This window comes from Rhodococcus sp. AB351, assembly GCF_049538275.1.
Taxonomy (GTDB): Bacteria; Actinomycetota; Actinomycetes; order Mycobacteriales; family Mycobacteriaceae; genus Rhodococcus.
In genome coordinates, this window is sequence record NZ_JBMVFW010000014.1 from 1 (window position 1) to 57,671 (window position 57,671).

At 68.6% G+C, this 57,671-nt stretch carries 51 protein-coding genes and 1 tRNA gene (1 of these 52 running past the window's edge); 26 read left to right on the forward strand and 26 right to left on the reverse strand.

Annotated features, from left to right (window positions below):
• A partial coding sequence (locus tag ACPCXD_RS19775; RefSeq protein ID WP_423660911.1) for a putative PEP-binding protein occupies positions 1–1,493 on the forward strand: 1,493 nt, incomplete at its 5' end.
• 34 nt (positions 1,494–1,527) lie between these two features.
• On the opposite strand, the gene ACPCXD_RS19780 is transcribed toward ACPCXD_RS19775, so the two are convergent.
• The gene (locus ACPCXD_RS19780; protein ID WP_172414964.1) at positions 1,528–2,400 is read right to left on the reverse strand and encodes a universal stress protein; all 873 of its coding nucleotides are present in this window, start codon (positions 2,398–2,400) and stop codon (positions 1,528–1,530) included.
• A 238-nt stretch (positions 2,401–2,638) separates the two neighbouring features.
• On the opposite strand from ACPCXD_RS19780, the gene ACPCXD_RS19785 reads away from it, so the two are divergent.
• On the forward strand, positions 2,639–3,178 hold the full coding sequence (locus tag ACPCXD_RS19785; RefSeq protein WP_088898391.1) for a flavodoxin domain-containing protein: 540 nt from the start codon (positions 2,639–2,641) through the stop codon (positions 3,176–3,178).
• Between the two features lie 199 nt (positions 3,179–3,377).
• Here the strand turns inward: ACPCXD_RS19785 and ACPCXD_RS19790 are convergent, their stop codons facing one another.
• Complete coding sequence (locus tag ACPCXD_RS19790) at positions 3,378–3,950, reverse strand: hypothetical protein (protein WP_230791355.1); 573 nt, start codon at positions 3,948–3,950, stop codon at positions 3,378–3,380.
• 185 nt (positions 3,951–4,135) lie between these two features.
• On the opposite strand from ACPCXD_RS19790, the gene ACPCXD_RS19795 reads away from it, so the two are divergent.
• Positions 4,136–5,023, forward strand: coding sequence for a hypothetical protein (locus ACPCXD_RS19795; protein WP_423660914.1), 888 nt, complete (start codon positions 4,136–4,138; stop codon positions 5,021–5,023).
• 12 nt (positions 5,024–5,035) lie between these two features.
• Here ACPCXD_RS19795 and lexA read toward each other — a convergent pair whose 3' ends face one another.
• The 3 genes from lexA to ACPCXD_RS19810 form a co-directional block, all read right to left on the reverse strand.
• On the reverse strand, positions 5,036–5,698 hold the full coding sequence (lexA, locus tag ACPCXD_RS19800; RefSeq protein ID WP_229564979.1) for a transcriptional repressor LexA: 663 nt from the start codon (positions 5,696–5,698) through the stop codon (positions 5,036–5,038).
• 14 nt (positions 5,699–5,712) lie between these two features.
• Entirely contained in the window at positions 5,713–6,246 is a 534-nt protein-coding gene (locus tag ACPCXD_RS19805) for a hypothetical protein (RefSeq protein ID WP_088898388.1), read from the reverse strand.
• Between the two features lie 79 nt (positions 6,247–6,325).
• Positions 6,326–6,402 (reverse strand) — tRNA-Leu (locus ACPCXD_RS19810).
• A 107-nt stretch (positions 6,403–6,509) separates the two neighbouring features.
• Between ACPCXD_RS19810 and ACPCXD_RS19815 the strand changes: the two genes are divergently transcribed.
• Both ACPCXD_RS19815 and ACPCXD_RS19820 read left to right on the forward strand, forming a co-directional pair.
• Positions 6,510–7,124, forward strand: coding sequence for an ANTAR domain-containing response regulator (locus ACPCXD_RS19815; protein ID WP_016691452.1), 615 nt, complete (start codon positions 6,510–6,512; stop codon positions 7,122–7,124).
• A 186-nt stretch (positions 7,125–7,310) separates the two neighbouring features.
• The gene (locus ACPCXD_RS19820) at positions 7,311–8,642 is read left to right on the forward strand and encodes an ABC transporter substrate-binding protein (protein ID WP_016691451.1); all 1,332 of its coding nucleotides are present in this window, start codon (positions 7,311–7,313) and stop codon (positions 8,640–8,642) included.
• A 40-nt stretch (positions 8,643–8,682) separates the two neighbouring features.
• Here ACPCXD_RS19820 and ACPCXD_RS19825 read toward each other — a convergent pair whose 3' ends face one another.
• Genes ACPCXD_RS19825 through ACPCXD_RS19840 form a run of 4 tightly spaced genes read right to left on the reverse strand, consistent with a single transcriptional unit; the run spans position 8,683 to position 12,933 of the window.
• Positions 8,683–9,519 (reverse strand): ABC transporter ATP-binding protein, encoded by an 837-nt coding sequence (locus tag ACPCXD_RS19825; protein WP_423660918.1) that lies wholly within the window; start codon positions 9,517–9,519, stop codon positions 8,683–8,685.
• The gene (locus ACPCXD_RS19830) at positions 9,516–10,577 is read right to left on the reverse strand and encodes an ABC transporter ATP-binding protein (RefSeq protein ID WP_423660920.1); all 1,062 of its coding nucleotides are present in this window, start codon (positions 10,575–10,577) and stop codon (positions 9,516–9,518) included. The genes ACPCXD_RS19825 and ACPCXD_RS19830 overlap by 4 nt, the downstream gene beginning before the upstream one ends.
• Positions 10,570–11,559 carry a branched-chain amino acid ABC transporter permease gene (locus ACPCXD_RS19835; protein ID WP_016691448.1) on the reverse strand — a complete coding sequence of 330 codons (990 nt, stop codon included), beginning with the start codon at positions 11,557–11,559 and terminating at the stop codon, positions 10,570–10,572. Before ACPCXD_RS19835 ends, ACPCXD_RS19830 begins: the two co-directional genes overlap by 8 nt.
• 3 nt (positions 11,560–11,562) lie before the next feature.
• The gene (locus tag ACPCXD_RS19840; protein ID WP_229564977.1) at positions 11,563–12,933 is read right to left on the reverse strand and encodes a branched-chain amino acid ABC transporter permease; all 1,371 of its coding nucleotides are present in this window, start codon (positions 12,931–12,933) and stop codon (positions 11,563–11,565) included.
• A gap of 255 nt (positions 12,934–13,188) precedes the next feature.
• On the opposite strand from ACPCXD_RS19840, the gene polA reads away from it, so the two are divergent.
• Positions 13,189–15,912, forward strand: coding sequence for a DNA polymerase I (polA, locus tag ACPCXD_RS19845; protein ID WP_423660923.1), 2,724 nt, complete (start codon positions 13,189–13,191; stop codon positions 15,910–15,912).
• Positions 15,913–16,006: 94 nt separating this feature from the next.
• On the opposite strand, the gene trxA is transcribed toward polA, so the two are convergent.
• From trxA to ACPCXD_RS19860, 3 genes are all read right to left on the reverse strand, one after another.
• Positions 16,007–16,378 (reverse strand): thioredoxin, encoded by a 372-nt coding sequence (trxA, locus tag ACPCXD_RS19850; protein WP_016691445.1) that lies wholly within the window; start codon positions 16,376–16,378, stop codon positions 16,007–16,009.
• Positions 16,379–16,540: 162 nt separating this feature from the next.
• The gene (locus ACPCXD_RS19855; protein ID WP_423660925.1) at positions 16,541–17,620 is read right to left on the reverse strand and encodes a GlxA family transcriptional regulator; all 1,080 of its coding nucleotides are present in this window, start codon (positions 17,618–17,620) and stop codon (positions 16,541–16,543) included.
• Positions 17,621–17,852: 232 nt separating this feature from the next.
• The gene (locus ACPCXD_RS19860) at positions 17,853–18,371 is read right to left on the reverse strand and encodes a 2'-5' RNA ligase family protein (RefSeq protein WP_160876879.1); all 519 of its coding nucleotides are present in this window, start codon (positions 18,369–18,371) and stop codon (positions 17,853–17,855) included.
• A 19-nt stretch (positions 18,372–18,390) separates the two neighbouring features.
• Between ACPCXD_RS19860 and ACPCXD_RS19865 the strand changes: the two genes are divergently transcribed.
• The 4 genes from ACPCXD_RS19865 to ACPCXD_RS19880 all read left to right on the forward strand — a co-directional run bounded on the left by ACPCXD_RS19865 (position 18,391) and on the right by ACPCXD_RS19880 (position 22,225).
• Positions 18,391–19,476, forward strand: a complete 1,086-nt coding sequence (locus tag ACPCXD_RS19865) for an isocitrate/isopropylmalate dehydrogenase family protein (protein ID WP_160876881.1) — start codon at positions 18,391–18,393, stop codon at positions 19,474–19,476.
• A 108-nt stretch (positions 19,477–19,584) separates the two neighbouring features.
• Positions 19,585–20,457: an ABC transporter substrate-binding protein gene (locus ACPCXD_RS19870; protein WP_229568343.1), complete on the forward strand. Its 873-nt coding sequence runs from the start codon at positions 19,585–19,587 to the stop codon at positions 20,455–20,457.
• Between the two features lie 11 nt (positions 20,458–20,468).
• On the forward strand, positions 20,469–21,455 hold the full coding sequence (locus ACPCXD_RS19875; protein WP_423660928.1) for an amino acid ABC transporter permease: 987 nt from the start codon (positions 20,469–20,471) through the stop codon (positions 21,453–21,455).
• Complete coding sequence (locus ACPCXD_RS19880) at positions 21,452–22,225, forward strand: amino acid ABC transporter ATP-binding protein (protein ID WP_160876885.1); 774 nt, start codon at positions 21,452–21,454, stop codon at positions 22,223–22,225. Before ACPCXD_RS19875 ends, ACPCXD_RS19880 begins: the two co-directional genes overlap by 4 nt.
• Positions 22,226–22,232: 7 nt before the next feature.
• Here ACPCXD_RS19880 and ACPCXD_RS19885 read toward each other — a convergent pair whose 3' ends face one another.
• Positions 22,233–23,141, reverse strand: a complete 909-nt coding sequence (locus tag ACPCXD_RS19885) for a class I SAM-dependent methyltransferase (protein ID WP_202400262.1) — start codon at positions 23,139–23,141, stop codon at positions 22,233–22,235.
• 219 nt (positions 23,142–23,360) lie between these two features.
• On the opposite strand from ACPCXD_RS19885, the gene rpsA reads away from it, so the two are divergent.
• Positions 23,361–24,821 (forward strand): 30S ribosomal protein S1, encoded by a 1,461-nt coding sequence (rpsA, locus tag ACPCXD_RS19890; RefSeq protein ID WP_016691436.1) that lies wholly within the window; start codon positions 23,361–23,363, stop codon positions 24,819–24,821.
• A gap of 187 nt (positions 24,822–25,008) precedes the next feature.
• On the opposite strand, the gene ACPCXD_RS19895 is transcribed toward rpsA, so the two are convergent.
• Positions 25,009–25,221, reverse strand: coding sequence for a hypothetical protein (locus ACPCXD_RS19895; protein WP_016934979.1), 213 nt, complete (start codon positions 25,219–25,221; stop codon positions 25,009–25,011).
• A 290-nt stretch (positions 25,222–25,511) separates the two neighbouring features.
• Between ACPCXD_RS19895 and ACPCXD_RS19900 the strand changes: the two genes are divergently transcribed.
• From ACPCXD_RS19900 to ACPCXD_RS19930, 7 genes are all read left to right on the forward strand, one after another.
• Positions 25,512–26,969 carry an MFS transporter gene (locus tag ACPCXD_RS19900; RefSeq protein ID WP_160876887.1) on the forward strand — a complete coding sequence of 486 codons (1,458 nt, stop codon included), beginning with the start codon at positions 25,512–25,514 and terminating at the stop codon, positions 26,967–26,969.
• Between the two features lie 82 nt (positions 26,970–27,051).
• Positions 27,052–30,474 (forward strand): ATP-binding protein, encoded by a 3,423-nt coding sequence (locus ACPCXD_RS19905; RefSeq protein WP_088899276.1) that lies wholly within the window; start codon positions 27,052–27,054, stop codon positions 30,472–30,474.
• 112 nt (positions 30,475–30,586) lie between these two features.
• The gene (locus ACPCXD_RS19910; RefSeq protein WP_423660932.1) at positions 30,587–31,975 is read left to right on the forward strand and encodes an FAD-binding oxidoreductase; all 1,389 of its coding nucleotides are present in this window, start codon (positions 30,587–30,589) and stop codon (positions 31,973–31,975) included.
• A gap of 47 nt (positions 31,976–32,022) precedes the next feature.
• Positions 32,023–32,856 carry a DUF5602 domain-containing protein gene (locus tag ACPCXD_RS19915; protein WP_229564971.1) on the forward strand — a complete coding sequence of 278 codons (834 nt, stop codon included), beginning with the start codon at positions 32,023–32,025 and terminating at the stop codon, positions 32,854–32,856.
• Between the two features lie 47 nt (positions 32,857–32,903).
• The gene (gene coaE, locus ACPCXD_RS19920) at positions 32,904–34,121 is read left to right on the forward strand and encodes a dephospho-CoA kinase (protein ID WP_186455092.1); all 1,218 of its coding nucleotides are present in this window, start codon (positions 32,904–32,906) and stop codon (positions 34,119–34,121) included.
• A gap of 97 nt (positions 34,122–34,218) precedes the next feature.
• Positions 34,219–35,361, forward strand: coding sequence for an LLM class flavin-dependent oxidoreductase (locus ACPCXD_RS19925; protein WP_060652933.1), 1,143 nt, complete (start codon positions 34,219–34,221; stop codon positions 35,359–35,361).
• On the forward strand, positions 35,358–36,020 hold the full coding sequence (locus tag ACPCXD_RS19930; protein ID WP_088899274.1) for an FMN reductase: 663 nt from the start codon (positions 35,358–35,360) through the stop codon (positions 36,018–36,020). The genes ACPCXD_RS19925 and ACPCXD_RS19930 overlap by 4 nt, the downstream gene beginning before the upstream one ends.
• On the opposite strand, the gene ACPCXD_RS19935 is transcribed toward ACPCXD_RS19930, so the two are convergent.
• Together ACPCXD_RS19935 and ACPCXD_RS19940 are read right to left on the reverse strand one after the other, a co-directional pair.
• Entirely contained in the window at positions 36,008–36,637 is a 630-nt protein-coding gene (locus tag ACPCXD_RS19935) for a TetR/AcrR family transcriptional regulator (RefSeq protein WP_229564970.1), read from the reverse strand. The genes ACPCXD_RS19930 and ACPCXD_RS19935 overlap by 13 nt on opposite strands.
• Complete coding sequence (locus ACPCXD_RS19940; protein ID WP_423660935.1) at positions 36,594–37,616, reverse strand: NADP-dependent oxidoreductase; 1,023 nt, start codon at positions 37,614–37,616, stop codon at positions 36,594–36,596. Before ACPCXD_RS19940 ends, ACPCXD_RS19935 begins: the two co-directional genes overlap by 44 nt.
• A gap of 182 nt (positions 37,617–37,798) precedes the next feature.
• Between ACPCXD_RS19940 and ACPCXD_RS19945 the strand changes: the two genes are divergently transcribed.
• Entirely contained in the window at positions 37,799–38,488 is a 690-nt protein-coding gene (locus tag ACPCXD_RS19945; RefSeq protein ID WP_423660937.1) for a TetR/AcrR family transcriptional regulator, read from the forward strand.
• A 29-nt stretch (positions 38,489–38,517) separates the two neighbouring features.
• Here ACPCXD_RS19945 and ACPCXD_RS19950 read toward each other — a convergent pair whose 3' ends face one another.
• The 6 genes from ACPCXD_RS19950 to ACPCXD_RS19975 form a co-directional block, all read right to left on the reverse strand.
• Positions 38,518–38,811 (reverse strand): hypothetical protein, encoded by a 294-nt coding sequence (locus ACPCXD_RS19950; protein ID WP_088899271.1) that lies wholly within the window; start codon positions 38,809–38,811, stop codon positions 38,518–38,520.
• Positions 38,812–38,916: 105 nt separating this feature from the next.
• On the reverse strand, positions 38,917–39,453 hold the full coding sequence (locus tag ACPCXD_RS19955) for an RNA polymerase sigma factor (RefSeq protein WP_423660939.1): 537 nt from the start codon (positions 39,451–39,453) through the stop codon (positions 38,917–38,919).
• 192 nt (positions 39,454–39,645) lie between these two features.
• A complete protein-coding gene (locus tag ACPCXD_RS19960; RefSeq protein ID WP_423660941.1) occupies positions 39,646–40,926 on the reverse strand; it encodes a DUF7373 family lipoprotein in 1,281 nt (426 codons plus the stop codon).
• 1,052 nt (positions 40,927–41,978) lie between these two features.
• Complete coding sequence (locus ACPCXD_RS19965) at positions 41,979–42,110, reverse strand: putative transporter small subunit (protein WP_016692795.1); 132 nt, start codon at positions 42,108–42,110, stop codon at positions 41,979–41,981.
• Positions 42,107–43,822, reverse strand: a complete 1,716-nt coding sequence (locus tag ACPCXD_RS19970; protein ID WP_423660943.1) for a sodium:solute symporter family protein — start codon at positions 43,820–43,822, stop codon at positions 42,107–42,109. The genes ACPCXD_RS19965 and ACPCXD_RS19970 overlap by 4 nt, the downstream gene beginning before the upstream one ends.
• Positions 43,823–44,284: 462 nt before the next feature.
• Entirely contained in the window at positions 44,285–44,803 is a 519-nt protein-coding gene (locus ACPCXD_RS19975) for a DUF402 domain-containing protein (protein ID WP_160876903.1), read from the reverse strand.
• Between the two features lie 69 nt (positions 44,804–44,872).
• On the opposite strand from ACPCXD_RS19975, the gene uvrB reads away from it, so the two are divergent.
• From uvrB to ACPCXD_RS19990, 3 genes are all read left to right on the forward strand, one after another.
• Positions 44,873–47,032 carry an excinuclease ABC subunit UvrB gene (gene uvrB / locus ACPCXD_RS19980; protein ID WP_016692792.1) on the forward strand — a complete coding sequence of 720 codons (2,160 nt, stop codon included), beginning with the start codon at positions 44,873–44,875 and terminating at the stop codon, positions 47,030–47,032.
• A gap of 45 nt (positions 47,033–47,077) precedes the next feature.
• Positions 47,078–47,950, forward strand: coding sequence for an SCO6745 family protein (locus ACPCXD_RS19985; RefSeq protein WP_423660946.1), 873 nt, complete (start codon positions 47,078–47,080; stop codon positions 47,948–47,950).
• 156 nt (positions 47,951–48,106) lie between these two features.
• Positions 48,107–48,559 carry a universal stress protein gene (locus ACPCXD_RS19990; protein WP_059381080.1) on the forward strand — a complete coding sequence of 151 codons (453 nt, stop codon included), beginning with the start codon at positions 48,107–48,109 and terminating at the stop codon, positions 48,557–48,559.
• Positions 48,560–48,563: 4 nt separating this feature from the next.
• Here the strand turns inward: ACPCXD_RS19990 and ACPCXD_RS19995 are convergent, their stop codons facing one another.
• The 4 genes from ACPCXD_RS19995 to ACPCXD_RS20010 form a co-directional block, all read right to left on the reverse strand.
• A complete protein-coding gene (locus tag ACPCXD_RS19995; protein ID WP_088899267.1) occupies positions 48,564–48,983 on the reverse strand; it encodes a hypothetical protein in 420 nt (139 codons plus the stop codon).
• Between the two features lie 111 nt (positions 48,984–49,094).
• Positions 49,095–51,413, reverse strand: coding sequence for a HelD family protein (locus tag ACPCXD_RS20000; RefSeq protein ID WP_088899266.1), 2,319 nt, complete (start codon positions 51,411–51,413; stop codon positions 49,095–49,097).
• A gap of 172 nt (positions 51,414–51,585) precedes the next feature.
• Positions 51,586–52,629 carry a DoxX family membrane protein gene (locus tag ACPCXD_RS20005; RefSeq protein WP_202400264.1) on the reverse strand — a complete coding sequence of 348 codons (1,044 nt, stop codon included), beginning with the start codon at positions 52,627–52,629 and terminating at the stop codon, positions 51,586–51,588.
• Between the two features lie 166 nt (positions 52,630–52,795).
• The gene (locus ACPCXD_RS20010; RefSeq protein ID WP_160876905.1) at positions 52,796–54,490 is read right to left on the reverse strand and encodes an alkaline phosphatase D family protein; all 1,695 of its coding nucleotides are present in this window, start codon (positions 54,488–54,490) and stop codon (positions 52,796–52,798) included.
• A gap of 193 nt (positions 54,491–54,683) precedes the next feature.
• On the opposite strand from ACPCXD_RS20010, the gene ACPCXD_RS20015 reads away from it, so the two are divergent.
• The 4 genes from ACPCXD_RS20015 to istB all read left to right on the forward strand — a co-directional run.
• Complete coding sequence (locus ACPCXD_RS20015; RefSeq protein WP_145691065.1) at positions 54,684–54,935, forward strand: hypothetical protein; 252 nt, start codon at positions 54,684–54,686, stop codon at positions 54,933–54,935.
• A gap of 204 nt (positions 54,936–55,139) precedes the next feature.
• Positions 55,140–55,445, forward strand: a complete 306-nt coding sequence (locus ACPCXD_RS20020; RefSeq protein WP_145691064.1) for a hypothetical protein — start codon at positions 55,140–55,142, stop codon at positions 55,443–55,445.
• 215 nt (positions 55,446–55,660) lie between these two features.
• Complete coding sequence (gene istA / locus ACPCXD_RS20025) at positions 55,661–56,878, forward strand: IS21 family transposase (protein ID WP_423660977.1); 1,218 nt, start codon at positions 55,661–55,663, stop codon at positions 56,876–56,878.
• Positions 56,878–57,671, forward strand: partial view of an IS21-like element helper ATPase IstB gene (gene istB, locus ACPCXD_RS20030; protein WP_160875392.1) — the 5' portion only. It continues 13 nt past the right edge of the window; the window shows 794 of its 807 coding nt (coding positions 1–794); it begins with the start codon at positions 56,878–56,880; the stop codon falls past the right edge of the window. Before istA ends, istB begins: the two co-directional genes overlap by 1 nt.

Sequence of the window (57,671 nt, forward strand, 5' to 3'; positions counted from 1 at the left end):
AGCGCCGCACCCGGGTCCTCGACGACGAGCAACTCCTGCGCGTCGCACGGCTGGCCGCCGGAGTCGAAGAACACTACGGGCATCCCCAGGACCTCGAGTTCGCGTTCGCCGACGACGAGTTGTGGATCGTGCAGACCCGCCCCATCACCACACTCGACCAACCGGCGGCTCCCGCCCCGTCCGGCAACGGCGAGGCACGACCGTTGCTGACCGGTCTCGGCGCGGGCCCCGGGACGGTGACCGGCCGCGTGCGGGTGCTGCACGAACTCGTCGACGGGAAGCGCCTGAGCGACGGCGAGATCATCGTGGCACCGATGACCCGGCCGGACTGGCTGCCGATCCTGCGCCGCGCCGGCGGCATCGTCACCGACGGCGGTGGCATCACCTGCCACGCGGCCATCGTCGGACGGGAACTCGGCAAGCCCGTCGTGGTCGGTGCACGTACCGCCACCACCGATCTGCACGACGGGCAGCTGATCACCGTGGACGGCAACGTCGGTGTGGTGTTCGACGGGGCGGTCCACACCGCCGAGCGGCCCGCGGCGACGACCTCCGCGCCGGCGACATCGACTCTCTCCGCCGAGACTGTCACGGCCACAGCGGTCTACGTCAATCTCGCCACCCCCGACGCCGCGGAGGCGGTCGCCGCGACCGATGTCGACGGCGTCGGTCTGCTGCGCGCCGAGTTCATGATCACCGAAGCGCTCGCGGGGGAACATCCCTCGCACATGATCGCGCAGGGCCGTCGCAACGAATATGTGGAGAAGATGGCGGGTGGCCTCGCGCGGATCGCGGCGGCGTTCGCACCGCGTCCGGTCGTGTACCGCGCGATCGACCTGCGCAGCAACGAGTTCGCCGACCTCGAGGGCGGTGAGGTCGAACCCCACGAAGAGAACCCGATGATCGGCTACCGCGGATGCTTCCGGTACATTCGGGATCCGGAACTGTTCTCCCTGGATCTCGATGTGCTGCACCGGGTTCGGAGCGCGCACCCGAACGTGCACCTGATGATCCCGTTCGTGCGCACCCGCTGGGAACTGCGGGACTGCCTCGCCCAACTCGACCGGCATCCGCTCGGCTCCGACCAGCGCTTGCAGCGCTGGATCATGGCCGAAGTCCCGTCGGTCATCTACTGGTTGCCGGAATACGCGAAGCTCGGCATCCACGGTGTGTCCATCGGAACCAATGACCTCACGCAGTTGATGCTCGGGGTGGACCGGGACTCGGAGGTGTGCAAGGACCTGTTCGACACCCTCGACCCCGCGGTGCTCGACGCGATCGATCACATCATCGAGCGGGCCTCGGCCGCGGGACTGACGACGTCGCTGTGCGGTCAGGCCGTGTCGACGAGCACCGAACTCGCGGAACATCTCGTCCGGCGCGGTATCACCTCCGTGTCGGTCGCGCCCGACGCCGCGGCGCAGACGAGACGGACGGTGGCGCGAGCGGAACAACGCATCCTGCTCGACCGCGCCCGGAGCGACGGGACGTGACCGGCGGGGATCACCGCCGACTGTAGGTCGCGCACTACGGGACGACCATCACGGGGCAGGTCACCGTGTGCAGCAGCGCCCATGTGGTGGATCCCAGCATCAGGCTCGGAAACCCGCCTCGACCGCGACGGCCGAGAACGAGCAACTGCGCATCGGCAGCGTGCGACGCAAGATAGTGGGAGGGCTGGTCCAGCACCACCACCGGGTACACCCGCACATCCGGGAACGCCTCGCCGTGCCCGGCGAGACTCTCCGACAACAACGCCCGCTCCTTGTTCTCCACGCTGTCCCAGTCGATCCGGAATCGGAACGGGCCGCGCACATCGAGGTCCGACCACGCGTGGACGGCCACCACGTCGGTGCCGCGCAGCGAAGCCTCCTCGAACGCCGCGGACACCGCGCGCACACTGTGCTCCGAACCGTCGACGCCGACGACCACAGGACCGGAGATGTCGTTGACGTCGACGTGCGGCAGTTTGCGGACCACCACGGCAGGGGCGTGCGTGTGCGTCACCACCGCTCGGCTGACCGAACCGAATCGCTCCCAGCCGAACCGGTTGTCTCCGGCTCCGACCACCACCATCGACGCCGACTTCGACCGGTCCACCAGTTCGAGCGACGGGGAACCGGTGCACAGGTGGGTCTCGATGTCCAGCTCACCATCGGGCGCCGCGCGGCGCGCGTATTCGGCGGCGTCGAGGAGCATGTCGCGTCCCTCGGACTCCTCCTGCTCGAAGAATCCTGCGGGCATGCCGATCGGGACACCGAAGGTGTTGCGGACCGACACTATGGTGACCAACGACAACGGGAGCCGGCGACGTTCCGCTTCGCGAGCTGCCCAGCCCACGGCCTGCAGGGACGCTCTCGATCCGTCCACTCCGGCGACGATGGGGTGGTGTGCTGTCATCACGATCACCTCGCTGCCTGTCCGAGCTGCGGGCACGGCCGTTTCGGGACACTGCTGTTTCCGGGATCCTGCCGTTCCGGGACCCTGCCAGTACACGCTCGGACCGGTCGGTCGCACAAGAGTCGACGGTCCCGACCTGCCCGCAGGAAGTGACCGAAGACTCTCGTGTGCCGCGCACGCCGTTCCTCACACTGGAGACTGCACCCGGCGCCGTCACCCACTGCCGAAAGGCTCCGCCATGTCCGTCCTGATCGGCTACGCGACCGCCCGAGGGTCGACGCGGGGCATCGCCGAACGCATCGCTGCGGGACTGGAAAGCCGCGGTGCCGTGGAACTCCGCGCGCTCGGCGATATCGCGTCGGTGCGAACGTACGAGGCGCTGGTCGTCGGAAGCGCGATCCACAACGGCCAGTGGCTCCCCGAGGCTTCCGATGCGATCCATCGGCTATGCGCCGAGCCGGTAGGACGACCGGTGTGGGCGTTCTCCGTCTCGTCGGTCGGAGCGACCAGCACGATCCTCTCGCCCCGGGTGGCCGCATATCTGCGGCGGGTCACCCCGGAACCTCGGGCGGTGCAGAACCTCCGTTCGGTCGCCGACGTGCGTGATCACCGTTTCTTCGCCGGTGTCATCGCTTCGGGCGACTGGGCCGGAATCGGGCGGATCGTCTTCCGGCTGATGGGCGGACACTACGGCGATGCCCGGGACTGGGTCGACGTCGACGCGTGGACGGAACGGATCCGGGAAGGTCTCGTCGAAACACCGCGTGATCAGGGTTGATCGCGTGCGTCCGAGTCCGGAGGGTCCCCTCGGGATCGGTGATGAAACTGGCGGCGCGTTGGACGACGAAGAACCACCCCAGGACGAATGCGCCGATCGCGGCGGTTCGATCAGTTTTTTCGGCGTCGATCGAGTACTGCCGGGTGTCGATCGAGTACTGCCGGGTGTCGATCGAGTACTCCCTCGGCCGATCGAGCGATCATCGGAGGCCGAAGGACGGTCTCTCCTCGTGCCGTCGCGCGACGATGTCGTCGAACGCGTCGATCAGCCCCTCGGGATACCAGCGGGGATTCGTGTCGGCGGTGGTGGCGACTAGCAGCAACTGGTGCTCGCGTGCGTCCGCGGCGACCCGGGCGAGCCGGGCGCGCCCCTCGTCGTCGAGCGCTGCGACGGTTGCGGCGAGATCGGCGACGAGCAGCACGCGCGGGGGTCCGACGACCGGGGAGTCGAGTTCGGCGACCACGCCGGTGATCTGTTCGGCGGTGGTGGCCCAACAGCACGGCCCCGTGGGGAGCGAGGCGGATCCGCCGAGCCAGCGATGCCGACGGTGCGGATCGACGACCACCAGGTCGTGGGTGCCGCCGGTCAGGGTCGTCATCGCGATCAGGTCGAGCGACACGCTGGGCGACGAGCGGCGCTCGTCGCGTCGGATCAACAGGTGTCGGCCGGCGGACAGATCCCACGAGACGGGCGTGCCGTCGTTGTCGCGCCCGAACGGGATCGTCGTCCGGCACGCGACGGCCCGGGCGCTCGGTCCGCGAGCGGGACGCACCGGGACGGAAGATCGGCACGGTCGACGAGTGGGCGGAGTGGCGGGCATCGACATGGTGGATCCGTTTCGTGTCGCTGGGTCCGGAGCGATCCCCGGACGGCCGAACTGTAGTGGCGAGCACCGACAGGAACGGTCGGGTGCAGGTCGCGGCCGTTACGCGCGTCCGGTTCGGGGTAACCGTCCGCATGCGCCCGATTGCGACAGCCCTCGCCGTAGCCACCTTCACCGCCCTCGGCGGTCACATCGCCTCCGCAGCACCCGCGCCGATCGTGGACGACACCGGCGCGATCGCTGCTCCGAGCAGTACCCAGATCTCGTTCGCGCACACCCCGACCGGTGTGCGCGCCGGCACCGCGAACGAACACGAGTCCCGTGCCGGTGTGTCGATCGTCAAGATGTATCTGGCCGAGTACGTCCTCACCTACGGCGACCCCGCGGACCACGCCGACGCGACCGAGATGATCCGGTCGTCGAACGACGCGATCGCCGACCGCCTGCACGCGAAATACCCGCAGGCGATCTCGTCGACCGCGGCGGAGTTCGGGCTCACCGACACCTACGTGCCCGGCTACTGGGGTGTCGGCACCACGTCGACGCACGACATGGTCACCTATCTCGAGACGAAGAAGCGCACCGATCCCGGTTCGCCGGTGCTCGCTGCGATGGCCAGGGCCTACGACACCGCGGCCGACGGATATCCGCAGAACTACGGGACGGCGCTGATCGCCGGTGTCATCGGGACGAAGTGGGGATGGAGCGACGACCGCTCGTTCCACGCCTCCGCCTCGTTCGGTGCCGATTTCTCCGTCGCGGCGTCGACCTACGGATCGGCAGGGCAGCTCTCCGAACACGTCCTCGGCGCGTTCACCGAAGGGATGCCGCCCGGACCGGAGACCGGTCCTTTTCGACCCGGACCGGAGACCGGTCCTCTTCGACCCGGACCGGAGACCGGCCCGCTCCTGCAGGACTGCCCGCCGCTGGGTTGGCTCGCCGGCGATCCGCTCCTCGGGCCGCCCGCGCAGGATCTCCTCGACGGACTACCGCCGGTCATCACCGATCCGATCTGCCGCTGATCTCGGCAGGGATCAGATGCGGCGCATGACGGACACCACGGTGCCCAGCACCACCGCCTCGTCGCCGTCGAGGACGGGATAGGCGGAGTTCCGCGGTTCGAGGTGGACGTGGCCGCCTCGGCGCCGATACACCTTGACAGTCGCCTCGCCGTCGATCATCGCCGCGACGATCTGACCGGAATGGGCCTCGTGCTGGCGCCGCACCACCACGGTGTCGCCGTCGCAGATCGCCGCGTCGACCATCGAGTCACCGCGCACGCGCAGTGCGAAGACGGTGCCGGAGCCGACCAGATCGCGGGGGAGCGTGAGCATGTCGTCAATGTGCTCCTCGGCGAGAATCGGTGCGCCCGCGGCGATGTCGCCCACGACCGGCACGGTCACGGTGTCGTCGGACGCCCGTTCACCACCGGAGGCGCCGAGGAAGGGGCGCACGTCGAGCTGTCGGGCCACACCGGTGCCGCGGCGGAGGAAACCCTTGTCCTCGAGGCTCTTCAGATGCTTCGAGACCGTCGACGTCGACCGCAGACCCACCGATTCGGCGATCTGCCGGGTGCTCGGCGACGACCCCTCCGCGACGATCCAGTCGCGGATCGCGGCCAGGATCTGCTGCTGGCGCAGCGGCAGGGACGCGGGGTCGAGGCCCCCGAACATGTCGAACTCGTCGTAACCGGTCACCCGGAGAATCGTAGCTACGCGGTCTCCGCCAGGTCCGGGGGAGTGCCGGTGGAGGAACTCTGCCCGTTCTGCAGCTGCTCCATGGCCCGTCGCTCCCGCAACGCCCGGATGAGCTGCCGCTCCTGCAACTCCGCCGGATCGGCGGACAGACCGGGTATCGAGAACCCGACCACGGCGCCGGCCAGCAGCGCGAGCGCCATCCGGGCCGAGTCGTCCTCCCGGATGCCCAGGACGAGTTCGAGGAAGACGAGCGCTCCGACGGCGACGAGTACCACTGCGATCAGTGCCAGGATCCTGCGGATCCGGGGTTTCGGGCGCGATCCCGGCGCCAACGGCATCGACTGGGCCGCGAGCTGCCACAGCCGGGCGTCGACGCTCTCCCGCAGGGGACGCTTCCGGAATTCGTCGCCGAGTCCGTTGTAGATGGCCAGATCGGCTGCGATCCGGGTCCGGAGGTTTCGGCGGGACAGCTCGCGTGACAGGCGCACGACGGCCCACGACACCACCCCGGTGACGAGTGCAACGACGACAGGAACCCAGATGCTCACGCCGGAACATTACGACAGCGGAGCGGGAATCGGCGGGATGCGGAACGCGTGCTCCGACCGTGTGGCGTGAGCCGAAAAGTGGTGCCCCCGGTGAGACTCGAACTCACACTGGACGGGTTTTGAATCCGTTTCCTCTGCCAATTGGGATACGGGGGCATTGCGGACACCACTGTAGAGGATCGGGCGAAGCGGGCGCGCACCGGTACCCTTCTTACGTTCCACCCTGCACCGGGGACCGCCAGTACCGAGGGGAAGGCCCGACCATGACCTCCGCGCCGCACGACAGCACACCAACTCCTCGTCGGGTCGTCGTAGCGGAAGACGAGGCCCTGATCAGGCTCGATCTCGTCGAGATGCTGCGCGAGGAGGGCTACGAAGTGGTCGGCGAGGCCGGCGACGGGCAGCGTGCCGTCGAACTCGCCGAGGAGCTCCGGCCCGACCTGGTGATCATGGACGTCAAGATGCCGCGCCGCGACGGCATCGACGCCGCCTCCGAGATCGCGCAGCGTCGTATCGCCCCTGTGGTTATTCTCACAGCCTTCAGTCAGCGCGAACTCGTCGAACGCGCCCGCGATGCAGGTGCCATGGCCTATCTCGTCAAGCCGTTCTCGAAGAGCGATCTCGTGCCCGCCATCGAGGTGGCCGTCAGCCGCTTCTCCGAGCTGCGCGAGCTCGAACGCGAGGTGCAGGGGCTCAACGAGCGCTTCGAGACCCGAAAGCTCGTCGACCGGGCCAAGGGACTGCTCATGGAGAAGCACGCCATGACCGAACCGGAGGCGTTCCGCTGGATCCAGCGCGCCGCCATGGACCGCCGCACCACCATGAAACAGGTCGCGGTGGTCGTCCTCGAGACCCTCGGAGACGACACCTCCGGCTAGGCGCGCGAACCGGTTTCGCGTGCTCACGGCGTCCCGTCGCGTTACCGCCACATCAAATCTCCGCCCTGCAGATAACGGTCGTATCACAAGGATTTCGGCCCGGTTCGCGGGGTGCTTCGGACCGCTATGTTTCGACCACATCCGGAATCCGCCGGATGCGGTGTCAGGCGTTCGAAGGAGAGTTGAATGGCAAGACGGACTCTGGTCCGCGCCGTAGCGGTACTCGGTGCTGCGACGCTCGCCCTCGCCGGGTGTGGTTCGGACAGCGACGATTCGGCATCCGGTACGTCGGCCGGTGACGAGGGGTCGGCGGCTGCGACGACCGTCGAGACCGACTGCGAACCACAGCAGGCCACAGCAGGGGCGACTCCCGCCACGGGACCGCTGAAGATCGGCACGATTCTCCCCGAGACCGGCAGTCTCGCTTTCCTCGGACCGCCGGAGGTCGCTGCCGTCCGGCTCGCCGTCGACGACATCAACGCCGCGGGCGGCGTTCTCGACCAGCCGGTCGAACTGTTCCCGGGCGATTCCGGGGACACGACGACCGACACCGCGAACACCACCGTCGATCGGCATCTCGCCAACGGCACCCAGGTGATCGTCGGTGCCGCCTCGTCGTCGGTCTCGCTCAAGGTGATCGACAAGATCGTCAGTGCCGGTGTGGTGCAGTTCTCGCCGGCGAACACCTCCGACCAGTTCGTCTGCTACGCCGACCGCGGGTTGTACTTCCGCACCGCCCCGACCGACGTGCTCCAGGCGCAGGCGCTCGCGCAGCTGATCGCCGAGGACGGGGCGCAGCGCGTGTCGATCCTGGCGCTGAACGATCCGTACGGCACCGGTCTCGCCGAGAACACCGTGAACAACCTCGTCGACGCCGGTATCCCGGAGGACCAGATCCAGAAGATCATCTACGACCCCAACGCGCAGTCGTTCAACGCGGAGGTCGACCAGGTGGCCAACTTCGCACCGGATGCCGTGGCGCTCATCGGCTTCGAGGAGTCGGCGAAGATCATCACCCGCATGCACGAGGTGGGCATCGGCCCGTCCGACGGCATGGCGGTCTTCGGCGTCGACGGCAACATGGGGAACGCGCTGGGCGAGAACGTCGCCGAAGGGCTGCTCGACGGCATGGCCGGCACCACGCCGCTGACCGACACCGGCGAGGAGTTCCAGCAGCGACTGCTCGGCGTCGACCCGGGCCTGATCGACTTCAACTACGCCGGTGAGTCCTACGACGCCGTGATCGTCTCGGCGCTGGCGGCGGAACAGGCAGGGTCGACCGCCGGGGTGGACATCGCCGCGAACATCAACTCGGTGACCCGTGACGGGGAGAAGTGCACCAGCTACCAGCAGTGCCTCGACCTTCTCCGCGCGGATCAGGACATCGACTACGACGGTGCCACCGGCGAACTCACCTTCGTGGACGCGGGCGAACCCGGCGTGGGCTCGTACGGCCGACTCGTGTTCGGCCCCGACAACACCCTGACCACCGAGGACTACATCGTGGTGGGGGAGTGACCCGCAGGTCGTGAGCGAAGGGGTGATCGCCGGTGGGCGGTCACCCCTTCCGCTTCTCCCGGCTGCCGGCGAGGGTACCGAGATACAGTTCCACGACCTTCGGGTCGTGCATGAGATTGCTGCCGGTGTCGGTGTACGCGTTGCGGCCCTGGTCGAGGACGTATCCGCGATCGCAGATCTGCAGGCAGCGACGAGCATTCTGCTCGACCATGATGATCGACACCCCCGCCGCGTTGATCTTCTTGCAGCGGATGAAGACCTCGTCCTGGAACATCGGCGACAGTCCCGCGGACGGCTCGTCGAGGAGCAGCACCGACGGCTCCATCATCAGTGCGCGGCCCATCGCGACCATCTGCCGCTCCCCACCGGAGAGCGCCCCCGCCTTGACCTTCCGGCGCTCGGCCAGTAAGGGGAACAACGACGCCACCCGCTCGAACTGCTTATCGAAGTCCTTCGGGCGCAGATAGATTCCCATCTCGAGGTTCTCCTCGATGGTCAGTGAGGGGAACACGTTCTGCGTCTGCGGCACGTAGCCGATACCCTTGCGCACCAGGATGTGCGCGGGCGCCGAGGTGATCGCGTCCCCGCCGAGCGTGACGGTACCGCTGCGGATGGGGATGAGGCCGAACAGCGCCTTGAGCAGGGTCGACTTGCCGGCTCCGTTCGGGCCGATGATGCCCACGATCTCACCGTCGCGCAGGTAGAAATTGCAGCCGCGCAGGATGTCGACGCCGGGGAAGTAACCGGCCACGAGATCGTCGGCGCGCAGGAGGGCGCCGGTCGCGAGGCGGGCATGTTCTTCCGGGGTCGCGGCACGTTCCGCCGGCGTCGTCCCCGTGGTCGTCGTGGTGGACGCGGGAGGGATGTTGTCGCTCACGGCTTCTCCAGTCTCGTGGCCGTCGCGTCCGTGGACGTGGCAGTGCGATCGGACGGATCGCCTCCGGCTTCGGGGTCGGACAGATCACCGCCGGCCTCGAGGGTCTGTGCCTCCGCGTCCGCGAGGGCGTCGGCGAGTTCGGCGGTCGCGCCCACGGGATTGCCCTCGTCGTCGAATTCGAGTGCCTGGTCGTGGTGACTGCCGAGATAGGCGTCGACCACGGCCGGATCGGACGACAGGGCGTCCGGCGGTGCCTCCGCGATCACCGAACCCTGCGCCATCACCACTACCCAGTCTGAGATGTCGCGGATGACGTCCATGTCGTGCTCGACGAACACCACCGTCGTCCCGTCGTCGCGCAGGGTCTTGATGTGTCCCAGCAGATTCTGCGTGAGCGCCGGATTGACGCCGGCCATCGGCTCGTCGAGCATGACGACGGTCGGCTCGGTCATCAGCGCACGGGCCATCTCGAGCAGCTTGCGTTGACCGCCGGACAGTGAACCGGCGAAGTCGTCGGCCTTCGTGGCCAGACCGAAACGGTCGAGCAGCTCGTGTGCGCGCGTGGTGATCTCGCGTTCCTGGCGGCGCCATGTCCACGGCAGCAGTGCGCCGGCCATGCGCTCGCCGGTCTGGTGCCGGGCGCCGAGACGGACGTTGTCGAGGACCGTCATCTTCGACAGGGCCTTGGTGAGCTGGAAGGTGCGCACGATCCCGCGCCGCGCCACCTGATGGGGGTGGAGGCGGCCGAGCGGGACGCCGTCCATCGCCCAGGTGCCCGTGTAGGGCCGGTCGAAGCCCGTGAGGAGATTGAACAAGGTGGTCTTGCCGGCACCGTTCGGGCCGATCAGGCCGGTGATGCACGAGCGCTGGATCTCGAGATGGCCCACGTCCACGGCCTTGAGGCCGCCGAACGTGCGGCACAGATCGTCGACGACGAGGATCGGGTCGGGTTTGGCGGCGCCGGGGGTGCGGTCGACACCGGCGAACAGTGCGGCGCGTTCGTCGGTGCCGAGGACCGTGCGCGGCGGTTTCGGGTCGGGTCGGATCGTGTCAGGCATCGAGTTGCACCTTCCGCTTGCTTCCCAGGATGCCTTGTGGCCGGAAGACCATCATCACCGCGATGAGAATGCCGAGCAGCACGTACCGCATCGCGCCGACCTGTTGTTCGGTGAGGGGGAGCAGCGGGTCGGGTCCGGCGATCGCCTGGCGGAGGAAGGCGTCCGGGAGGGTGAGCAGGAACCAGAACACCATGGCGCCGAGCACCGGTCCGAAGACCGTTCCCGCACCCCCGAGGATCAGCGCGCCGAACGCGAAGAAGGTCTGCGCGGTCGAGTAGAAGTCGGGGTTGATCGATTTGGTCTGCAGGGCGTTGAAGACGCCGCCGAGACCGCCGATCATGCCGCCGAGCACCAGGGCCTGCATCTTGTAGGCGAAGACGTTCTTGCCGAGTGCTCGGGCGGCGTCCTCGTCCTCGCGCACCGCCTCGAGGACCCGCCCCCACGGACTGTGGGAGAGGAGGTAGACCAGCCCGCACAACAACAGCACGAGGGTCCAGCCGACGACCATCGCCCACAGGTCGTCGCCGTAGAACCGCATACCGAGCAGGTTGTACTGGCGACTCGAATCGAACGGGCTCAGCGAGGTGAACGGGTCGGCGAATCCCCACAGGCCGCGGGTGGATCCGGTCACCGAGTCGGACGCGGTCGAGCGGAACACCAGGCGCAGGATCTCCGCCGCGGCGATCGTCGCGATGGCGAGATAGTCGGCCCGCAAACGCAGGGTGGGGATGCCGAGGACGAGCGCGAGCACGCCTGCCAGCGCGAGGCCGACGAGGATGCCCACCCACAACGGCTGGTCGTAGGTGACGGTCATGATGCCCACGCCGTAGGCGCCCAGCAGCGCGAACCCGATCTGGCCGAAGTTCAGCAGACCGGCGTAGCCGTAGTGCAGGTTCAGGCCGATCGCGAGCAGCGCGTAGAAGATCGCCGACGGGCCTATGAGCTGGGCGAAGGAAACCTGGAGTACCGCAACGATATCCATGGGTCACCCGATCCTTGTCCGACTGCCGAGGATGCCCTGGGGGCGGATGACCAGGATGACGATGAGGACGAGCAGACCGCCGATGTACTTCAGGTCCGGGTTGATGACGAGGGTGGACAGCTGGACCAGCAGACCCACCACGACGCAGCCGACCAGCGCGCCGTAGGCGGTGCCGAGGCCGCCGAGGATGATGCCGGCGAACATGAGCAGGAGCAGCTTGAATCCCATCTCCCACTGCACGCGGCCGCCGAGCTCCGACAGGCCGAACAGCACCCCACCGAGCGCGGCGAGCCCACCCCCGAGCCCCCACACGAACCGGATGACGTGTTCGACGTCGATTCCCGACGACGCCGCGAGGTCGCGGTTGTCGGCCACGGCACGCATCGCCTTGCCGATCCGGGTGCGCTGCAGCAGCAGGGCGACGCCGACGAGCACCACCAGGCTGATCACGATGCATGCGAGATTGACCGGGGTGATCGCGATCGGCCCCCACACGAGCTGCTGTTGTGCCTGGTAGTCGTCGAACGGCTGGGTGCGGTCGGAGTAGAAGGCCAGGATGAGATAGCGCAACGAGATCGCGAGCCCGATCGACACCACCAGCTGGGCGATCAGGCCGGTGCGGCGCCGCCGCAGCGGGGCCCAGATGAGGGCGTTGTTGAGCAGGCCGATGACGACGCCGACGATCACTGCCAGGATCGTCGCCGGTATCAGCTGGACACCGAGGGTGACGTTGAAGATCCACGCCGCGACCGCGCCGAGGGTCACCAGCTCGCCGTGGGCGAAGTTCGTCAGGCCCGTCGTGCCGAAGATGAGGCTCAGGCCCACCCCGGCGATCGCGATGACCAGACCGAAACGCAGACCGTCGACGATGGTGCGCACCAGTGTCTCGCCCCATGCCACGGTCGATCCGGTGCGCGCCTCCCCGAACGAGAAGATCACGGTGTTCGCCCGTCCCGGCGCCACGTCGCGGGTCACCGATGTCTGGACGGTGACGTCGTCGGGCAGGCTCTCGGTGTCGACCTCGAAGACGTAGGTGCCCGGCGGAACGGTGAGCTCCCAGCGCCCACCGTCGGCCGATTCGGTTTCCGCGACCACCTCGCCGCCCTCGGTGGTCGCACGGACGACGACACCGTCGAGTCGTTCGCCGGCATTGTTGAGCGTTCCGCGGACGGTCACCCCCTCCGCGGATTCCTCGTCGGGTGCGGCCGGTGCCGTGTTCGCGGGCGGTGAGGGTGGGTCGGGTGGGTCCTGGGCGGAGGAGAGGCCGGCGCCGACGAGGACGAACAGAACACTCGCGAGCGTGACGAGTGCGGCGCGGACCGATCGGTGGAGGGTCGAGGTCGGTCGTCGCCGACATCCCGAGATAGGGGCCACGCAGGTCCTCCCGGTTGGTGCGCTGTCATCGAGCGCGGCACTGCGCCCGGGGCATCATCGTCAACTGCGATGACGCCGGACTACGGTGTCGTGACAGGGGACTCTAGCGGCTGGATCGCACGTCCACGGGAAAAATTGGATCACCCGGACGTTTCGGTCTCGTTTCTTCGGACAACGAGTGTTCGCACATACCGGAGAGGCAATGGTCGGGCGGTGTGGCCGACGCTGTCGTCCTCGGTCCCTAGACTGGCACGCGTGACCCGTGCATCCACTTCCGCGACGTCCACCGCGGCCACCGACGACCGCCCGACCCTGCTGCTCCTCGACGGCCATTCCCTCGCGTTCCGCGCGTTCTACGCGCTGCCCGCCGAGAACTTCAAGACCCACAGCGGGCAGACCACGAACGCGGTCTACGGGTTCACCTCCATGCTCATCAACCTGCTGCGCGACGAGCAGCCCACCCACGTCGCGGCGGCATTCGACGTCAGCCGCAAGACCTTCCGCGCCGAACTGTTCGCCGCCTACAAGGCCCAGCGCAGCGCCGCACCCGACGACTTCAAGGGGCAGATCGACCTCACCAAGGACGTCCTCGGCGCGATGGGGATCCCGGTCATGGCGATCGAGGGCTACGAGGCCGACGACATCATCGCCACGCTCGCGACGCAGGCGCACGCCCAGGGATTCAGGGTGCTCGTGGTGACCGGCGACCGCGACGCGCTCCAACTCGTCAACGGCGACATCACGGTGCTGTATCCGCGGCGCGGTGTCTCCGACCTGACGCGCTTCACCCCCGAGGCGGTCGAGGAGAAGTACGGACTCACCCCCGAACAGTATCCGGACTTCGCGGCGCTGCGCGGCGACCCGAGCGACAACCTGCCCGGCATCCCCGGCGTCGGCGAGAAGACCGCGGCGAAATGGATCCGCGAGTACGGAAGTCTGAGCGGACTCGTCGACCGCGTCGACGAGGTGCGCGGCAAGACCGGCGACGCGCTGCGCGAGAACCTGTCCAACGTGTTGCTCAACCGCCAGCTCACCGAGATGGTGCGCGACGTGGCCGTGCCGTACACCCCCGAACAACTCGCCCTCGCACCGTGGGACCGCGACCGCATCCACCGCCTGTTCGACGACCTCGAGTTCAAGGTGCTGCGCGACCGGCTGTTCGAGACGCTCTCGTCGGCCGAACCCGAGGCCGAGGAGGGCTTCGAGGTGCGCGGCGGGATCGTCGAGCCGGGTGCCCTCGGCGACTGGCTCGCCGAACACGCCCCGTCGGGCCGACGCCACGGCCTCGCCGTGGTGGGCACCGGCACTCCTTACGGGGGCGACGCGACCGCGATCGCCGTCGCCGGGGCCGACGGTGAGGGCGCCTATGTGAGCACGGTGGCGCTCACGCCCGAGGACGAGAACGCCCTCGCCGCATGGCTCGCGAACCCCGCCGTGGAGAAGGCCGTACACGAGGCGAAGTTCGCCATCCACGCGCTGCGCGGACGCGGCTGGACGCTCGCCGGCATCACCAGCGACACCGCGCTCGCCGCCTATCTGGTGCGGCCCGGGCAGCGCTCGTTCAAGCTCGACGACCTGTCGCTGCGCTACCTCAAGCGTGAGCTGCGGGTGGAAGACACCGGCGCGCAACAACTCTCGCTGCTCGACGACGAGGACGCCGCCGACGCGCAGGCGGCCGAGGCGCAGATCCTCGCGGCGCGCGCCGTCGTCGACCTCGCCGCGGCCCTCGACACCGAACTCGGCGAGATCGAGTCGGTGCGTCTGCTCACCGAAATGGAACTGCCGCTGCTCGAGGTCCTCGCCGATCTCGAAGCCACCGGCATCGCCGTCGACTCGACGCACCTGCACGACCTGCAGTCCGAATTCGCGGCCCAGGTCGCCGCCGCCGCGAACGCCGCCTACGAGGTGATCGGCAAGCAGATCAACCTCGGTTCGCCGAAGCAGCTGCAGGTGGTGCTCTTCGACGAGCTCGAGATGCCGAAGACGAAGAAGACCAAGACCGGCTACACCACCGACGCCGACGCTCTGCAGAACCTGTTCGACAAGACGGGCCACCCCTTCCTCGAACACCTGCTCGCGCATCGCGAGCACACCAAGATGAAGACCACCGTCGACGGACTCATCAAGTCCATCGCCGACGACGGTCGCATCCACACCACCTTCAACCAGACCGTCGCGGCGACGGGCCGGCTCTCGTCGACCGAGCCGAATCTGCAGAACATCCCGGTGCGGACGGAGGCCGGTCGCCGGATCCGCGACGGTTTCGTGGTGGGCGACGGTTTCGATGTGCTGCTCACCGCCGACTACAGCCAGATCGAGATGCGCATCATGGCGCACCTGTCGGCCGACGAGGGGCTCATCGAGGCCTTCCGTACGGGCGAGGACCTGCACACCTTCGTGGCGTCGCGGGCGTTCGGGCTGCCGCTCGAGGAGGTCACCCCCGAGCTGCGTCGCCGCGTCAAGGCGATGTCCTACGGTCTCGCCTACGGATTGAGCGCCTACGGGCTCGCCCAGCAGCTGAAGATCTCCACCGACGAGGCGCGCGAGCAGATGGAGGCCTATTTCACCCGTTTCGGCGGCGTGCGCGACTACCTCTACAACGTGGTCGAGGAGGCCCGCAAGGTCGGCTACACGTCCACCCTCTACGGGCGCCGCCGGTACCTGCCCGACCTCAACAGCGACAACCGGCAGCGCCGGGAGATCGCCGAGCGCGCCGCGCTCAACGCCCCCATCCAGGGCACGGCCGCCGACATCATCAAGGTCGCGATGATCGACGTGCAGAAGGCGCTCAGCGAGGCCGGACTGCGGTCGCGGATGCTGCTGCAGGTGCACGACGAACTCGTGCTCGAAGTGGTCGAGGCCGAGCGCGAACAGGTCGAGGCGCTCGTGCGCGACAAGATGGACTCCGTCATCGAGCTGTCGGTGCCGCTCGAGGTCTCGGTCGGTTACGGCCGCAGCTGGGACGCCGCGGCGCACTGAGTCGCAGGCACACCGGCCGCAGGTACACGGAGCTGTACAGACGACGGCGCCCGCCCCCGGAATGCCGGGGACGGGCGCCGTCGACGCGTGTGGGTCAGCCCTGCTCGGCGCGAGCCTCCGCGATCTGCTTGCGCACATCGTCCATGTCGAGGTTCTTGACCTGCGAGACGAGATCCTCGAGAGCGGCGGGCGGAAGAGCGCCGGCCTGGTTGTAGACGAGGATGCCTTCGCGGAACGCCATGATCGTGGGGATCGAGCGGATGTTCGCCGCCGCCGCGATGGCCTGCTCGGCCTCGGTGTCGACCTTCGCGTGCACGACGTCGGGGTGCTTGTCCGACGATGCCTCGAAGGTGGGGGCGAACTGCTTGCAGGGGCCGCACCAGTCGGCCCAGAAGTCCACGAGCACGATGTCGTTGCTCGTGACGACCTCGTCGAAGTCCTGCTGGGTGAGAGCCTTGGTTGCCACGGAAATCCTTTCGGTCGGGCGTGTCGACGGGTCCAACATCCGGCCGCCGCTGTTTCTTCCCGTTCGTTCCCTCCGCCACAATCGTGACGGGGTTCCTTCCGCCACGCTACGTGACGTGCCCGCTCCGGGGGCGCCGTCGGGACGTGTCGATCGAGGGATACGTCACACGCCGACCGGCTCGTGGTGTCCCACACCGGCGGGCCCGTGGTGTCCCACGCCGACCCGCTCGCGGCGTCCCACGCTCGCGGGTTCGACGGACCGCCGGAAGGTCCGTCGGTAGGCCTGCGGAGTGGTCTGCCGCAGGCGCAGGAAATGCTGGCGAAGCACCGCAGCGGTGCCGAAACCGACACGGTCGGCCACCACGTCGATCGGAAGGTCGGTCTCCTCGAGCAGGCGCTGCGCGGCCAGAACCCGCTGGTCGCGGAGCCAGCGGGCGGGCGTGACCCCGACCTCGGCGACGAACCGCCGCGCGAAGGTCCGCGCCGACATGTGCGCCTTCTGCGCCAGTGCGGCCACCGGGAGTTCCTGGTCGAGGTGCTCGCTCATCCAGTCGAGCAACGGTGCGAGCGACTCGTCCTTGCATTCGGGCAGCGGCATCGCGACGTACTGGGCCTGCCCACCGTCGCGGTGCGGTGGCACCACCATGCGCCGGGCGATCGTGTTGGCGACCTGGGCTCCCTGGGCGGAGCGGACGATGTGCAGGCACAGGTCGATGCCGGCCGCGGTGCCTGCGGCGGTGAGGACCGGATGGTCGTCGACGTAGAGCACGTCCCGGTCGACCTGCGCCGTCGGATACGTCCGGGCGAGACGGTCGGCGTGCATCCAGTGGGTCGTGCAGCGACGTCCGTCGAGCAACCCGGCCGCGCCGAGGATGAACGCCCCGGTGCACATGCTCGCCACCCGCGCGCCGCGGTCGACGGCGGCGCGCAGCTTCGCGAACAACGGTTCGAGGCGCTCGTCGTCGAGTGCGATGCCCTCGCTGTTCACTGCCGGCAGCAGGATCAGGTCGGCGTCGTCGAGGAGATCGAGCGTGTGCGGCACCTCGATGGTGTAGCCGAAGCGGGTGCGCACCGGATCGGAGGTCGCGGCGACGAGGTGGAAGTCGTAGGTGGGCAGGCCGTCGTCGGAGCGGTCGAACCCGAACACCTCGCACGCCACGCCGAGTTCGAAGGTCTCGACGTAGGGGAGGACGGGGACGACCACCTTCTCGAGCCGGCCGGCGGTTCCAGGTGTTCCGGACACGGCATCCAGTGTGACACCGCGGTGGCAGAAAATCGATGTTCTCCGACGGCTCTGCCACTGTCGGGTGGGTTTCCGGCGCGGCAGGCTCGAAGCATGATCCTGCTGGTCCTCCTACTTCTGGCGGTCTTCCTCCTCCTCGACGTGCTGGCCCTCACCGGACGCACACCCGACACCCATATGGAAGTGACGCAGTTCGGCGACTACCGCTTCTGAACCGCCCACCGCCCCCTGCTCAGGTGAGCAGCCACTCCCGCTTGGCCTCGCCGTCCCATCGCCGCACGCCCGCACTCGACCCGGTCAGTTGCCGCTCCGGGGTCTGCGCCGCCAGGACCGCCGCGCCGACGCGCGCGGCCGGTACCCGCCGCGCGAGGGTGACGTGCGGCGTCCACTCACCGGGCCGGATGTGCGCGGGGATCCCGGGGCAGTCCGAAAGCACCTCGAACACCCGCGCCTGGAGTTCGAGCAGTTCGATCGACGGCACGACCGTCCGGGCGAGCGTCGCGTACCGGCCACCGAAGATCACCACGCCACCGAGCCGGAGGGTGAGCCGCCGGACCGTGATGGCGGCCCGCACCGCGTCCTCGAGTTCGTCCGGTACGGCATGGGCGACGAACAGCGTCACGTGCGGACGGTTGGATTCGGAACGGACCCGTCCCTGACTGTGCAGACCGGCGTCGAGCAGCCGCGTCCACTCGTCGCGCACCGCCGCGTCGAGCGGGGCGTCGAGGAGGAGTTCCACCGACTGGACCACGGTAGGCAATGATGACCGGGTGACCGACGACACCGCAACGCTTCAGAGCCACCGCATCGGACTTCTCGAGGGGGACGGCATCGGTCCCGAGATCGTGCCGGCGACCCGCAGGATCGTCGACACCGCCGTCGCGGCAGCCGGGGTCGCAGTCGAGTGGGTGCCGCTGCCCGTCGGCGCCTCCGCGATCGAGACGCACGGCAGCCCTCTGCCGCAGGTCACCCTCGACACCCTCACCGAACTCGACGCGTGGATCCTCGGCCCGCACGACAGCGCCTCGTACCCACCGGAGTTCCGGGGGCAGCTCACACCCGGCGGACGGATCCGCAAGCACTTCGACCTGTACGCGAACATCCGGCCCGCGTGCGCACTGCCGGGAGCGGCGTCGGTGTCACCGAAGATGGATCTCGTCGTCGTCCGGGAGAACACCGAGGGTTTCTACGCCGACCGGAACATGGCCGTCGGCAGCGGCGAGTTCATGCCCACCCCCGACATCGCACTCGCGGTCGGAGTGATCACCCGCGCGGCCTGTGAACGCATCGCGCACACCGCCTTCGACCTCGCGTCCCGTCGCCGCAAGCGCGTGACCATCGTGCACAAGGCCAACGTGCTCGCCCGCACGACCGGCCTGTTCCGGGACGTGTGCCAGGAAGTGGGTCGTCTCTACCCGAGCGTCACCGTCGACGACCAGCACGTCGACGCGATGGCCGCGCTGCTCGTCCGCCGCGGCGCCGAGTTCGACGTGATCGTGACGGAGAACATGTTCGGCGACATCCTGTCCGATCTCGCCGCCGAACTGTCCGGCTCGCTCGGCACCGCGGCGTCGATCAACGCGTCACGCACCAAGGCCATGGCTCAGGCCGCGCACGGCGCCGCACCGGACATCGCCGGGCAGGGCCGCGCCAACCCGATCGCGCTGATCCTCTCCGCCGCCATGCTTCTCGACCGTGTCGGTGCGCGCGCGGACATCGAGTTCTCCGCGGCCGCCCGCGCCATCGAGGACGCGGTACGCACGACCGTCGCGGCGGGTGTCGCGACCGCCGATCTCGGTGGCACCGCGTCGACGGACGAGTTCACCGCCGCCGTCATCGCCCGCCTCGAGGCCTGAGCTTCGGGTTTGCATTCGCACCCCTCCCGGGTTGGATACTGTTCGACTGTGAATCGAGCAGTGCACACCCGCCGCGCGACCTCGTGGGGGCGTCGTCGCGTCCGGACCCTGAGCAGGCTGGCGGCGGGAGCAGCGGTGCTCACCCTCGCGACCGGGTGCGTGGTGAACACCGAATCGACCGTCCCGCCCGGCGACCGCGTCACCGTCGACAAGGTCGACGCCATCGCGAGCCGGTTGCCGCCCGACATCGCCGACGGCGGCACCCTCGAGGTCGGAGTGAACGTCCCGTACGCCCCCAACGAGTTCAAGGACGACGACGGCACCATCGTCGGCTTCGGTGTCGAACTCGTCCAGGCCCTCGGAGACGTTCTCGGACTCGAGGCGGTGCTCAACGAAGCGGACTTCGACCGGATCATCCCGGCGGTCCAGGCGGGCACCTTCGAGATGGGTTCGTCGTCCTTCACCGACACGAAGGAACGCGAGGAATCGGTCGACTTCGTCACCTACTACAGCGCCGGGGTGCAGTGGGCGCAGCGCACCGGCGAATCCGTCGACCCCGACAACGCGTGCGGCCTGCGGGTGGCGGTGCAGACCACCACCATCGAGGACCTCGAGGAGGTCCCCGCCAAGAGCGAGGAGTGCGTCGCCCGCGGACTGCCGCCCATCGACAAGGTCAAGTACGACAGCCAGGACGAGGCCGCCAACGCCCTGATCCTCGGCCGGGTGGACGCACTGTCCGCCGACTCACCGGTCACGGCGTACGTCATCGCCCGCAGCGAGGGACGACTCGAACCGGCCGGTGAGGTCTTCGACGCCGCGCCCTACGGCTTCGTCGTCGCGAAGGGTTCGCCGTTCGGTCCCGTACTGCAGCAGGCGGTGCAGTACCTCATCGACTCCGGTGCATACGACGAGATCACCGCGCGCTGGGGCATGGAGGACGGCGCGATCACCACCTCGCAGATCAACGGCGCGACGAGCTGAGAAAGGGAACCATGAGCGAGTCCACGTCCGCGAGATCCGCGGAACCGCGACCGGACGAACCGGAGCCGATACGCGCAGTACCCCTGCGGCATCCCGGACGATGGATCTCCGGCGCGATCGTCCTGGTCGCACTCGGGCTGTTCGCCTGGGGAGCAGCCACCAACGAGGCGTACCGCTGGGACATCTACGCCCAGTACCTGTTCGACGCCCGCATCACTGCAGCCGCCTGGAAGACCGTCCAGCTGACGGTGCTCGCCATGGCCATCGCCGTCGTTCTCGGCGTGGTGCTCGCCGTGATGCGTCTGTCCCCGAATCCCGTGCTGCGCTCCGTCGCATGGCTGTACCTGTGGGTCTTCCGCGGTACCCCCGTGTACGTCCAGCTCGTGTTGTGGGGACTGTTCCCGTCGATCTACAAGCAGATCGACCTCGGGATCCCGTTCGTCCACCAGTTCGTCCACATCGACGTGCAGGGCCTGAACGCAGCGTTCCTGTTCGCCGTCATCGGTCTGGCACTCAACGAAGCGGCCTACATGGCGGAGATCGTGCGCGCCGGCATCACCTCCGTGCCCGAGGGGCAGCTCGAGGCGTCGACCGCGCTCGGCATGTCGTGGTCGCAGACCATCCGCCGCACCGTCCTGCCGCAGGCGATGCGGGTGATCATCCCGCCCACCGGCAACGAGCTGATCAGCATGCTCAAGACCACCTCGCTGGTCGCCGCCGTGCCCTACAGCCTCGAGCTGTACGGCCGGGCCCGCGACATCTCGGGTGCGAACTTCCAGCCGATCCCGCTGCTGCTCGTCGCTGCGACCTGGTACCTGGCGATCACCAGCCTGCTCATGATCGGCCAGTACTACCTCGAACGGCACTACTCGAAGGGCCTGAGCCGGCAGCTCACCGCCCGCCAGCTGCAGGCACTCGCCGACGCACAGAACGCACCGGTCACCGAGGCCGGCAAGCCGACGCCGAAGCCCGGCGCACCGGGGGAGGAACGCATATGACGTCCGTCGACACGCCGATGGTGCGGGCCGACCGGGTCTGCAAGAGTTTCGGTGCCGTCAAGGTGCTCAAGGGCATCTCGCTCGAGGTCGGGCGCGGCCAGGTGACCTGTCTGATCGGCCCGTCCGGATCGGGCAAGTCGACCTTCCTGCGGTGCATCAATCACCTCGAACGCGTCGACGCCGGTCGCCTGTACGTCGACGGCGATCTCGTCGGCTACGCCGAGCGGGGTTCGAAGCTGTACGAACTGCACCCGCGGGCCGCCGCGAAGCAGCGCCGCGACATCGGCATGGTGTTCCAGCACTTCAACCTGTTCCCGCACCGCACCGTGCTCGAGAACGTCGTCGAGGCGCCGATCCTCGTGAAGAAGCTCAAGCGCGACGAGGCGGTCGACAAGGCCCGGGATCTGCTCGCGCGGGTGGGGCTGGCCGACAAGGTCGACGCCTATCCCGCGCAGCTGTCGGGCGGCCAGCAGCAGCGCGTCGCGATCGCCCGCGCACTCGCCATGGATCCCAAGCTCATGCTGTTCGACGAGCCCACCTCGGCCCTCGACCCCGAACTCGTCGGCGAGGTGCTCGCGGTGATGCGGGACCTCGCGGAGGGCGGCATGACGATGGTCGTCGTCACGCACGAGATGGGCTTCGCGCGGGAGGTCGCCGATCAGCTCGTGTTCATGGACGGCGGCGTGGTCGTCGAGGCCGGGGATCCCCGCGAGGTGCTGGCCGACCCGAAGGAGAGCCGGACCCGGGAGTTCCTGTCCCGCCTGTTGTGAATCGGGTTCAGGCGGGTTTGCGACTGCAGAAGATGGCGGTGCCCGGGAAGATCGAACCGCGCAGCGGGCTCCACTGCCCCCACTCGCGGTCGAGATGCTCGGGCCACTCGGGTTCGACGATGTCGTAGACCTCGAGGCCGGCGGCGACCAGTTCGCGCACCCGGTCGCCCACCGTGCGGTGGTGTTCGGCGTAGGTCGCCCGGCCCGTCGCGTCCACCTCCACGTAGGGCGTCCGGTCGAAGTACGGGAACATCGCGACCAGGCCTTGTTCGCCCGGGTCGTCGGGGAAGATCCACCGCATCGGGTGGTTCACGGAGAACACCCACCGTCCGCCGGGCCGCAGCACCCGCGCGACCTCGCGCATCACCCGGGCGGAATCGGCGACGAAGGGCACCGCGCCGAACGCCGAGCACACGATGTCGAAGCTTGCGTCGGCGAAGGGCAGGTTCTCGGCGCCGGCCTGCACGAGCGGAACCGTCGGGCCGGAGGCGGCCATCGCCGCGCGTCCGCGCTGCAGCATCCCCATGGAGATGTCCAGACCGACCGCGCGGGCGCCCTGTCCGGCGAGCCAGCGGGCGCACGGCGCCGAACCGCATCCGAGTTCGAGGACGTCGCGGCCGGCGACCGGGCCGAGCAACTGCACATCGCCCTCGTGCAGCCCTTCCGGGCACCACACGAACTCGCCGGCGGCCGAATCCACGCCGAGGAACTCGCCGTGCGTGCGGTGGTAGTCGTCGGTGTCGGCGTCCCACCACACCCGGTTCGCGCGTTCGCTCTCGAGAGAGCCGAGGCGGGTCCGGGTGGGGCGGGTCTCGCCGAGGATCGTCTCGGCGTCCGCGTGGCGCGCGGCCTCCTCGTCGGTTCCCTCCGGGGCGCCCGAAAGGTCTGGAAAAGGGGTGTTCGCGGAGCCCGACATGTGTGTGAGCCTATCGGGTGCGGGGGAGCGGTCCCGATATCGGTTTGCCCGGGTCCCCTCGAGACGCGTAGCCTGGTGATCGCGAGTGTCCGCAGTTCGGCTCCAGGGCCGAGCGAGGAACTCGCCGTGACTCGCACATCGCCGTATCGCAGTGGGTGTTTCACGTGCCCGACCGAATTTGACCAACCGACTATCAACCCGTCCGGAGCAACTCAACACATGGCCTCCACCACCGTCACCTCGCCGCAGGTAGCCGTCAACGACATCGGCTCCGCCGAGGATTTCCTCGCCGCCATCGACGCCACGATCAAGTACTTCAACGATGGCGACATCGTCGAGGGCACCATCGTCAAGGTCGATCGCGACGAGGTGCTGCTCGACATCGGTTACAAGACCGAAGGCGTCATCCCGTCCCGCGAGCTCTCCATCAAGCACGATGTCGACCCCAACGAGGTCGTGTCGGTGGGCGATGAGGTCGAGGCTCTTGTTCTCACCAAGGAGGACAAGGAAGGCCGTCTGATCCTGTCCAAGAAGCGTGCTCAGTACGAGCGCGCCTGGGGCACGATCGAGGAGCTCAAGGAGAAGGACGAGGCCGTCAAGGGCACCGTCATCGAGGTCGTCAAGGGCGGCCTGATCCTCGACATCGGCCTGCGTGGCTTCCTGCCCGCGTCGCTCGTCGAGATGCGTCGCGTCCGCGACCTCCAGCCGTACGTCGGCAAGGAGATCGAGGCCAAGATCATCGAGCTCGACAAGAACCGCAACAACGTGGTCCTGTCGCGCCGCGCATGGCTCGAGCAGACCCAGTCCGAGGTCCGCAGCGAGTTCCTGCACCAGCTCCAGAAGGGCCAGGTCCGCAAGGGCGTCGTGTCCTCCATCGTCAACTTCGGCGCCTTCGTCGATCTCGGCGGTGTCGACGGCCTCGTGCACGTCTCCGAGCTGTCCTGGAAGCACATCGACCACCCGTCCGAGGTCGTCGAGGTCGGCACCGAGGTCACCGTCGAGGTTCTCGACGTCGATCTCGACCGCGAGCGCGTCTCCCTGTCGCTCAAGGCGACGCAGGAAGATCCGTGGCGTCAGTTCGCCCGCACCCACGCGATCGGTCAGATCGTGCCGGGCAAGGTCACCAAGCTCGTTCCGTTCGGCGCGTTCGTCCGCGTCGAGGAGGGCATCGAGGGCCTCGTCCACATCTCCGAGCTGGCCGAGCGCCACGTCGAGGTCCCGGACCAGGTCGTTGCCGTCGGCGACGACGCGATGGTCAAGGTCATCGACATCGACCTCGAGCGTCGTCGTATCTCGCTGTCGCTGAAGCAGGCGAACGAGGACTACACCGCCGAGTTCGATCCGTCGAAGTACGGCATGGCCGACAGCTACGACGAGCAGGGCAACTACATCTTCCCCGAGGGCTTCGATCCCGAGACCAACGAATGGCTCGAGGGCTACGAGAAGCAGCGTGAGGAGTGGGAGTCCCGCTACGCGGAGGCCGAGCGTCGCCACAAGATGCACACCGCTCAGATCGAGAAGATGGCTGCCGACGAGGCTGCCGAGGCTGCGGCCGGCGTGTCCGGTGGCAACTACTCGTCCGAGTCGGGTGCCGAGGCGGCTCCGGAGACCGGCGGCGGATCGCTCGCGAGCGACGCCCAGCTCGCCGCTCTGCGCGAGAAGCTGTCGGGCAACGCCTGACACAGGGTTCCACGGACGGCCCCGCACCATTTCGGTGCGGGGCCGTCCGCGTTCTACAGGGGCTCGTTGCTCCGGCGCAACGGCTCCCGGGACCACGCCCGGGACCACGACGAGACCGGCCCCCTCCGCAACGGAGGGGGCCGGTCTTCGTATGTCGTCGGTGGCAGGTGCTCAGCTCACGGCGAGTTCACCCCACGGCGGGAGTGGCCCACTGCGCGGGCAGGGCCGTCGCCCGCTTGCGCATCGCGGCGTGGCTGTGGCGCGCGTTCGTCAGCAGCGCGGTGAACCAGTTCCGCCGGTGCTCGGCGAGGGCGGCAGCGACCTCGGGGATGAGGATGCAGTGAACACCGTTTTCCATGCCGAGGCGATGCCGACCTGTGGTTGAGGTGGAGGATCGCATGGCCTGCCTTCTCGAATGCTCCGGACGAGCCGGGACGGACGCTTCGCAACGACGATATCGGACACGACGTCGAATTCTCCGCATTTGCCCCAGGTAGGAGGGGGTGTGTCCGGTCCCGAGCGGCCTGCAACTGCCCCGTGACCCTGTCGTGATCGGTGTGTGATCCCCGGTCGTCCCGACGGGGAGATGTCGGTGACTGCCGAGCGGTCCAAGAAGTACACCCGGTTCGTCCCAAGCGACGCGATGCACCGTGTCCGAGGTCCACACACCTCGATACGGAAGGACGTTCCATGACCACACCGATCCCTGCGAGAAGCACCGCGACGAAGCGGATCACGCTGCTGGTGGTATGTGTGACGACGGCGATGCTCATGCTCGACATCGCCGTCGTCAACACCGCACTGCCGTCGATCGCCGTCGACCTCGACGCGGGCGTGAGTTCACTGCAGTGGGTGATCGACGCCTACACCCTCGCCCTGGCCACAGTCGTCCTCGGTGCCGGGTCGTGGGCCGATCGCCGCGGCCGCCGCCAAGTGTTCGTCGCCGGCCTCGTCTGGTTCACGGTCGCCTCGCTGCTGTGCGCCCTCGCCCCGACGATCTGGTTCCTCGATCTCGCCCGGGCCGTGCAGGGCATCGGTGGGGCGGTCCTGTTCGCCTGCTCGCTCGCCCTCCTCGCCGACGTCTTCGACCGGGGGCCGGCACGGGCGTCGGCCCTGGCGGCCTACGGCGCGACCATCGGCGGCGCCTTCGCGGTCGGCCCGCTCGTCGGAGGTCTGCTCACCGAACTGCTCGACTGGCGCGCGATCTTCTTCGTCAACGTGCCGATCGGCCTCGTGACCCTGCTCCTGTCCCTGCGCTGGGTGCCCGAATCGCGGGATCCCCGCCCGCGCGGCGCCGATGTGCCGGGGCAGTTCCTGGCCGCGGTGGGACTGGCGGCGCTCGTGTTCGCCGTGCTGCGCGGCCACGAGATCGGGTGGTCCGATGCCCAGCCGGTGCTCGCGTTCGTCGTCGCTGCCGGTGCCCTCGTCGCCTTCGTCGTGCACGAGATGCGCACCGCCGAACCGATGTTGCCGCCACATCTGCTCGCCAACCGGGCCTTCGCCGGAGCGCAGGTCGCGGCCTTCGCCATCTCGGCGTCGTTGTTCGCGGTGTTCGTCTACACCACCCTGTACCTGCAGAACGTCCTGCTGTTGTCGCCGGTGCAGGCGGGGTTGGTGTACCTGCCCGCGACCGTCGCCATGTTCGTCGTCGTCGGTACGACGGCGAAACTCGATCGTGTCGTCCCCGCGTGGGTCTCGTTGTCGTGCTCGCTGGCGCTCGTCGCCGTCGGGTTGCTCATGATGACGGTCGCCGAGGCGGACAGCTCGAAGTACGTCCTGCTGCCGGGACTCGTGGTGGCCTGCGCGGCCGCGGGTGTCTTCAACCCGGTGATGAGCGGGATCGTCCTCGGGGAGAGCACCGCGGATCATTCCGGTCTCGCGGCCGGTATCAACGACGCGTTCCGTCAGACCGGCATCGCCGTCGGCGTCGCGGTGCTCGGGGTGTTCCTGCCCGCCGAGTCGCTGCTGCCCGGCGGGTCACCGCAGGACTTCGTGGCCGGCCTGCAGGGGGCGCTCGTGGCGGCGGCGGTCGTCGCGGCCCTCGGAGCGGTGGTGTGTGTGGCCTGCCTGCGCACCCGGCGGCAGACCGTACCTGCGTTCGGGGACACCGAGGGCGACACGGTCGAATTCCCGGCCGTGACGGGATGAGAAGTCGCCGCGCACCCGGCGAAAACTGTCCTTACACTGCAACGATCGCATAGTTCGGCCGGGGTCGAGGGGGGCTCACCACATGATGTACCGACTGCTCGGACCGCTGGAGGTGGTTCGGGTCGCGTCGACGAGTGACCCGGCGGGGCCCTCGTCGGAGTCGCAGGTCGATCTGGGTCCGCGCAAGCAGCGAGCGGTCTTCGCCGTCCTGCTGCTCAACCGGGGGCGGGTGGTCTCCACCGACCGGCTGATCGACGCCCTGTGGCAGGACGACGCGCCCGCCAGCGCGATGGCGAGCATCCAGGCGTACATCTCCAATCTGCGCAGGGTGCTGAGAGGGGAGAGCGGTGCGGCCTCCCCGATCGTGCGCCAACCTCCCGGCTACGTCCTCGACATCCCGGCCGAGTCGGTCGACCTGGCCCGCTTCCTCGACGACGCCGAGGCCGCCCGTCGGCACGCCGAGAACGGGGAATGGGAGCTCGCACTCGACACCGCCGACCGTGCCCTCGACTCGGTGCGGGGGCATCTCCTCGAGGACCTGCGCGACGAACACTGGGTGGAGGTCGCGGCGGCATCCTTCGACGAGGTACGTACCGAATGCCGTGAGACCCGGATCACCGCGCTGCTCGCCCTCGGTCGCCTCGCTCCCGCCCTCGTCGACGCCACCGAACTGTGCAGCGAGTTCCCGTTCCGCGACCGCACCTGCTGGCTGCGCATGCTCGCCCTGCACCGAGCGGGGCGTTCGTCGGAAGCACTCGAACAGTTCCGCGTCCACGAGACGAGACTGGACGCCGAGCTGGGGCTGCGGCCCGGCACCGAACTCACCGACCTGCAGGGCGCGATCCTCCGGCACGAACCGGGACTCGCGGCGTGGCCCCGCACCCCGGGATGGACGGGCGCGGAGGAGGTTCCGGCACCGGCCGCGCCCGCCGTCCCCGCGCCCACCCCGGCGCCGGGCCCCGGACGCATCTTCGTCGGGCGCACCTCCGAGACCGGAACCCTCGACCGCATGCTCGACGAGGTCCGCTCCGGCGCGACCCGGTGGGTCGTCCTCACCGGACCCGCCGGCATCGGCAAGACCCGCCTCGCCGAGGAATGCGACGCCAGGACCGCCGCGATCGGCGGGACCACCGTGTGGGCGCGGTGTCTCGAGGACGACGGAGCGCCCGCCTGGTGGCCGATCCGGCGCATCCTGCGCGAACTCGGCGCCGATGCCGACACCACCCTGATCCCGCCCACCGGAGTGGAATCCGACGAAGCGCGCTTCGCGGTCTACGAGCGGATTCTGGGCGTCGTCGAAACGGCCGCGGCGCAGACTCCCGTGCTCACGATCGTGCTCGACGACATCCAATGGGCCGACCCGACCTCCCTACGTTGCCTGCTGTATCTCGTGGGAGCCCTGCACAAGCGGGGCGTCTGGTTCGTGTGCACACTCCGCGACTCGGAGACGACCCCCACCGTCCAGCGCTTCGTGGACGCCGTGCTGCACGGTGAAGGCAACCGGCACATCGACGTCCCGGCGCTCGCCGAATCCGAGGTCGCCGCCCTGGCGGGACATGTGAGCGGCGCACCGCTCGACGCCGACGAGGCCCGCCTGCTCGCCGAACGGACCGGCGGTAACCCGCTGTTCGTGTCCGAATACGCACGTCTTCCCCGGGACGAACGCCTCGACGGGGGCATCCCCATGGCGGTCCGCTCGGTCCTCGCGCGGCGGCTCGCCGCGGTGGAACCCGCCGTCCTGCAGGTGCTCCGAGTGGCCGCGGTCGTCGGCGACACCATCGAGATGGACATCCTCGCCGGTGCGACCCGCCTCGATCCCGACACCCTCGCCGACTACCTCGACGACGCCGCCGACGAACGCATCATCGTCGCCGATCCCGGATTGCGGGGGTACGCCTTTGCCCACGGACTGCTCCGCGACGAGGTCCTCGCGGCGATTCCCGCCATCCGCCGCCAACGCATGCACGCACGCGTCGCGGAGGTCCTGGCGGACTCCTCCGACCCGGATCGTGCCGGCAGACGAGCCCGGCACCTCATGGCGGCACTACCGCTCGTCGACCCTCGCATCGTGTTCGACGCCTGCGTCACCGCCGCCCGCGAGGCCACCGAGAGGTGGAACTCGGAGGAGGCGGCACGTTGGTGGGACGATGCCGTCCGGGCCTTCGACCTGCTGCCCGCCGCGGAACGATCCCCGGGCGACCGCGACGATCTGCTCGTCGCGCGCGTCGAGGCACTCGCCCGGGCGGGTCGCGGCCAGACCGTACTCGATGTCGTCGACGCCGGTCTGCTCGACGCGGTCCGCGACGGCCGCACGTCGACGGCCGGGCGCCTGGCTGCAGCGCTGCTGCGCGCGGCCGGCGCGTGGCCGTGGGTGTCCTACGGTAAGGATCCGGGACCGGTCCTCGACCGCCTCGCCGCACTCGAACCGTTCGTCGCGACCGACCGCGCGGCGCATGCCCGGGTGCTCGCGGCGCTCGCCGTGGGCAGTTGCTATCACCCCGATTCGTCCGTCCCCGACGGGATGAGCCGCACCGCGCTGGAGATCGCACGCGAACTCGCCGACCCGGACGTCGTCGCCGACGCGTTGCTGGGCCGCATCCTCCTCTACTCGGGGGTCGCGACACACAGTCACGAATCCGCCCGTCTCACCGACGAACTTCTCGCGCTTCCGCACCAGCAGGCGCGGTTCGACGAGGTGATCGCCCACGCCGTCGCGAGCATGACGCAGATGAACCTCGGGGACGTCGACGCCGCCACGTTCCACGTCCGCCGGGGCATCGCCGGCTGCGACCTGCTGCGTCTGCCTGTGCTGCGCGTACAGCTGCGATGGATGGAGGCGACCCTCGCGGCGTGGCACGGCGACTTCGCCGAGACCCGGCGCCACTACGACACCGCCACACAGTTCCACCTGCAGACCGAGCTGTACACGGCGGGCAGTTCCGATCTCGCCACCAATACCCTCGAGTGGGAGTACGGCACCCTCGCCGACGCGGATCCCGGCACCGTCGAACCGGACTCCTGGAGCATCGCCATCGCCGGCGCCCGCCGGGACACCGCGGCGGTGATCCGCGACATCGAACAGTGGGTAGCCAAGGGAGCACCCTTCACCTGGACGACGCTCGGTCACCGCACACTCATCGCGCGCGTCGTCGCCGACCTCGCCCTCGTCGACTACGCCGAGATGTTCCTCGAGCTCCTCGATCCGTTCACCGATCGCATCGCGACGGTGGGACAGGTCGGGGTGATCGGCTCGGTGGCGGAGGTCTGCGCGCGCCTGCACGCACTGCTCGGACGCACCGACGACGCCGCAGTGCTGCTGGACCGGGCCGAGGACCTCGCGACCCGCACATCGAGCCCACCGACACTGCTGCGGTGCCGTCTGCTGCGCGCCCAACTGCGCCCGGTCTCGCCCGAACGCAGCCGGGACATCGTCGCGATCGCCGACGAAGCCACCCGCACCGGCATGCTCGGCCTCGCCGCCCACGCCCGCTCGATCCCCACCTGACCGGTTCTTGGCGGACACTTGGACGACGCCCCCACGTCGCCGCAAGAAGCCGCCAAGCCGGTCCCGGCACTCTTTCGTCGCACCTCATCCCGTGCGACGAAAGGAAGTGCACATGAACCTCCGGACGCCCACCGTCGGCACCGACCCACTCGACGCCCTCCGCACCGCGGTCACCGGATCGATCTCCCTGCTGGGCGAACCCGGCTACGACGCCGCGACCCCGTGGAACGTGGCGGTCCCGGTCCGTCCCCGCGCGGTGATCGCGGTCGAGAACGCCCTCGACGTCAGCGCCACCGTCCGGTTCGCGGGCGAACACGGCCTGAAGGTGGCCGTACAGCGCACCGGGCACGGCGCCGTGCCCCTCGGCGACGATGTGCTGCTCGTGCACACCGGCCGCCTCACCGAATGCCTGATCGACCCCGACACCCGCACCGCCCGTCTCGGAGCCGGCCTGGTGTGGCAGCAGGTCGTCGACGCGGCCGCACCCCACGGTCTGGCCCCGCTCGCGGGATCGTCACCCCACGTCGGCGTCGCCGGTTTCCTGACCGGCGGGGGAATCGGACCGCTGGTCCGCACCTACGGACTGTCCTCCGACCACGTGCGCGCCTTCGATCTCGTCACCGGTGACGGAGACCTGCTCCGGGTGACTCCCGAGCAGCACGCCGAACTGTTCTGGGGCCTGCGCGGTGGCAAGGCGACCCTCGGCATCGTCACCGCGGTGGAGATCGACCTCATGCCCCTGCCGCACTTCTACGGTGGGGCGCTGTATTTCGACGGCGCCGACGCGGCCACGGTGGCGCACGCCTGGCTCGACCTGTGCGCCGACCTGCCCGAGCACAGTTCGACCTCGCTGGCCTTCCTGCAACTGCCGCCGCTGCCGGGAGTCCCGGAACCGCTGGCCGGCCGCGCGACCGTGGCCGTCCGCTTCGCGAGCGTCGCCGGCGAAGCCGAGTCCGAGGCGATCCTCGGTGCGCTGCGCACGGTCGCGGCGCCGATCCTCGACGGCATCGCCACCCTGCCGTACGCGGCACTGGGAGCGGTGCACGCCGACCCGGTCGACCCGATGCCGACCCACGAACACAGTGCGCTGACCCGCGAACTGACGCACGACGCGATCGACGCGTTGCTCTCGGTGGCGGGACCGGGCTCGCACTCGCCGCAGACCATCGTCGAGGTACGGCTCCTCGGCGGAGCCCTGGCACGCGAACCGCGGCATCGCAGCGCCTTCTGCCACCGCGACGCCGCTTTCACCCTCTTCGTCATCGGTGTGCTCGCGCCACCCTCGGCAGACGCCGTCGTCGCACACACCCACGTGATCGACCGGGCGCTGGCGCCGTGGACCACGGGCACCTCGCTGCCCAACTTCACGGCCACCTCGGATCCGGACCGCATCGCGCGCACCTACGACGACGACACCGCGCACTGGCTCGGCGCCCTCGCCGACGAGCACGACACCCACGGCGTGCTGCGCGTCGGGCAGGTCGTTCGCCGGCCCCGATGAGACCGACACCTCCCGCCCCGAGCCCCTCCACTCCCACAAGGCAGGCAATGCGAACTTCTCGATCGATCACCGCACTCGCCCTCTCCACCTGCGCCGTTCTCGCCCTGACGGGTTGCGGCGACGGATCCGTCCCGACCGCCGAGGGCGCAGAGACCGCGGGACACCATCACGGTGTCACCACCCTCTACGGACCGGAAAGCGAACTGGGGGAGGGCATCTCCCGCACCTACGTCGTCGTCGATCACGAGGGTAGGCCGCGTGAGGTCGGTATCCGGATGTCCGAGTCCGTGCTCACCGGCCTTCCCGACGGCCCGGACGCCGAGATGACGATGCTCATGCTGGATCTTCCCGCCGGCGCCCCGGACACCGGTTTCGACCACGTGATGCTGGACTGGAACCCGAACGGGCACGATCCGGAGATCCTCTACGGCGCGCCCCATTTCGACATGCACTTCTACACGACGGACGCCGACCGCGAGGTGGACCCGGGCGCGCCCGATTTCGCGGAGCGCGCGGCGCGGCTCCCCGACCCCGAATACGTTCCGGAGGGGTACATCCCACCGCCCGGTCCGCCGGTCGAGAACACTGTGCCGTTCATGGGCATGCACTGGACGGACGCTGCCGACGGCGTGATCTCCGGATCCTTCGAGTTCACCGAGGTGCTGCTCAACGGGTCGTGGGACGGGGAGTTCATCTTCATCGAGCCGATGATGACGCGGGAGTGGCTGGCGGCGAAGCCGTCCCTGCGGGAGGTCGTGAAACAACCGTCGTCGTACCAACGGACCGGCTACTACCCGACGGTGTACACCGTCGACTTCGACGAACAGGCGGGCGAATATGTCGTGGCGTTGTCGGGGCTGACGATGCGCGAGGCGTCGTAGGGACCGCGAAGGTGCCCCGGCGACGCGGTGATGCGAGACTGGGCAGCGTGCTGCGAATGGGGTTGACCGGAGGAATCGGCGCGGGCAAGTCGACCGTCGCCAAGGAGCTCGTCGAACTCGGGGCGGTGATCGTCGACTCCGATGTCGTCGCCCGGGAGATCGTCGCTCCCGGCTCCGAGGGACTCGCCGAGCTCGTCGACGCCTTCGGCGAGGACATCCTGCAGTCCGACGGCACCCTCGACCGCCCTGCCCTCGCGGCGAAGGCGTTCGCCAGCGACGATGCCCGCGCGGTTCTCAACGCCATCACCCATCCCCGGGTCGGGCGCCGTACCGCCGAGCTGGTCGCCGCTGCGCCCGACGACGCGGTGGTCGTGCAGGACATCCCGTTGCTCGTCGAGGGCGGGATGGCGCCGGCCTTCCACCTCGTCGCCGTCGTGCACGCCGACGAGACGGAGCGGATCCGGCGTCTCGTCGAACTGCGCGGCATGCCCGAGGCGGACGCCCGCGCGCGGATCGCGGCGCAGGCGACGGAGGAACAACGGCGCGAGGTCGCCGATGTGTGGCTCGACAACACCGGTGATCAGCAGGTGCTGGTCGAGCAGGTCCGGACGCTGTGGAACGACCGTCTGGTGCCGTTCGAGAAGAATCTGCGCACCGGCACGGTGGTCGAGGCGGATCCGGTGCTCGTGCCCGCGCGCGAGGAGTGGCATCGGCAGGCGCAGCGGCTCATCGCCCGGCTGGCCCTTGCAGCCGGGGGAGCGGCCGAGCGCATCGACCACATCGGTTCCACCGCGGTGGCCGGTCTGGCCGCCGTCGACGTCATCGACCTGCAGATCACCGTCGGCGACCTTGCGGCAGCCGACGCGCTCGCACCCGCGTTGGCCGCTGCGGGCTTCCCGCGCATCGACGATGTGGTGACCGACGAACCGAAGCCGTCCTACGGCGCCGGGGGAGAGACCGACCCGGCGGTGTGGGAGATGCGGCTGCACGGCAGCGCCGATCCCGGCCGTCCGTCGCGGGTGGCGGTCAGGGTGGACGGCTGGCCCGCCCAGCAGTTCGCGTTGCTGCTGCGTGACTGGTTGTCTGCGGTCGACACCGCGAAGCGCGAGTACGCCGACCTCAAGGCCGATGCTGCAGCCGAAGCGGCGCAGAAGTCGGATCCTGCCGAGGCGGCCGCCGCCTACGCGGCGCTCAAGGCCCCGTGGTTCGACCGGGCGCATCATCGCGCGTGGGAGTGGGCCCAGAGCACCGGCTGGTCGGCCTAGGGAGTCCGGACCCCAGGCGGGGACCCGCCCGGGAATCTTCCGGATGCCCCGTCCGTTAGAGTAGTTGACAGTTCAACTACTTGACGGAGGTTCGACCGTGCAGTTCGGCATCTTCACCATCGGCGACGTCACGCGCGACCCCACGACGGGTCGGGTCCCCACCGAACACGAGCGCATCGTCGCGATGACGAAGATCGCGCTGAAGGCCGAGGAGGTGGGCCTGGACGTCTTCGCGTCCGGCGAGCACCACAATCCACCCTTCGTCCCGTCCTCGCCGACGACGATGCTCGGCTGGATCGCCGCGAGGACCGAGAAGCTCATCCTCTCGACCGCGACCACTCTCATCACCACCAACGACCCGGTGAAGATCGCCGAGGATTTCGCGATGCTGCAGCACCTTTCCGGCGGCCGCGTCGACCTCATGATGGGGCGCGGGAACACCGGACCGGTCTACCCGTGGTTCGGCAAGGACATCCGGCAGGGCATCCCGCTGGCGATCGAGAACTACCACCTGCTGCGACGGCTCTGGCGCGAACGCGTCGTCGACTGGGAGGGCAAGTTCCGCACACCGCTGCACGGCTACACCTCCACCCCGTGGCCGCTCGACGACACCCCGCCCTTCGTCTGGCACGGCTCCATCCGTTCGCCGGAGATCGCCGAGCAGGCCGCCTTCTACGGCGACGGCTTCTTCCACAACAACATCTTCTGGAACAAGGAACACATCCAGCAGATGATCGCCCTCTACCGGCAGCGGTTCGAGCAGTACGGTCACGGCGCCGCAGACCAGGCTGTCGTCGGACTCGGCGGCCAGGTGTTCATGGCGGAGACCGAGGCCGAGGCGAAGCGGATCTTCCGTCCCTACTTCGACAACGCGCCCGTCTACGGTCACGGCCCGTCGCTCGAGGACTTCTCGACGATGACACCGCTGACCGTCGGCACACCCGAGCAGGTCGTCGAACGCACGCTCGGCTTCGCCGACTACGCCGGCGACTATCAACGTCAGCTGTTCCTCATGGATCACGCGGGTCTGCCGCTCGACGTCGTGCTCGAGCAGATCGAGATCCTCGGCCGGGAGGTCGTGCCGGTGCTGCGTACGGAATTCGAACGTCGCCGCCCCGCCCACGTGCCGTCCGACCCGCCCACGCACACCACCCTCGCCGCGCAGGGGGCCGACTCGGCGCACCGCCAGGTGATCCCGGCCCGCGTCGACCTCGTGCCCGAGGAGGCGGACGCCCGATGACCCGCCGCATCGTCGTCGTCAGCGGTGGCCTGTCCGAGCCGTCCACCACCCGTCTGCTCGCCGACCGCATCGCCGAGGCCGCTCGCGTCGCGGTCGGTGCGCGAGGCGACCACGCGGAGATCGAGGTGATCGAACTGCGCAGCCTCGCGACGGATCTCGCCACCACCTTCACCGCCGGTGTCCCCACCGCGGCGGTCGCGCGGGCCCGCGAACAACTCGCGACCGCCGACGGGCTGATCGCGGTGAGCCCGGTCTTCGCCGCCGGCTACTCGGGCCTGTTCAAGATGTTCTTCGACGCGCTCGACCCGGACACGCTCACCGGTGTGCCCACGGTGATCGCCGCGACCGCGGGCAGCGCCCGGCACTCGCTGGTCCTCGACCACGCGATGCGGCCGCTGCTGAGCTATCTGCGCGCGCTCGTCGTGCCCACCGGCGTCTTCGCGGCCACCGACGACTTCGGCGCGGGCGAGGCCGCCACGGCACTGCGGGGGCGGATGGACCGGGCGGCGGACGAACTCGCCGAGCAGATCACCCGCAGCACGGGCTCACCACACGGGGTCTCGGAAGTCTCGCCCCCCGGACGGCCGCGCGCGTCGGGCAACGCGGTCCGCACGGACGGACCGTCCTTCCGGGAACTGCTCGGTGCTCACCTGGGATGAGCCCCCACGTCGCGGGCCGGTCGGCAGTCGGCGGGGAGGTAGGCACTGAGCAGGTCCGCGGCGAGAGCGCGCAGCTCGGCCGCCGGGCCGTTCACCCGATACAGTCCGCCGACCGCGAGTGCCCCCACGATCGAGATGTGCAGTCGATCGGCCAGCCGGTCGCTGTGGGGCCCGCCGAGCTCACCGGTCAGGGCACGCAGCCTGCGGCGGAGCTCTTCCTCGTGGTCGAGGCAGCGATTCCTGATGTGCTGCGACTCGTCGCCGTCGAATTCCGCTGCCGTGTTGACGAATGCGCAGCCGCGGTAATCGGTCCGCATCGCGAGGTCCTGGATCCAGGCCAGCTGGGCGTCGAGCTGCTCACGTGGGTCCGGGTGTTGCGCGGCGGTGCTGTCCCATTTCGCCCAGAAGTCGTCGTCGCGCCGCTGGAGCACGGCGAGGACGAGGTCGTCCTTGCTCGGGAACCAGCGGTACAGGCTCGCCTTGGCCACTCCGGCGCGGCGAACGACCTCGTCGACCCCCACTGCGCGAACACCGTTGGCGTAGAAGAGCTCTGCTGCGATGTCGACCAGTTTCTCACGCAGGGCCTCCCCGCGTACCTGCTTGGTCGCCTCGCTCACGTCGTCCCTCCCGGTCGCCCACCACTATCGCCGCCTTGCCGAAGCCGAGACGGTTCGTCACCCAGGCCTGGGCCTCGACCGCACGATACAGATCGAACCGCGCGCCGACGACGACCCGGATGCGTCCCGCATCGACGAGACCGGCGATCGCCGTGAGTGCTACGGGATCCGGTTCGACGAGGCACGCGACCGCCCGGATTCCGCGTGCCTCGGCCGCCGCCCGGTACCGCGGGATCGACCACGCGGTCGCGAGCGCGACGGTCCCACCCGGTGCGACCAGATCGAAGAGCGAGACACCGAAATCGCCCCCGACCAGGTCGAGTGCTGCATCCACCGTCCCGATGGCGGCGACAGCAGGACGGTCGGTGTAGTCCACGCACGACCGGGCGCCCAGTTCGTACAGGGCGGCGTGGTCGTGGGGACGCGCGAGTGCGACGACCGTCGCGCCGCGTGCGACCGCGATCTGCACGGCGAGATGTCCGACCCCACCCGAAGCGCCGCTGATCAGGACATGGCACCCACTGCCCACTCCGGCCGCGTCGAGCATCTGCCACGCGGTCAGCGCCGCCATCGGAAGGCACGCTGCCTCGACGAACGGGACCGACGCGGGCAGCGGCACCAGTTGGTAGGCGGGCACGGCCGTGTACTGCGCGTACGTTCCGGCGGGGTAGGGGAACCGGGCCAGACCGAATACCCGATCCCCCATCTCGAACCGCGTGACGCCGTACCCGATGGCGTCGACGACGCCGGCGACATCCCATCCGGGCACGAAGGGGAGTCGCATCGACTGTTCGTAGCCGGCATTGCGCCCGGTGTACATGTCGATCGGGTTGACGCTCGTCGCCTCGACGGCGATACGGATTTCTCCGGCAGCGGGTTCGGGCCGCGGAACATCGACGATCCCGAGGGGAGACCCCCACTGTTCGTGGCGGGCGGCCGGCATGGTGCCGGTACCGGGTCTGCGTGCGCCGACGATCATGATTCGCCTCCGTGGTGGGATCCAATATCGAGACCGATCTGTCTCGTTCATCCCCGACGGACGGAGGGTGTGTCAACAGGGATTGCTGCGATGCGGCTCGGCGACTTGCCGTTCCCGAGGGGCACACCTATACTTCCTTAAGTTAAGGGGTCTAACTTAAGGCGATCGGAGGGGCGAGCGGGGTGGCCGGCGTCCGCAGGCGTGCACGCAAGATCGACGTGGAGGACATCATCCGCGTCGGTCGGGCGATCGGGCTGCGACAGTTGAGCCTCAACGCCGTCGCTGCCGAACTCGACGTCTCCACGGCGGCGCTGTACCGCCACGTGGACGGTCGCTGGGGGCTCGAACTCGTCGTGGGGGAGAGTCTGCTCAGCGATCTCGCTCTGCGCGACGATCCGGCACACGACATCGAACAGCACCTGCTGTCGTTCGGTCTGCAGCTCCGCGCGTTCGTCCTGGCTCATGCGGGCCTGGGAACCTACATGCAGACGCTCTTCCCGCGCGGGGAAGCGGGGCAGCGTCTGATGGCGAGCGAGGTCGAAGCTCTCGTGCGCCGCGGGTACACCCCCGACGTCGCTGTCGCTCTCGCCAGTGCGGTGGCGAGCACCGCGATCAACTTCGCGGTGGCCGAGGAAGCGCAACTCGAGCGGATCTCGGGGCTCCAGCAGCAACGCGACGACGTCGCCGAACGGCTGAGCGCCGACGAACGCCTGGGTGAGGCTCATCGCGACCTTCCCGAGTTCGACCACGAGGGGTTCTCGATGATGGTCGTCACGGCGACGATTCGCGGTCTGCTGGCGGTCGGTCCGGTGGGGCGACCACTGCACGAGGTGGTCGTCGATCTCGGATCGACAGGGATGGGGCTGCGATGATGCAGGACGAATCTCGGCAGGTCGTACGATCAGAAGTCGGGATCGGTTGTGTCGACGACGATTTCCGGATCCGATGTATCAGTGAGGTCGAGATCGCCGAGGTGTTCGATCGGCAGGTCGTCGATGACGGGGTGCTCGATATCGTCCTCATCGATTCCCTCGGCAGGAACCAGTTCGGTTCCGATGCGAGGGGTGAGGGGATCGGTGGCGATATCGAGCACCCGACACCAGACGCTCCCGGGTAGTTCGGGTATCCGGTCCATCAGGTCGAGACCCAGCGATTCCCCCAACGGGGGCAACGGATTCGGTTCGCTTCGCGTCATTGCTCATCCTTCCGGGGATTCTCCGGCCGTTCGGTGCCCTCCGTGCCGGCCGATCCGATCGTCGTTGCCGGATCGATGCGGGGCCGACCGCCGGTCGGAGGCGACTCATTCTGCGCCGAGCAGTGCCGGACTCGGCAGATCGACGAGTTGCCTACGGGCGCGACTGATCCGGCTCTTCACCGTCTGCACACCCACCCCTTGATGGGCTGCGATCTCGGCGTAACCGAGTTGTGCATACTCGCGCAGCACGATCGCAACCCGAAACTGTTCGGGGAGAAGGAAAAGGGCCCGACGGACCGCATCACCGTCGACCACGCTGTCGGCGAGAAGTGTTTCCCCGGATGTATATTCGTCCCCGACCCGTTCGCCGAGGACCTCACCACGTCGTCTGCGCACGACGGCGAGCGCCGCATTGCTCGCGATGCGATACAGCCATGTTCCGAATGCTGCTGTGCCACGGAACTTGTCGAGATTCTTCCACGCCGCGATCAGTGCATCCTGCAGTGCGTCCTCGGCGTCGTGCCGGTTTCCTGTGATCTGGACGCAGACCGCCCACACACGTTCGCGTGACGGTGCGACGAGTTCGGCGAACGCTGCCCGATCGCCTGCCCGGCACCGCTCGATCAACTCGGCCTCGTTCATCGAGCCCCCTCACCATCCCGAGCAGTCACATTGTCCCGCATGCACATTCGAGCCTCTGCTCGACGGGCGGGGGAGTTACGAATATACCGTGGTTCGAAGTGGTCGACGCCGTCGGGGGCAGTGTCGACCACCCGTCGACAATACCGCGAGATCAGTTCTCGCCCAAGCCCATCTCCTGGGATCGGACCAATTTCACGTACTGGGTGGCCAACCGCTGTGACATCGTACGAAGCGAGTCGTTCTCGGGAGCCTCGTTCCCACCGGCCGCAGCCCCGAGAGTTCCGCCATGTACCGCCCGTGGACAATCAGACACACACTCGCCCGCCCCTGCGCCACGTCACCCGACCAGCAACGTGTTCCCGGGATGTCCTGCGGAACGGTCTCGTCCTCGACGAGGTCCGGATGCATCTCCCGGATCGTCTCGACGAAATCGTCCCGCAGGAGCTCCGCCTCCGCAGGACCGGCAGTGCGGTAGACGTTCGACGCGGCCTTGGCGATCCGGTCGGTTCCGGTGACCTCGAAGATCCTCTCGGTACGGGCGGGATGCGAATCGAAGTGCAGCCATCCGTCCGGCCCGTAGACCGCGAGGTCGGACAGGCGGGGGAGCGCCCCCTCCGGCAGGCCCACCGCCCGGGCGAGGACCCTGTCGACATCCATCGGAAGATCGCCGATCTCCTCGACCGGCGTCGCAGGAAAACCGTCGAGCAGCGTCGCCTGGGCCCGCGCGGCACGCGCGGCGATGTCGGTGGTCCAGGCGACGTCCCCGGTCTCGCTGCTCGCATAGGTGTGGATGACGAAGCTTCCCTGCGGGGTGATCGTCGTGGTGGTCACGCGACCGATCACGTCCCACGACCGTACGGAGGCCAGAGTCTCCGGAGCCCCCGGCACGGCGACCGGCACCGCCGGCGGGATACCCGTGACGATCGAGGGATCGCTGGCGAGCGGCGTCGTCCTGTCGACCCGCTCGAAGTCGTGCACGACCTGCGCGGCCCGCGCGGCGTCCTCGGGAGTCGCGAACCGCGCCACCGCGACCTGCAGCATTCCCGACTCGTCCTCGGTGCTGCGGGAGGTCCGGAATCCCGTGATCATCCCGAAGGGTTCGAGGAGATTGCCGGCACCGTCCGCCAGGATCCTGTCGGTGGACACCGAGACACCGGTACGCGCTCCTTCCGTCGTCAGCGTCGGATCGATGTCGTGGGGGTGGACGACGAACTCGGCCATCCGCTGTCCCTCGATCACCGGTCCGGCTTCACCGGCAGCGAAGTTCTCCCCGACGAAGTCGCGCGGTTCGACCCGATACTCTCCGGTCTCCAACGAGGCGAGGTCGATTCCTTCGGTGCTCTCCTGCCCGGGAGGGGTTGCGGGTTCGGTCCCGTTTCCGGTGACGGTCGTGTCGGAACCGCACCCGGCGGCCGCCAGGATGGTTGCCGTCGCGACCGCCAGGACGGCGCGCGTGGCACGAGATGTACGCATGGGTCGGCTCTCTCCTCGGTGTGCGAACACGGATCGATACGTGACGCGGATTGGAGAGCGCGGACCGCATGAATGTGCCTGCCCAGGATCATGTGTGATGCCATTCACATCGAATCGTCACGAGCTGTCCTACTGGAAGACCGTGGCGGCGACTGTGGCGCCTACACCGATCGTCGCGACGAGCCCGACCAGGCTCGCAGTGTTGCCGGGGTATCCCCAGTTGCGAGGCCGTAGGTACTTACTCGGGACAGTCGGTTGGGCAGGTGGGGTCGACGTGGAGACACCGTGGTGAGTTCCAAGTGATCGGCCCAGCACATCCGGGGATTCGACTAGTCTGGAGAAACCGACGAAAGGGACAACGTGCGGCATTACGTCAGAGACCCCGGTGTGTGTTCCTCCATCCTTGCAGGAGTTGGGATCGGAGCCGCGTACATTGCAGCACCCTCCCCGTATATCGCAGGGATCGGTGTTCTCTGGGTGGCCGTCGCAGCTTGGTCCGCCTTCGAAGCTCGCCGAAAGTTGGGATAGGTGGAGACGATCCGCAACTATGCCACCGTCCCTTTCGCCGTTCTCGTAGTGGCGACAGTCATTGCCCTCGTAGAACTGGCCGAAGACTGGCATCCATTACGTGCCACCCTCTACTTGCTCATCTGGACAGGGACCGTCGCCGTCCTCATGCGACGAAACGCCCCCCGTCGTACTACGCAGTGAAAGATCCTCCTGACTTCACGGTCGAACCATGAGGTAGCGGCTGAGCGCTGCCGAGTGCCCATCCCAGGGCTGGGACACTCGGCGCCGTCCCGATGCGGGCCTTCCGATTGCGAGCTCATTCGACGTCAACGCTTCCTGGCGTGAGCGAGACCAAGGGATGGAACCGTCTCGTGAGAGCTCTCAGAATCGCGCCAGAAGGATGCTCGTTCCCTGGTCGCGTTCGTCAGCCGCCACTTCTGGAGCGGAGATAGCGAACATGCCTGTCCGGACGAACGATCTGACGAACCGCACGACAGAATCTCGAGCGACCGGCTTTGTGGCTGAGATGCCCGCCGGGAGGGTCAGATCAGATCTTCGCCGTTCCGTCGGGCCTGCAGCCACTCCTTGACGAAGCCGCGGCAGAGCGCCGCCAACACGCCGGCGACGAGTACGGGCCAGATCAGGACGTAGACGGTCAGCGCGAGCGTGCTCATCGGGTCTCCTTCTCCGGAGTGGTTGCTGCGGGGTTCTTCTCGGGCGCAGCGTCGTTCTCGGGTGCGTTGTCCTCCACCACGTCGAAGTCACCGACACGCTGCGCGATGACCTCGAAGTCGAAGTTCTCGTCGGAGTTCACGGACATCGCCCAGCACACGACCGTGCTGACCGCGTAGGCGACGAGCGAGGCGCTGAGCACGGCGTAGTCGTGGACCGAGCCGAGCGCGAAGGGTGCCACGGCCACCGCGGCGACGACACCGACGACGCGTGCGGCCCGGAGTCCGAAGAAGCCGAACGCCATCAGACCCGCGATCACGCCGACACCGACCACCGAGGCGATGTCCACCGCCCAGGCGAGCACGCCGTCCATCGGGAACCACCCGAAACGTACCGGCAGGAACGCTGCCAGGGCGACGAGCACCGACGTCGTGAACGCCTTGTTGGTGACCTTGTGCCAGTAGAAGCTCGCGATGACGGGGAAGACCAGCGCACCCCACAGCGCGCCGACGAACACGAGCAGGTCGAGGATGCTCAACCGCATGCTCGCGAACGCCACGGCAGCGGCGGTCGCGACGACCATCGTGGCGCGCCCGATGAACAGCATCCGCTTGGGATCTGCATTGCGGGTGCCGCCGGCGATGTTCTGGCCGTAGATGTCGGCCATGACGATCGACGACAGCGCCGACAGGTCGGAATCGGCCGTGGACGACAGCGCACCGATGATCATGACGAAGAACACGACGACCAGTGCCGTGGGCAGGAACGACGCCACCATCTGCGGCACGATGTTGTTGACGTCGCCGTCCATCGGGTCGACGCCCAGGTACAGCGCGAGCACGCCGAACATGCCGACGCCGATGACGGTCGCGCCGTAGCCGATCGTCGCGGTGACGAAGGTCTGCTTGATGAGATCCTCGCGCACCGCGAACAGGCGCTGCGCGATCGTCTGGTTGCCGATGGCGTACGCGAGCACGGCCGCGATGTACGGCGCGCCCTGGTTCAGAAAGGCATCGCTCGAGAAGAAGTCGCCCTGCTGGTCGGTGAGGTTCGCGGACCCGCTGTCGAACGCGTCGGGGAAGCCGGTGATGAAGAAGACCGCCGGGATGATGACGACGACCGCGCCCAGCATCGCCACGACCTGCACGAAGTCGGTCAGCACGGACGCGCGGAAGCCGGACCACAGGGTGTAGAGCAACACGCCGGCAGCGATGAAGACGACGCCCTGGACGAAGCCGAATGGCGAGATCAGCGAGATGAGCACACCGCCGGCGATGAAGTTGGACATCAGGCTGATCAGGCTGCCGACGAGGTTCGACCCGGCCAGCATGAGCTGGCTCGACCGTCCGTGTCGGGCGAACATCACCTCGGCGAGGGTGTGCGCCTTCGGCGCGACCGCGCGGATCCGCTTGCCGAAGGGGTAGATGAACAGGATCATCAGCGCGCCCCACAGTCCGTAGTGGATGGGGCCGGAGATGCCGTAGGTGTATCCGGAGGTCGCCGAGGCGTACAGCGAGGACGCCCAGATCCAGGTGGCGGTCATGCTGGCCGCCGACACCCCGAAACCGACCTTGTTGCCGGCGGTCATGTAGCCGTCGGCGTTCTCGTCCTTCTTCCCGATGCGGGCGGAGATGAGAAGCGTTCCGCCGTAGAAGAATACGAGTAGAGCAACGATCGTCGCGGCGCTGAACTGAACGAGCTCGGTGCCGTTCACTGCGACCTCCTTCGTCTTCGCGTCACGTCCGCAGCGTTCGGAGCGCAGCGGAACCCCGGGGCGCGCTGTGCGCGTCCTGTCCGTCGGTTCCGCTTCGGTGTCGGTCCGATCCACCGCCGGACGGTGGGCATGCGTCGAGCACCCGATCGGCCATGGGCCGGCGGGCGTGGCATACCGCTCCAGCAGGGCACGCCCGGATCCGGGCGTGTGCCGACGAAGAGATCGGCGGCGTTCTCGTCGGCGCTCGTGGGCTGCACGGGCGCGCGCCGCCGGCGCGAGGGGTGTCCTCGGTCGGGCGATGTGCACGCGGAGGGGCGATCCGGGCCGGCCCCGATGGTCGCCTTCTCGGTGCACTGCTTCGCCGGCCGAGGCAGATTACCATGTCCTTTGCGGCAGTAACTTTTTCGCTCCTGCACCCCGCTGTCTGCGCAGGTGACGGCACCTGCGCAGCGGTGGTGCGCGTCAGCGCCAGGAGACGGGCGCGCCCCGTTCCCGCAGCCACGCGTCGAGGTCGTGGCCGTGCGCGGCGATGCCGTCCACCGCCCGCAGCGCCGTGTCGATCGCCGTCTCGGCCGCGGCCGCGTCGATCATCCCGGTGGTGACCGCGACCACCAGTTCGTCGATGTCCTCGACGATCGTGTCGCGACCGGTACGGACGATCAGGTCGAGATAGTGGTCGCGGGAGTACCAGACGTCGCCCTCGCGCCGGAACTCGCCGACGTCGACGTACCGGTCCTGGTCGCGTTCGTTGCCCGGCGTGAAGTGGAAGATCGAGGCCCGCAGGCGCAGGTCCGGCAGCAACCACGATTCGAGATAGTGGAACTGCGGGTGGTCGGACGGTCGCGCCATGTACAGGCCCCACTCCTCGACGCGGTACTCGTCGACCGCGCGCACGAAGCCCTTCGGGTCGATGTTGGTCTTCGCGGCGACGTCGAACGTCTCGGTCTTCACGGGATGCGGGGTCGCGGACACGGGATGCACGCTAGCGGGCGAACCGTGCCGCACGCAGGACCACGATACGTGTCGGTGGGAGCGCTTACTCTGGATTCCATGGCGTTCGCAAGTGAACATCCCGTCGTCGCACACTCCGAGTTCCGGCCGGTGGGTGAGATCGAGCGCACCGAGGCCCGCTTCGAGGTCGTCAGCGAGTACGAACCGGCCGGCGATCAGCCCGCCGCCATCGACGAGCTCGAGCGCCGGCTGAAGTCGGGGGAGAAGGACGTCGTCCTGCTCGGTGCCACCGGTACCGGCAAGTCCGCCACCACCGCGTGGCTCATCGAGCGCGTCCAGCGACCCACCCTCGTGATGGCGCCCAACAAGACCCTCGCCGCGCAGCTCGCCAACGAGCTGCGAGACATGTTGCCCAACAACGCGGTCGAGTACTTCGTCTCGTACTACGACTACTATCAGCCCGAGGCGTACATCGCGCAGACCGATACCTACATCGAGAAGGACTCGTCGATCAACGACGACGTCGAGCGGTTGCGGCACTCCGCCACTTCGTCGCTGCTGTCCCGCCGCGACGTCGTGGTGGTCGCGTCCGTCTCGTGCATCTACGGTCTCGGTACCCCGCAGTCCTATCTCGACCGGTCCATCCAGCTCGAGGTCGGTGTGGAGGTGCCGCGCGACGCGCTGCTGCGCCTGCTCGTCGACGTCCAGTACGCCCGCAACGACATGGCGTTCACCCGCGGATCGTTCCGCGTCAAGGGCGACACCGTCGACATCATCCCCGCCTACGAGGAACTCGCCGTGCGGATCGAGTTCTTCGGCGACGAGATCGACGCGCTGTACTACCTGCACCCGCTCACCGGCGACGTCGTGCGCAAGGTCGACTCCCTGCGCATCTTCCCGGCGACCCACTATGTGGCCGGTCCCGAGCGCATGGAACGCGCCGTCGCGAGCATCGAGGCCGAGCTCGAGGAGCGCCTGGCCGATCTGGAGAACCGCGGCAAGCTGCTCGAGGCGCAGCGTCTGCGCATGCGCACCCAGTACGACATCGAGATGATCCGGCAGGTCGGCTTCTGCTCCGGCATCGAGAACTACTCCCGTCACATCGACGGCCGCCCCGCCGGGTCCGCGCCCGCGACGCTCATCGACTACTTCCCGGAGGACTTCCTTCTGGTCATCGACGAGTCGCACGTCACCGTGCCGCAGATCGGCGCGATGTACGAGGGCGACATGTCGCGCAAGCGCAACCTCGTCGACTTCGGCTTCCGTCTCCCGTCGGCGGTCGACAACCGACCCCTGACCTGGGAGGAGTTCGCCGCCCGCATCGGTCAGACGGTCTATCTGTCGGCGACCCCGGGTCCGTACGAGCTCGGGCAGACCGGCGGTGAGTTCGTCGAGCAGGTCATCCGCCCCACCGGCCTCGTCGACCCGCAGGTCGTCGTCAAGCCCACCAAGGGTCAGATCGACGATCTCGTGCACGAGATCCGCGAACGCGCCGAGCGCGACGAACGTGTCCTCGTCACCACGCTCACCAAGAAGATGGCCGAGGACCTCACCGACTACCTGCTCGAACTCGGTATCCGGGTGCGCTATCTGCACTCCGACATCGACACCCTGCGCCGTGTCGAACTGCTGCGACAGCTGCGTCTGGGCGAATACGACGTGCTCGTCGGCATCAACCTGCTCCGTGAGGGTCTCGACCTCCCCGAGGTGTCGCTGGTGGCGATCCTCGACGCCGACAAGGAAGGCTTCCTGCGGTCGACGACCTCGCTGATCCAGACCATCGGCCGCGCGGCCCGCAACGTCTCCGGCGAAGTGCACATGTACGCCGACAAGATCACCGACTCGATGGCGCGGGCCATCGAGGAGACCGAACGGCGTCGCGAGAAGCAGATCGCCTACAACACCGAACACGGTCTCGATCCGAAGCCGCTGCGCAAGAAGATCGCCGACATCCTCGACCAGGTCTATCAGGAGGCCGAGGACACCGAGGCCGTCGAGGTGGGCGGCTCCGGCCGCAACGCCTCGCGTGGTCGCCGAGCCCAGGGCGAGTCCGGGCGGGCCGTCAGCTCCGGTGTCGTGGAAGGTCGCGACACCTCGACGATGCCGCGCGCCGAACTCGCCGATCTCGTGCAGCAGCTCACCGATCAGATGATGCAGGCCGCCCGCGACCTGCAGTTCGAGTTGGCCGCACGGCTCCGCGACGAGATCTCCGATCTGAAGAAGGAACTGCGCGGGATGGACGCCGCGGGCCTGAAGTAGTCGCACGGCCCGGTCGGCGCCGGCGACTCGGTAGGGTCGCTTCCCATGGATCCCTCTTCGGCCGGGCGTGCTGCCCGCGCACTCGAACTGCTGCACTCGGGCGTCTACTTCGCGCCGGACGTCGCGAGCGAACTCGCCGCGCTCGGTGTCGACGGCCCGGCTGCGCAGTACTTCGGGGGACGCGCGGCGCCTCTGGGTGCCGTCGGCCCCGGGGTCGTGACCGCGACGTTCTACAGCTTCTCGCCCCGCCTGGTGGCATCGGCCGTCCCGGCCGTGTGGCAGAGCGCCGAGCCGGCCGCGATCATCGCGGCGCGGTTGCGCGGACTCGACGCTCTCCACCGGCGGGTCCTCGGGCAGGACGTGCTCGATTCTGCGGAGATGAACGAGGCCGCGGACCTCGCGACCACCGCGGCGCGGGCGATCCCCGGTCCCGACGGGCGCCCGCTCTACGCTGCTCACGCCGACCTGCCCTGGCCCGAGGAGGCGCACCTGCGCCTGTGGCACGCCCTGACGCTGCTGCGCGAATATCGCGGCGACGGCCATATCGCGGCGCTGCAGACCGCGGGACTGTCGGGTCTCGACGCACTCGTCACCCACACGGCGACCGGTATCGGCTTCGCCACCGATCCCGCCCGGAAGCTGCGGGGCTGGTCGCGGGACGAGTGGGCGGACGCCGAGAAGGAACTGCGCGGGCGCGGGCTGCTCGACAAGCGTGGCGAGCTCACCGGCGAAGGATTCGAGGTGCGTGAGCTCGTCGAGGATCTCACCGACGACCTGGCGGTCGCGCCGTGGAGTGCGCTCGGTGACGAGGGTGTGGAGCGTCTGCTCGACCTCGCGTTGCCGTGGCGCGATGCCTTCGTCGACGCCGAGGTGTTCCCCGCCGGCCTCTTCGGCCCGCGTTACGGTGACGCGCGGTAACATCAAACGCGATTGTGGGATGAGACCCAAACGTCCCACCCGGGCCGCCCATCCCGCTACTGTCGACGCAGCGTATGGCGGGGGAGCGTGCGTGTCCTCCGTCGACGACGGCATCGGCGGCATGCGTCGATGGACCACACACCTGATGGAGGATGAATGAGCGCCTACCGGACCATAGTCGTCGGAACCGACGGTTCCGAATCGTCGTATCGGGCCGTGGAGAAGGCAGCTGCTCTGGCCGGCGACGCCGGCGCCCAACTGGTGATCGCCTGCGCCTACTACCCGGCCGACCCCAAGGACACCGCGCAGGCCGCTGACGCGCTGCGCGACGAGGCGTACCAGGTCACCGGCTCGGCACCGACCTACGAGATCCTGCGCACCGCACGGGAGAAGGCGACCGTGGCCGGCGCCCGCAAGATCACCGAGCGCCCCATCGTCGGTGCCCCCGTCGAATCGCTCCTCACGCTCGTCGAGGAGGTCGACGCCGATCTCATCGTCATCGGCAACCGCGGCCTCAACACGCTGACCGGGCGCCTGCTCGGTTCCGTCCCGTCGGACGTCGCCCGCAAGGCCCTGTGCGACGTGCTGGTGGTGCACACCGTCCGCTGACGGATCAGCAGTACTCCTCGCGGACGGTCTCGAGGTAGCGCGCGGCGGCATCGTCCGCCGACATGCGCGACCCCGAGGCGCCCGCAGCATAGGCGGCGATCGGCCGGAGCGTGACGAGGACGTCGTGCTCCGGCACGCCCGCGCTCAACTGGTCGCACACCCCTCGCACCACCGCCAGCACCGTGTCGTCCTTGACATCGGCGACCAGTCCGGACGCGTCCAGCGCCTCCTTCACCCGCAGGAACCGCACGTCGGGCGGCGTCGACGAGGTCGGGGCGATCGACGTCGTGGACGTCGCGGCCTGCGCTTCGTCCTGGGTCGGCGTCGCCGATCCGCACGCGGCGGAGACGAGGAACCCGCTCAGCGCCGCGATCGCCGCGCACCCCGCTCGACGTATCCGGTGGTGCGCTGCCCCATAGGCCACGTGTTCGTTCCCTCCGCGGATGATCCGTCCCAGTCCCTTGCCCCGAAGGACGGTACCGTCCGGTGACCGGTCCTGGGGTCCGCTCGGCGGTGTCTGCCGAACCGTGTCGGCTCAGCAGTGTGTCGGCGCGGCGAGACCGGCCAGCACCTCCGGCAACGCCTCCGAGTGCACCACCCCGAGACGCTGGGTGGCTCGGGTCAGCGCCACGTACAGGTCGTTCATCCCGCGTGAGGAATCGGTGAGGATCTCCGCCGGTTCGACGAGCAGTACCGCGTCGAACTCGAGGCCCTTGACCTCCTTCACGGTCGCGACCGTGACCGACTCGGACGCGAGATGCTCCCACGCAGCCACGAGCCGCGCCGGAACGAGCACGGCCGTCGTGCCCGGGCCGGTCTCGGCGTCGAGCGCGGCCTGGACGGTGGTGAGCACCGCGTCCGCGTCGACGTGCTGCGCCCACGGCTCGAAACCGGACTCGCGCACCGACTGCGGCGGCACCTGGTCGGGATCGATCTCCGCGAGCACCGCGTGCGCGATCCTCATGATCTCCGCCGGGGTGCGGTAGTTGACCGTCAGTTCGGTCTTCTTCCACCGGTTCGCGACGTACGGTTCGAGGATCTGCTGCCACGACTCGGTTCCCGCCGGATCCCCGGTCTGCGCGGTGTCGCCCACCAGGGTCATCCAGCGATTCGGGATGCGGCGCATGATCGTTCGCCACGCCATCGCCGACAACTCCTGCGCCTCGTCGACGATCACGTGGCCGTACGTCCAGGTGCGATCACCGGCCGCCCGCTCCGCCGTGGTCTCGTGGCGACGGTGGTTCTGTCGTTCGGCGAGCTGAGTGGCGTCGATCAGGTCGTATGCCATGAGCAGTTCGGGATCGAGATCGTCCTCGAGATCCTGCGGTGCCGAACCGGTGAGGATGTCGAGTGCGCCCTGCGCGTCGGCGATCTGCTTGCGCCAGCGCCGCTTCGCGCGTTCACGTTCGGCGGCGTCGTCCACACCGAGCAGTTCGGCGAGCTCGTCGAGCAGGGGAGCGTCGGCGGCGCTGAAATGCCCCGGTGCATCGGGACGGTGCAGCGCGTCGATCTGCTCGTCGGTCAGCGTCGGAGCCGCCGACGCGATCCGGTCGCGGGAGGCGAGCAGATCCGAGAGCACCTGCTGCGGGGACAGTTCCGGCCACAGTGCGTCGATCGCAGCGACGATGTCGGGATCCGAACGCATCTCGGACCGGATATCGTGGATGTCCTCCCGGCTCAACAGGTTCGCGCCGCCGAGCGGATTCGATCCGATGATCCCGGCGAGCTGGTCGGCGAGGGCGTCGATGACCCCGTTCACGAAGATCGGCCGGGCAAGGTTGTGCGGTCGGCGGGACGACCGGGCGCGACCCCGCGCACGGGTCACGATCTTGCGGTCGAGGGTGAGCGCGTAGGTGTCGAAGCTCAGCGGAACGGGGGAGCGGGGCACTTCCTGCCGGTCGCGGACGGCCTTCTCGAGCACCTTCACCATGTCCAGGGAGCCCTTGAGCTCGCCGGCCACGGGACCGTCCTCGACGGTCGGCGTGACCCCCGGATACAGATCCCCGACCGTCGACAGCAGCACCCCGGTCTCACCGAGCGAGGGCAGCACCTGACCGATGTAGTCGAGGAAGCGGCTGTTCGGGCCCACGATGAGCACGCCGCTCTTCGCCAGCTGCTTTCGGTAGGTGTAGAGCAGGTAGGCCGCGCGGTGCAGCGCGACAGCGGTCTTGCCGGTGCCCGGACCGCCCTGGACGACGAGCACACTGCGATGCTCGGACCGGATGACCGCGTCCTGCTCGGCCTGGATCGTCGCCACGATGTCGTGCATCTGCCCGGTACGCGCGGCGTTCAGAGCGGCGAGCAGCGCCGATTCTCCGGCCACGCCACCGGCCGGTGGGGTGTCGGCGTGTTCGAGCGCCGCGTCGAGGTCGAGGTACTCGTCGTGCAGTGCGGTGACGGAGCGGCCGCGGCTGCGGATGTGGCGGCGCAGCACGACGCCGTCGGGAGCGGCGGGGGTCGCGAGGTAGAACGGGCGGGCCTGGGGTGCGCGCCAGTCGAGCAGCAGCGACTCGTAGTCGTTGTCCTCGTCGAGGATGCCGAGGCGGCCGATGTAGCGGGTCTCCGCGCCGTCCTCCGTCACGGGTCCGGAGGTGTCCGTCCCGTCGTCCCGCACATCGATGCGGCCGAAGCACAGACCGTGCTCGGCGGCGTCGTACTTCGCGATGTCCTCGGTGTACATGTGGGTGTACGACTCGCGTTCGCTGCGCGCCTGCGGGGTGCCTCCGGTCTCGCGCAGCACGCGGGCCAGCCGGGTCTTCGCGTAGTCGCGCAGACCGTCGAGATGCGTGTAGAGCATCGCCACGTAGGCCTGCTCGCGATCGAGCTCCGGATGGGACGCGCCATCAACCGGCACAGGGACTCCTCGGGGATAGACAGGACGAGATCGCTCGCCGCCGCAGGGGTGACGCGTCGACGAAAGTGCCCGAGAAGTCTAGTCGCCGCAGGAGGGAAACGGGCAGAAAGCCTGATCACAGCAGTGCGGGCGTGCGATTCCCTCGCACGCCACACCACGGTGCCGTACCGGACTACTTCTTCTTCTCGATGCTCTTCTCGAGCGCCTTCAGGTTCTTCGCGAGCTTCTTCTCCGCCTTCGTGCCCTGCTTGCGCGCGGCCTCGGCACGCAGACGGGCCTTCTCCGCGGCGACGTGGGCCCGAGCATTCAGGATCGCGGACTGCTCCTCGGCGAGCTTGGCCCACTCCGAGCTGCGATCGACCGTGGTGTCCCACAGCTTCGAGCCACGCTTGCGGGCGACGTCGGCGAGCTCGGGGGTGCGTTCGCGCGCCAGCCCGAGGAGTTCGGTGCCGCGTTCGCGGGCGCCCTCGGCGAGCTCTGGGGCGCGCTCCCGCGCGACACCGAGGATCTCGGCGCTGCGATCGCGCGCACGCTCGGTCAGCACCGGGCCGCGGTCGCGGGCGACCTCGAGCAGTCCGCTGCCCCGCTCGCGCGCGGCCTCCGCGAGTTCCGGTGCCCGTTCCTTGGCGATCTCCAGGAAGTGGCCGCCCTGCTCGCCGGCTTCCTCGGTCAGCGTCTTCACCCGCTCGGCGACGGTGTGCAGCGCTTCGGCGGTGTGGCCGTCCGAGGAATGGCTCGGCAGCGCGGCGGCCACCGACTTCTGCGCGGCACGCGCGGCGCGACGGCTCCGCCAGCCGAGCGACGGCTTGCCCTCGGTGTCCACGGCGGCGATGAGCAGACCACCCATCAGGCTCACGTTCTTGATGAGCTGGGTGCGCTGCTGGGCGCGGGCATCGGGGTCCTCGACGTTCCAGAAGTCGTGTCCCGCAACGGTTGTCGGCACGAGGCTGCCGATCAGGGCGAGAGCGGACAGGCGAGGCGCCTTGCCGAGTGCGAACAGCGTCCCGGCGCCGATCTGCACTGCGGCGTTGATCTGGACGAGAGTCTCGGGATTGCTGGGGAGCCGGTCGGTGATCGACGCCGGCAAGGCGTTCACAGCCTGATCGAGCCCGGGCTGCGCGGCACCTGCTTTCGGCTCGGGCTTCCGCAGGGCGTCGATACCCCCGGCGATGAAGATGGACGCGAGCATGGGCCGCGCAATTCTCCGGACGAGCATGTGGTTCCTCCCGTGGTCGGCTGTGTTTCCAAACCCTGACACAGGTACCCCGGGCGTCACGGGAATATGCGCGAAGCAGGGTCGAAGGACACGAAGCGGTATTTCGGACCGTACGGAAACCAAGGAAATCCCGAATCAAACGCCGATGGGGACCACCCCTCCGGGCTCACCTCGACGGCTGTTCCTCCGCGCAGGCGGACGGGACCTCGGGCGGTCGATCCTCGGTGGTCAGGGGTACTTCCGCGACGGTCTCGAACAGATGCGGACCCGACGCGGTCTCGACGCTCCGCTCGATGGTCAGACGCGCAGCACGTCCTCGTGTCCGCAGCGTGGCGATCTGGTTCCCGAAGCTCGGACCTGTCATCTTCGACCACGAGAACGACGCCTCGGGAACAGCCGTCACCCGGCCGAGGATCAGTCGCACGACGCGCTCCGCCGCGCGGCTCCACGCAGCGCGGAAGGCGAGCCGGACGGCTGCCGGGACGTGGTTGTGCAGGGGCGAACAGGTCAGCTGGTAGACCGCGCCGGCGGTCGGCGTCGCGAATCGGACGCGGGCGGCGTAAGCATGGTGCACGTCGCCCGAGAGGACGCAGATCGTCGCGGGCGCGCGGCCGGACGTTCCGGCGCGACGTCCGGCGGCAACATCCCGCAGCAGCCGTGCGAGTCGCTCGAACGAATCACGGAAGGCCGACCAGTGTTCGAGATCCGCGGCGCGGCGGAGTTTCTCGGCCCAGCGTGCCGATCGGGCACCGCGCGCACCGGATGCAAGCTTCTCGTCCCATGCCTCGAGGTCGTGCATCGCGCGGGGGAGGAGCCACGGCAGCGACGTGCCGATCAGCAGGTGGTCGTAGTCGCCGTCGGTCTGTTCCTCGATCCAGTCGAACTCCGGATCGGACACCATGTCGCGCCGGTCGGGAGTGAGCACCCGGCCGCACCGCGAATCGATCACCAACAGACGCACCGGTCCGAAATCGCGGCGGTACGACCATCGCACCCCTTGACTGCCGTCGGCTTCCTCGTCGGCACCGGACGCGAACGCACGCAGGATCGGTTCGGCGTCTCCGGCGCAGTTCCGCACCCGATCGTAGAGCGGGTCCTCGTCCAGTTCGGCGGGGGAGAGGTTCCCGAGATGCTGATAGATCCAGTACGACGCCAGCGCCCCGACGATGCGTTCCTCCCACCACGTGGAGGCCTCCACCTCCCTGCGCCACGAATAGGAGGTGTTCCAGTCGTCGTGCACGTCGTGATCGTCGAAGATCATCGAGGTCGGCACGGTCGACAGCAGCCACCGGACGTTGTCCTGGGACCACGACCGGCTGTACAGCCAGGTGTACTCCTCGAAGTCGCGTACCTGGGCCCCGGGCGGTTCCGACAGATCGTGACGCTCACCGACCCGGCGCTTCATTTCCTCCGACAACTCGTCGGCGTAGACCTGATCTCCCAACAGCAACAACGCGTCGGGCCATTCGTCGATCGGCAGGGAACGCATTCGTTGCGCGTAGGCGACGAGGGCATCCTTCCCGAGTACGGTTGTCGGTTCCGCGCTCGCCGAGGCAACCCGGCACGATCCGAAGGCGAGCACGAAGCCCTCGGGGTCGTCTCCCGCGGTCCTGATCAGCGGCGGTGCAACGCCGGCGGGCGGCCACACGACCCGGCCGTCGAGATCCACCTCGTAGGGCGTCACCGATCCGGGTTCGAGGTCTCGGACGGTGACGAGCGCGTAGTGGTGTCCCGCAACCGTCCATGTGGGTTCCGAACTGCCGAGCACGCGCACCGTGCAAGGCTCGGACGTCTCCACCCAGATCGTGGCGTCCGTGTCGCCGATGTGCCGAAGCACCGGCCCCAGTACGAGATCCGCCACAGTGTCAGGCCTCCGTGCTCGTGCGAGCTCGTCCGGTTTTCGAGCGTACTCGCGGCAGTGGCGCACAGGAGGATTCCGGCGAACTCCGATCCTCGTTCGACCTCCGGGACTCCGCGACGGGGCGCACCCTGGAACGGACGCCACCGCATCGGCCCGCTCGGGTCGGTGCCGCGTGCTGGAAGGGGGCCCGGACATGACCGACGCGGAGGATCCGACCCGTTGGGATCGGCTCGACGACGAAGAGAAAAGACAGGCGAAGGAGAAGGCCGAGGAGATCGACCGTATGTACGAACCGGGAGCACGACCGACCACGGTCGTGCCGGGCACGAACGGGATGGTCTCGGGAACGGCCTTCGCGGACACGGTGGGCGAGCGCTCGAGCGAGGAGCACGCCGATGCGGGCAGGGGTGAGGAAGGGACCGACAGGGAAAATACTCCCGACTAGACGCCGATCTTCTCCGAGCGACGAGCCCACAGGGAGCGTGCTGTGAACTCGGCTGCGCTTTTCCGGGAGCGTCCTCTGAATGCACCGTCCGAACGGACGTCGACATCTGAAGCGTGGAATGCGGGGCGAGTGACGCTTTCCGACCCGTTCAGGAATTGCCTTCCGGGCGATCGACGCTGGGAGAGCTTCTGACATGATGCGGCGATGACGATGGACCGACTTTTCGTGGAGGAACCTGAAGGCTGGGGATTGCGTGGCGACCCGTATGTGTGGGCCGCACTACGAGAGTATCTGGCCGGAGTTCCTCTTCCTGATGACGAGGTGACGTTGGAAGAGTCGCTCTTCTCGGCCTTCACGGCGGTCGTGGGCTCGGACCTGCGAACTGAGCCGGCGGAGCGGGTGTATCGGGAGGAGTTCGCTCACGGCGGCATGTCGAGCGGCCACGTTCATCTGCCGACATGGCGGGATTCTCTGATCCCGCTGTTGGTGAGTAGGGGACGACCGGCCTGAGCGACGGCGTAGGCAGGATCGCCACCTCAGCGGGAGTCCCGACATCACCGGTCGAAGATCTCAGTGTCGACGTGGCCGAACGGGAGCGACCTGGGTGGGTGTGCTCGGCTGTCGCAGGCTAGGGCTCGTACCGAGTTGTCGGCTCCGGTTGAAGCTTGAGCAGGTATTCCGGTCGAAAAGTGAGCACTCCACTCGACGATTGAGGAGTGATCACTGTGGAGGACTGGGCGTTGATCCGTCAGCTGCACAACTCGGAAGCAATGACGCAGACCGCGATCGCCCGCAAGTTGGGGCTCTCGCGCAACACCGTAGCCAAGGCGTTGCGCTCCCAGGTACCGCCGAAGTACGAACGCGCCCGTTCCCAGTCCTCGGCGTGGGCGCTGACCGAACCGGCGGTGCGAACCCTGCTGGCCACCTATCCGGCGATGCCGACGACGGTGCTCGCCGAACGGGTTGGCTGGAGCGGTGGCAATTCGTGGTTCGCCGAGAACGTTGCCCGTATCCGCCCGGAATATCAGCCGGCCGACCCGGCGGATCGGCTGGTGCATCTGCCTGGTGAGCAGATCCAGTGCGATCTGATGTTCCCCGGCCCGCTCGTTCCCGACGACGTCGGCGCCTTGCGTTCGTTTCCGGTGCTGGTGATGGTCGCGACGTATTCGCGCTTCCTCGCCGCGGTGATGCTGCCCTCGCGGGTGACCGGGGACCTGCTGGCCGGGATGTGGCAGCTGCTCGCCGAATCGTTCACGATGGTTCCGCGGACACTGTTGTGGGACAACGAAGCCGGGATTGGGCAGCGAGGACGGCTCGCCGACGGAGTCACCGGGTTCTGCGGCACGCTGGCCACCCGGCTGGTGCAAGCACCGCCGTACGATCCCGAAACCAAGGGGATCGTCGAACGCGCCAACGGTTATCTGCGGACCTCGTTTCTGCCCGGCCGGCGGTTCACCTCCCCGGCGGATTTCAACTTCCAGCTCGCCCAGTGGCTCGCGGTGGCCAACACACGCACTCACCGGGTGACCCGGCGGCGGCCGGTCGACGCGATGGCCGAGGACCGGGCAGCGATGACGGCGCTGCCACCGGTCGCTCCGGCGGTCGGGACCACCCGCACCGTCCGGCTCGGCCGGGACTACTACGTCCAGGTCGGCGGGGCCGCCTATTCGGTGCATCCGGAGGTGATCGGACGGATGATCACCCTGACCGCCGATCCGCAGCAGGTGCGGGTGTCCTGCGAGCATCGCCTCGTCGCCGAACATCGGCGCAGGTGGGGGCCGGGGGCGGTGGTGACCGATCCCGAGCATGCCGCCGTCGCCCGGCAGCAACGCGCCCACTACACCGCCGCTCAGCGCGGCAGACCCGAACCGGATGCGGTCGAGGTGCAGGTCGCGGATCTGGCCACCTACGACGCGGTGTTCGGGACGTCGGAGGTGGCGTGATGAACACCCGTCACACTACCTCGGAGACGCACAAGGTGATCGTCCACCATGCCCGGGCGCTCAAGGCCCCGCGGATCGTCGCCGAATACGCCCGCCTCGCCGAGCAGGGACGCGACGCGAGCTGGTCGTTCGAGGAGTATCTGGCGGCGGTGCTGGCCATCGAGTCCAATGCCCGCGCCGAATCCGGGGCCCGGTTGCGGATCAAGAGCGCCGGGTTCCCGGCGATCAAGACGGTCACCGACTTCGATTTCGGTGTCCAGCCCGGTCTCGACCGGGCGCAGATCGCCCGCCTCGAAGGCGGCGGATGGCTCACCGAAGCCCGCAATGTGGTGCTGCTCGGACCGCCGGGAACAGGGAAAACGCATCTGGCGACAGCATTGGCGGTCGCGGCCGCGCACACCGGTCACCGGGTGGCGTTCGCGCCGGCGACCGGGTGGATCACCCGGCTGGCGCATGCACATCGGCTGGGGCGGTTGGACATCGAGCTGCGCAAGATCGCCCGGATCGGGTTGGTCGTGATCGACGAGGTCGGCTACATCCCGTTCGACACCGATGCCGCGAACCTGTTCTTCCAGCTGGTGTCGAGTCGCTACGAGAAGTCCTCGATCATCCTGACCTCGAATCTGCCGTTCGCGAGGTGGAGCGAGGTGTTCGGCGAGGCCACCATCGCCTCGGCGATGATCGATCGGATCGTTCACCACGCCGACGTGATCGCGTTGAAGGGCACCAGTTATCGCATCAAGCACACCGCGATCGAGTCGTTGCCGTCCGCTGCTGCCGCTGGAGGGACCGA

Coding starts and splice junctions, on each gene's coding strand:
- ACPCXD_RS19795 (WP_423660914.1), top strand. CDS start 4,136: ATGCGCCCGATTGCGACAGCCCTCGCCGTAGCCACCTTCACCGCCCTC.
- ACPCXD_RS19930 (WP_088899274.1), top strand. CDS start 35,358: ATGACCCGCCGCATCGTCGTCGTCAGCGGTGGCCTGTCCGAGCCGTCC.
- ACPCXD_RS19950 (WP_088899271.1), bottom strand. CDS start 38,811: ATGACGCGAAGCGAACCGAATCCGTTGCCCCCGTTGGGGGAATCGCTG.
- ACPCXD_RS19990 (WP_059381080.1), top strand. CDS start 48,107: ATGAGCGCCTACCGGACCATAGTCGTCGGAACCGACGGTTCCGAATCG.
- ACPCXD_RS19780 (WP_172414964.1), bottom strand. CDS start 2,400: ATGACAGCACACCACCCCATCGTCGCCGGAGTGGACGGATCGAGAGCG.
- ACPCXD_RS19985 (WP_423660946.1), top strand. CDS start 47,078: ATGGATCCCTCTTCGGCCGGGCGTGCTGCCCGCGCACTCGAACTGCTG.
- ACPCXD_RS19900 (WP_160876887.1), top strand. CDS start 25,512: ATGACCACACCGATCCCTGCGAGAAGCACCGCGACGAAGCGGATCACG.
- ACPCXD_RS19915 (WP_229564971.1), top strand. CDS start 32,023: ATGCGAACTTCTCGATCGATCACCGCACTCGCCCTCTCCACCTGCGCC.
- uvrB (WP_016692792.1), top strand. CDS start 44,873: ATGGCGTTCGCAAGTGAACATCCCGTCGTCGCACACTCCGAGTTCCGG.
- ACPCXD_RS19895 (WP_016934979.1), bottom strand. CDS start 25,221: ATGCGATCCTCCACCTCAACCACAGGTCGGCATCGCCTCGGCATGGAA.
- rpsA (WP_016691436.1), top strand. CDS start 23,361: ATGGCCTCCACCACCGTCACCTCGCCGCAGGTAGCCGTCAACGACATC.
- ACPCXD_RS19785 (WP_088898391.1), top strand. CDS start 2,639: ATGTCCGTCCTGATCGGCTACGCGACCGCCCGAGGGTCGACGCGGGGC.
- ACPCXD_RS19835 (WP_016691448.1), bottom strand. CDS start 11,559: ATGGATATCGTTGCGGTACTCCAGGTTTCCTTCGCCCAGCTCATAGGC.
- ACPCXD_RS19820 (WP_016691451.1), top strand. CDS start 7,311: ATGGCAAGACGGACTCTGGTCCGCGCCGTAGCGGTACTCGGTGCTGCG.
- ACPCXD_RS20005 (WP_202400264.1), bottom strand. CDS start 52,629: ATGCTCGTCCGGAGAATTGCGCGGCCCATGCTCGCGTCCATCTTCATC.
- ACPCXD_RS19885 (WP_202400262.1), bottom strand. CDS start 23,141: ATGTCGGGCTCCGCGAACACCCCTTTTCCAGACCTTTCGGGCGCCCCG.
- ACPCXD_RS19965 (WP_016692795.1), bottom strand. CDS start 42,110: ATGAGCACGCTCGCGCTGACCGTCTACGTCCTGATCTGGCCCGTACTC.
- ACPCXD_RS19955 (WP_423660939.1), bottom strand. CDS start 39,453: ATGAACGAGGCCGAGTTGATCGAGCGGTGCCGGGCAGGCGATCGGGCA.
- ACPCXD_RS19880 (WP_160876885.1), top strand. CDS start 21,452: ATGACGTCCGTCGACACGCCGATGGTGCGGGCCGACCGGGTCTGCAAG.
- ACPCXD_RS19875 (WP_423660928.1), top strand. CDS start 20,469: ATGAGCGAGTCCACGTCCGCGAGATCCGCGGAACCGCGACCGGACGAA.
- ACPCXD_RS20015 (WP_145691065.1), top strand. CDS start 54,684: ATGACCGACGCGGAGGATCCGACCCGTTGGGATCGGCTCGACGACGAA.
- ACPCXD_RS19910 (WP_423660932.1), top strand. CDS start 30,587: ATGAACCTCCGGACGCCCACCGTCGGCACCGACCCACTCGACGCCCTC.
- ACPCXD_RS19940 (WP_423660935.1), bottom strand. CDS start 37,616: ATGATCGTCGGCGCACGCAGACCCGGTACCGGCACCATGCCGGCCGCC.
- ACPCXD_RS19905 (WP_088899276.1), top strand. CDS start 27,052: ATGATGTACCGACTGCTCGGACCGCTGGAGGTGGTTCGGGTCGCGTCG.
- ACPCXD_RS19815 (WP_016691452.1), top strand. CDS start 6,510: ATGACCTCCGCGCCGCACGACAGCACACCAACTCCTCGTCGGGTCGTC.
- ACPCXD_RS20020 (WP_145691064.1), top strand. CDS start 55,140: ATGACGATGGACCGACTTTTCGTGGAGGAACCTGAAGGCTGGGGATTG.
- ACPCXD_RS19830 (WP_423660920.1), bottom strand. CDS start 10,577: ATGCCTGACACGATCCGACCCGACCCGAAACCGCCGCGCACGGTCCTC.
- ACPCXD_RS19960 (WP_423660941.1), bottom strand. CDS start 40,926: ATGCGTACATCTCGTGCCACGCGCGCCGTCCTGGCGGTCGCGACGGCA.